This window comes from Mycobacteriales bacterium, from assembly GCA_036497565.1.
Lineage (GTDB): Bacteria > Actinomycetota > Actinomycetes > Mycobacteriales > QHCD01 > DASXJE01.
In genome coordinates, this window is sequence record DASXJE010000226.1 from 1 (window position 1) to 57296 (window position 57296).

Here is a 57296-nt window from a genome sequence, read left to right on the forward strand (position 1 = left end):
GTAGGTGAGGCCGTGGTCGCTGATGCGCGGGAGGGCAGCTGCGAGCTGGGGGACGACCTTGTCGGAGGAGTTGAGGTCGTAGAGCTTCTGGCACATCGCGGTGAAGACGGTGCGGCCGCCCTGTGTGCCGGCGAAGGTGGGATCGAGTTTGTCGGGCGGCTGCGCGAGTGCGACCTCGAGCGTGCGCGACCCGACTCGTGACGTATGACGGAGCCCGCAACCTGCCACGGCCAATATCAGACAGAGACCTGCGGCAATGCCTACCTGCCTACGCACGCATCCTGTCCTTTCTCCGGTCCGGTGCCGCGAGTGAGAAGGGGATGTGCCCGCCGGGTACCGCCACTCCCCTTCCGAAGACGCGCTCCCGGGCGATCCGCACCGCGGCATGCAGCGCGCCCTGTCGGACGGAGTCGGTCGTCCCGCCCGCAACAGCGACCTGCGGGCGGTGGGCCAGCGTCTCGTGCAGCAGGTTTTCCGTCCTCGCGGCCAACGGTTCGCCGGCGGCTACGGCGACGTCGCCGGCGAGGATCACGAGTTCCGGGTCGAGCAACGCGACTGCTCCTACCGCGGCAGCGGCGACCCGCCCGGCGAGGGCGTCCACGAACTGCGGGCTTGTCCGGACGGCGCGTCGTACCGTCGACGCGACGGTCGATCCGGATGCCCCGAAACGCTGAGCGAGCGTCGTCACCGCATGGTTGGTCAGGAGGGCGGCGATCGGTTCGGGCGGGCCCGTCCCCGTCGGGATGCGCAGGTGGTCGATCTCGCCGGCGCCGCCGCGGCCGCCGCGAACCAAGCGGCCGTCGACGATCGAAGCCACCGCCACGCCATGGCTCATCCAGAGCAGGATCACGTCGCGACGGTTGCGGCCGCTGCCCGTGGCCACCTCGTCGATCGTCACGAGGTTCACGTCGTTCTCCACAGTCACCGGACCGCCGAGCGCATCGCTGAGATGCTGCTCGACGTCGAAGCCCTGCCACCAAGGCAGGTGCATCGCGTATTCGAGGTGACCCGTCGACGGGTCGACCGAACCCTGGATGCCGACGACGGTGTGCGCCAGGTCGTCGAGCGAGAGCGCCGCGGTTTCCGCCGCCCTTGTGACCGCGGCGCGGACGACGTCGACAGGGTCGTGGTGGGTTGCCCGAAGGGGCCGGCGATCCGCGGCCACGACGTCGTCGCCGAGGTCGGCGATCGCGACGGAGACGGAGTTGGCGCCGACACTGATCCCGGCGGCGTAGCCGGCTCGAACGTTCGCCGACCAGAGTTGCGCCTGCGGGCCGGGGCCGCTGACCGGCTTCAGCCCGCTCCGGCAGACCAGGCCGGAGACCTCGAGGCGACGAAGCAGGTCGGCCGCGGCGGGCTTCGACAGGCCGATCGACCGATCGAGTTCGTCCCGCGAGAGCGGGCCGAGTCGGAGCAGTGTTTCCAGCGCCGCCCGCTCGTTCATCGCTCGCAAGGCGTGTGGTCCGCCGATGACCGGCTCCTAACTGTCTAGGCAGTTCCCAGAAAGTTAGGAGGCAACTTACCGACGCAGAGTCACCCGTCAAGGGGAGAACGGCAGGTCATCTCTGCATTGCTGCAGTTGTGCAGTTCTCCGGTTGTGCAGTTGTGCAGATGTGCAGTTGTGGCTCGCAGGCCAACCCTGCCAACCCTGCCAAGCCTCATGATCGTGATCGGATTCCGTCGGTGTTTCGCGGCTTCATCCGATCACGATCATGAGGCGGTAAGGCGGGGACTGTACCTAGGCAGGCGGTCCACTGCGGAGGACGACCGTCGCGCTGTGCGACTGACCTGTGGTGTCGGTCCAGGCGACCGTCATCTTGTCGCCGGGGTGGTGCGCGGCGATCGCGGCGCTCAGCGCTTCGGCGGAGTCGACCGGCTGGCCGTTCACCGAGGTGATCACATCACCGGCGGCGAGACCCGCCTGTGCTGCGGCGCCGCCGGCGAGGACACCGCTGACCTGGGCGCCCGACGTCGCCGACCCGGAACCGTACGGGTTGTCCGACGGCGCGGAGGTGGTGACGCCGAGGAAGGCGGTCGTGCCGATGTGGATGCTCGACGAGGCCTGACCGGATTCGATCTGGGCCGCAATCGAGGTCGCGTCGGCGATCGGGATGGCGAAGGCCTGCGAACCACTGGCGCTCGACTGGGCCGTCAGGCTCGACGACGCCGCGGTGTCGATGCCGACCACTTCTCCGGAGGTGTTGGCGAGCGACCCGCCGGAGTCACCCGGCTCGACGTCGGCGTTGATCTGGATCACGTTGCTCAGCTGTTCGCTGGAGCCGCCGCCCTCATCGCTCGCGGTGATCGTCTGGTGCAGCGCGATGACCGAACCGCCGGCGCTGCTCGGCGTCCCGCCCGTGCCGCCGGCATTGCCGACCGCCACAACGGGCTGGCCGACGGAGACCTTCGACGAGTCGCCGATCTTCGCGGTGGTCAGTCCGTGCGCGTTCGTCAACCGCAGTACGGCGATGTCGTGCGACTTGTCGTAGCCGGTCACCGTCGCGGCGTAGGTCTTGCCGTTGCCGACATCGGTGACGCTGATCTTGGTGGCCCCGTCGATCACGTGGTTGTTGGTGAGGATCTCGCCGTCGGAGGTCAGCACGATTCCGGTGCCTGCCGCCCGGCCGCCCTGGTAGCCGAGGCTGGTGTTGATGTCGACCAGCGCCGGGGAGACCTTGCCGGCGATGGCGGACACGTTGGACGGTCCGCCGCTGCCCTCGGTGCTTCCGCCGCTCTGGCCGGTGCCGCTCTGGCCGGTGCCGCCCTGGCCGGTGCCGCCCTGGCCGGTGCCGCCGGGCAACTGGCCGTAGGGCCCAGCGCCCCCGCCGGAGCCGCCGTTGCCGAGCCCGCCGTTGCCGAGCCCGCCGTTGCCGAGCCCGCCGTTGCCGAGCCCGCCGTTGCCGAGCCCGCCGTTGCCGAGCCCGCCGTTGCCGAGCCCGCCATTGCCGGTCCCGCCGCCGGACGACCCGCCCGTGGCCGGTGCCGTCGAGGCATTCCCCAGAGCGGTGGTCGACGATCCGGGCGACTGCCAGACGAGGTGACCGAAACCGGCGCCGGCGGCTACGCCGGCCACGATCAGCGCGGCGGCGCCGAGTGCGAGCGGACCGCGGACGCGATGACGCCGCTTGGGGGGAGGACCGGGGACCCAGTAGGCCTCGCCGGGGACCCAGTCACCACCGGCCCGGCCGGGTGGTACGACCCAGGCGCCGGTTTGCGGCCGGCCCGTCCACTGATCCGGTGAACCACCGTGTTGCCCGGCATCGTCCATCGCGTCTCACGACCCTTCTATCTGCCCAATCGTCTCCACCTCAGTAGAGACCGCGTTCCTGTGGAATCCCTGATAGCTGGTTGGGACCTTGCTGAGTATTTGCGGCCTCGTCCGAGTCGGACGTCGCTCACAGGAAGCGCACAGAAAGCACTGTGAGACTTCTCGCCGGTCGGGCATTCCGAGGGTCGTCCCCGGGTGCAGAGCCGAAGCAGGTCGGACGGAAAGCAGGAACGACATGTTCTTCACCTACCTCAGACGGGAACTGGGGCGACGTCGCCGCCAGTCACTGGTCGTCTCCATCGGATTGGCCGTGGGGATCGGCCTGGTGCTCACCGTCACGTCCCTGGCGAGCGGGGTGCGCACCGCTCAGGCGACCGTGCTGCACTCGCTGTACGGCGTAGGCACGGATGCGACGGTCACTCAGGCCGCAGCCCAGCCGGGGACCGACGGCCGCTTCGGCTTCGGTGGCCCGCCCGGCGGGCAGAACCGGAACACCCAGCGGCTCAGCCGCGACCGGCTGACGGCTCGGGGGCTGACGGCGTTGAGCGCCTCGACGGTGACGACGGTGCGCAAGGTGCACGGCGTCGCTGCCGCCTCCGGCGATCTCGCACTGACGGACCTGCAGTTCACCGGAACGATCCCCAGCCCGAGCCAGCGGGGCACTGGCCCGCCGCAGGGTGGTGCCTCCACCGGCGGGGGCAGTTCGGGACGGAGTTCGTTCAACGTCAACTCGTTCAGCGTCGAGGGCCTCGATGCGACGTCGAACGCGGTCGGCCCATTGACCTCGGCGACCGCGACATCCGGTCGTCTCCTCACTGCGGCCGACTCCACCAAGAAGGTAGCTCTGCTGGACAGCAGTTACGCCAAGCAGAAGAGCCTGAAGGTCGGTTCGAAGGTCACCGTCGCCGGGAAGTCGTTCACCGTCGTCGGCGTCGTCCGCGCGACGTCGAGCGCCACCACCTCGGCGAACGTCTACATACCTCTCCCGCAGGCGCAGGCGCTCGCCGGGATGTCGGGCAAGGTCAACACGGTCTACGTGCGGGCCGCGGACGCGAGCCAGGTGTCGGGCATCAAGTCCTCGATCCAGCAGGTCCTTCCGAAGGCCACCGTCAGTACGTCCAGCGATCTTGCCGGACAGGTCTCGGGTTCGTTGTCGAGTGCGTCGGGCCTCGCGAACAATCTCGGCAAGTGGCTCTCGATCGCCGTACTGGTCGTGGTGTTCCTGATGGCCAGTCTGTTCACCCTGTCCGCGGTCACCCGGCGGACCGCGGAGTTCGGCACGCTCAAGGCGCTCGGCTGGCGCAGTCGGCGCGTGGTCGGCCAGGTCATGGGCGAGTCGCTCACCCTGTGCATCCTCGGTGGCATCGTCGGTATCGCGCTGGGATTCGGCGGTGCGGCGCTGGTGAAGGCCTTCGCGCCCCCGCTGTCGGCCACCGTCGGCAATTCGGCGCTCGGGACTGCCCGGGCCGCCGGCGCAGCTCAGCGCTTCGGTGGGGGCGGGCCCTTCGGTCAGGCGCAACAGGCGCTGCACACCGTCGACGTCCACCTCGCTACGCCGATCACTCTCGACGCGCTGCTCCTCGCCGTACTCCTCGCCGTCGCGGGCGGGCTGATCGCCGGCTCGCTCGGTGGCTGGCGGGCCTCGCGGCTACGCCCGGCCGCCGCATTCCGCACGATCCAATGACCGCCGTACCACCACCTGCCGGGAGAGGCGCATGTACCAGATCGACGGCGTGACCAAGCGCTACGAACAACAGCGCCGCAGCATCGACGCCCTGCGCGACGTGCGGCTCGACATCGAGGACGGCGAGAAGGTCGTCATCCAGGGCCCGACCGGCGGGGGGAAGTCGACGCTCCTTTCGATCCTCGGCGGGCTCGACCGTCCGACGGCCGGACGGGTGGTGCTCGACGGAGCCGACCTCGCCCAGATGTCGGAGGGAAAGCTGACCCAGGTTCGGGCCCGCGCCATCGGGTTCGTCTTCCAGAGCTTCAACCTGATCCCGACCCTTACCGCGCTGGAGAACGTCGAGACCGCTCTCGTGCCCACCCGCGTCCGCCCGGCCAAGCGGCGTGACCTGGCGACGCAGGCGCTGGCCTCCGTCGGTCTCGTCGACCGGGCGCTGCACCTGCCGTCCGAGCTCTCCGGCGGTCAACAGCAACGGGTCTCGATCGCGCGGGCGCTGGTGAAGGAGCCGCGGGTCATCCTGGCCGACGAACCCAGCGGAAACCTCGACGAGGACACCCGCGACGAGGTCATCGAACTCCTCGACACGTTGTGGCTGGAACGCGGACTGACGCTGGTCATCGTGACGCACGACAGCACGATCGCCCGGCAGGCGAAGCGGCGACTCACCATCAAGAACGGGCGACTCTCCGACCCGGCCGGAGTCGGTGCCGGGCGGGTCCAGGCGCGGCTCAGTTCCCCGCAGTGACCAGCAGCAGAAGCGCCGCGAAGGTGGCCAGCACCAGGACGACGGAGGCGACGACGGCGGCGTTGCCATGGGTGTCGGTCAGATAGTCGCCGGCTTCGATCTGGACGTTGACCTGCCGGTAGCGCCGGGTGCCGTATGCGAGAAAGGCGGCACCCACCACGACGACGATCCCGCCGGCGGCGATCGACGCGGCCTGGTCCTTGCTCCCGAACTTCGCGATGGCCAACCCGAGCACCATCACGTTCACCGCGGTGCGCAGCCAGGCGAGGTACGTGCGCTCGTTGGCCATGTGATCACGCGCGCGGCTGCCGCTTCCCGATGCCGGCTTGCTCTGGTCATCGACCACGGCCGCGATCATCGCACGCCCGGTGCGTCAGATCGGCGCGCCCGAGGCCGGGTAGGGTCGAGAAACCGGCTCCGCTCGCCTCAAGGAGGGCAACTGTGCCCGAGATCGACCCGGCCTTCCTCGCCCTGCCGATGCGTCGCCTCGCCGAGGCCGCGCTCGAGCGCGCAGGTCAGCTCGGCGTAGACCATGCCGACTTCCGGTTCGAGCGGATCCGCAACCAGGACATCAGCCTCCGCGACGCCAAGCTGGAGAGCGCCGGCGACGGTGAGCAGGTCGGCTTCGCCGTCCGGGTCGTGCACAACGGCACCTGGGGCTTCGCCGCCGGAGTCGACCTCACCCCGGAGGCGGCGGTACGGGTCGCCGAGCAGGCCGTCGAGGTCGCCCGGGTGAGCACCGCGGTCAACTCCGAGCCGGTGGAACTGGCCGACGAGCCGGTCTATGACGACGTCCGGTGGATCTCGGCGTACGACGTCGACCCGTTCGCAGTACCCGACAGCGAGAAGATCGGCCGGCTCGCCGAGTGGTCCGAACGACTGCTGGCCTCCGACGGGGTCGACCACGTCGACGCGCGGCTGTCGCAGGTGCTGGAAGGCAAGTTCTACGCCGACCTCGCCGGCACGGTGACCACCCAGCAGCGGGTGCGGCTGCATCCGGCCATCACCGCTGTGGCCGTCGACGCCGCCCACGGCACGTTCGAGACGATGCGCACCCTCGCGCCGCCGGTCGGCCGGGGCTATGAATACCTGACCGGGACCGGCTGGGACTGGGACGCGGAGCTGGCCGGTATCCCGGAGCTGCTCACCGAGCGCACCAAGGCGCCGTCGGTCGAGGCCGGCACCTACGACCTCGTCGTCGACCCGTCCAACCTCTGGCTGACCATCCACGAGTCCATCGGGCACGCCACCGAGCTCGATCGCGCGCTCGGTTACGAGGCCGCCTACGCCGGCACGTCGTTCGCGACCTTCGACAAGCTCGGCAGCCTGCAATACGGGTCGCCGGTGATGAACGTCGTCGGTGACCGCACCACCGAGCACGGCCTGTCGACGATCGGGTGGGACGACGAGGGGGTCGCCGGTCAACGCTGGGATCTCGTCCACGACGGCATCCTCACGGGCTACCAACTCGACCGCCGGATGGCCAAGCTCAAGGGTCTCGGGCGTTCCAACGGCTGCGCGTTCGCCGATTCCCCGGGCCACATCCCGGTGCAGCGGATGGCCAACGTCTCGCTGCAGCCGGCGCCCAACGGCCCATCGACCAACGAGTTGATCGCCGGCGTCGAGCGCGGGATCTACGTGATCGGCGACAAGTCGTGGTCCATCGACATGCAGCGCTACAACTTCCAGTTCACCGGCCAGCGGTTCTACCGCATCGAGCACGGCGAACTCGCCGGGCAGCTGCGCGACGTCGCCTACCAGGCCACCACGACGGACTTCTGGGGTGCGATGGAGGCGGTCGGCGGACCGCAGACCTACGTGCTCGGTGGCGCGTTCAACTGTGGGAAGGCGCAGCCCGGCCAGGTCGCCGCAGTGAGCCATGGCTGCCCCGCCGCACTGTTCCGGGGCATCAACATCCTCAACACCGTGACGGAGGGCGGCCGATGAGCCGGACCGCCGCGACGAGCCGAGACATCCTTACCGGGGAGGCATCGCGATGAGTGCGCCGCTCACGCCGCAGGACACCGTCGAGCGGGCGCTGGCCGCGTCGAAGGCCGACGGATGCATGGTCGTCGTCGGGGAGCGGTCGGAGACCAACCTGCGCTGGGCCAACAACACGCTCACCACCAACGGCGAGATGCGGTCGCGCAGCATCGCCGTGCTCAGCGTCATCGACGGAGCCTCCGGTACGGCGGCGGGTGTGGTCGAGCGCAGCACCGTGACCGCCGACCTGCTCGAGGATCTGGTCCGCGCCTCCGAACAGGCCGCCCGCGACGCCGGCCCGGCCGAAGACGCCCAGCCGTTGGTCGAGCCGCTGGTCGAGCCGTCGGGGTGGGACGCGCCGCCGGACGAGACGTCGATCCGGGTGTTCGCCGACTTCGCCCCGGCTCTGGGTGAGGCGTTCGACCGGGCCCGGTCCGACGACCGGTTGCTGTTCGGCTTCGCCGAGCACTCGATCACCTCCCTCTATCTCGGTGTGTCGACCGGGCTGCGCGCTCGCCACGATCAGCCGACCGGTCGCCTCGAGGTCAACGGCAAGTCGCCGGACTTCAGCCGTTCCGCGTGGGTCGGGCGGGCCACCCGGGACTTCACCGACATCGACGTGGCCGGGCTCGACGCCGAGCTGACCCGCCGGCTCGGCTGGGCGCAGCGCCAGATCGATCTGCCGCCGGGTCGCTACGAGACGCTCGTGCCGCCGTCGGCGGTCGCCGACCTGATGATCTACCTCTACTGGTCGGCCGCGGCCCGGGACGCCGACGAGGGCCGCACGGTCTTCTCGAAGAAGGGCGGCGGCTCGCGCATCGGTGAGCGGCTGTCCGACCTCCCGGTGACGCTGCGCAGCAACCCGGCCGAGCCCGGCCTCGAGTGCGCTCCCTTCGTGGCCGCCACGTCGTCGAACGCTGCCGACTCGATCTTCGACAACGGGCTGCCCGTGGGCCCGACCGACTGGATCCGCGACGGCGTGCTGACCTCCCTGCTGCGGCCCCGGTGGTGGGCGTCCCGTTCGGGCGGAAACCCGACGCCCGCCGTCGACAACCTCATCCTCGACGGACCGGACGGTGGACGTTCGCTCGAGGAGATGGTCGCCGGTACGGAGCGGGGACTGCTCCTGACCTGCCTGTGGTACATCCGGGAGGTCGATCCGCAGACCCTCCTGCTCACCGGCCTGACCCGCGACGGTGTCTATCTCGTCGAGAACGGAGAGGTCACCGGCGCGGTCAACAACTTCCGGTTCAACGAGAGCCCGGTCAGCCTGCTCGGACGCATCGGCGAGGTAGGCAGTTCGGGGATCACCCTGTGCCGGGAGTGGAACGACTGGTTCACCCGTACGGCGATGCCCGCGCTGCGCATCGGCGACTTCAACATGTCGACGGTCAGCAAGGCGTCCTGACCCGGGCGGTCACTGTCGCGCCCGGAGCACCATCTGGGTGCACCGGAAGACCGCGAGCCGCCGGCCGGACTCCTCGTCGCGGACCTGCGCGTCCCATACCTGGGTGCTCCGTCCGACGTGCACCGGTGTCGCCTCGCCGAGTAGGGCACCGACCCGAAGCGTCCCGAGAAAATTGCTGGTCAACTCGATCGTCGTGAACCCGGTCGCGTCGGCCGGCAGGTTGACGACGGCGCCGTAGCCGCAGAGCGAGTCGGCGAGGCTCACGACCGTGCCGGCGTGCAGGAAACCGTTGGGCGCGAGCAGATCCGGGCGCACCGGGATGCGTCCGGTGACGCGTTCCCGGTCGACCGACACGATCTGCAGGCCAAGCAGGCCGGGCAGGTGCCCGGCGCCGAAGTCGGTGAACGCCTCGGGGTCCATGCCGGCCAGTTCGGGATACAGGCGGTTGTCGTGGGTGTCCATGGGACGCAGTCTCCCCGGGAGCCGAGCCGTTACCGACGGTGGAGTCGGCATCGACGGTGACCTTGACCGTTCACACATGTGAGCCATAGCTTTGCCGAAACATCTTGGCGAGAAGCTGGAGACCGTGTCGCCCGTGAGCTCGGACCTGAGGATATCGCCGACACCCGACGACCTGGCGGAGTTGACCGCGTCGTGGAAGGGCGCGCGCGGCCCGGACGGGCGGCCGCACGTCCCCGACGAGGTCCTCGACGAGATGCGCTCGGTCACCACCGAACAGGCGTGGAGTGTGCTGCTCAAGGAGCGCTTCGAGCGGCAGTTCGCCGGCGAGTGGCGGGAGACCAATCCGGGGCACATCCTCATCGGCCGGGCGGTGACTGCGCAGTTCGTCCCGCACCGCCCCGACCTCGACGCCGCCGTGGTGGCCGCCGGTGCTCGCGAAAACCATGTCGAGGCGGACCGGCAGAACTCCTGGATCATCGAACGGCTGCAGCCCGGTGACGTCATGGTCGTCGACATCTTCGGCAAGATCTACGAGGGCACCGTCGTCGGGGACAACCTGGGTACGGCGGTCATCTCCCGCACCGGTGCCGGCGCGGTGATCGACGGCGGCATCCGCGACTACCAGGGGCTGACCGAACTGCACGACGGCAACATCTTCTTCCGCGGGGTCGACCCGACGCCGATCCGCGACGTGACCCTCGCCGGGATCAACATCCCGATCCGGATCGGCAATGCGACCGTCCTGCCCGGAGACGTCGTGCTCGGGACGCCGAGCGGACTGACGTTCATCCCGCCTCATCTCGCCCAGGACGTGGTGAGCAGCAGCGCGGACGTGCGGACCCGGGACGTGTTCGGCAAGCTGCGGTTGGCGGAGCGGGTCTACACCAGCGCGGAGATCGACGTGCCCACCTGGGCCACGGCGATCGAGGACGACTTCCAGCGGTGGCGGTCCCAGCAACATCCCGCCGGCTAGCGGGCACCGACGACGATTGAGAGCAACCGCGAGGAGAGTGCGTGCCGGCGAACGTCGAAGACCAGGTCAGCACGAGTTCGCGATCCCGTGATCTGCGGATCACCGATCTGCGGGTCGCCAACCTCGTCGGCGTACCGTTCCGGTCGAGCATCGTCCGGATCGACACCAACCAGGGGATATCCGGCTACGGCGAGGTCCGGGATCAGGCCAGCAAGACCTATGCCCTGCTGCTGAAGAGCCGGCTGGTCGGCGAAAACCCCTGCAACGTCGACAAGCTCTTCCGCAAGATCAAGCAGTTCGGCCATCACGGGCGGCAGGCCGGCGGTGTCTGCGGGGTCGAGATGGCGCTGATGGACCTCGCCGGCAAGGCCTACGGAGTGCCGGCGTACGCCCTTGCCGGCGGACGGTTCCGGGACACCGTCCTCTGCTACGCCGACACCCCGTCGTGTCAGAACCCGGACGAGCTCGGGCAACGACTGCTCGCCCGCCGGAAAGAGGGCTACCAGTTCCTCAAGATGGACGTCGGCATCAACCTGCTGTGGGATGTTCCGGGTGCACTGATCGCCCCTGCCGAGGCACGCCGGACGACGACGGTGATGCACAGTTTCACCGGGATCCAGGTGACCGCCGTCGGGGTGAGCTATCTCGCCGACTACGTAGCGGCGGTCCGGTCGATCGTCGGCTACGACGTCCCGCTCGCCGCGGACCACTTCGGTCACATCGCGCTGGATTCGTGCATCCGGATCGGCCGCGCCCTCGAGCCGTTCACGCTCGCCTGGCTCGAGGACCTCATTCCGTGGCAGTTCACCGACCAGTGGCGGCAGTTGACCACGGCGATCGCCACACCGACCTGCACCGGCGAGGACATCTATCTCGCAGAGAACTTCCGGCCGCTGATCGAGGGTGGGGCGGTCAACGTCATCCATCCCGACCCGGCGACAGCCGGGGGTGTGCTCGAGACGAAGCGGGTCGGAGACCTCGCCGAGGAGCACGGGATCCCGATGGCGTTGCACATGGCGGCGACGCCCATCGCCACGCTCGCCAGCGTCCACGCCGCTGCGGCGACCCAGAACTTCCTGGCGCTCGAGCACCACGCGGTCGACGTGCCGCGGTGGAGCGAGTTGGTCGATGGTCTGCCGAATCCGCTCATCGTCGACGGCTCGATCACCGTGCCCGATGCACCGGGCCTCGGATTCACCGGAATCAACGAGGACCTGTTCCGTGACCACCTCGACCCTGCGGATCCGGTGTTCTTCGAGAGCACCGGGCACTGGGACGACGAGCGGAGCCACGATCGCCTGTGGAGCTGACGAGAGGGAGACCTTGATCAAGATCGCCGAGATGCTGCCGCCGGATCCGGCCCACCAACATCTGTGGCGACTGATGAGGCAGGCCGGCGTGGGATGGGCCGTCGGAGGGCTTCCCGGCGATCACGACCTGTCCCCGGGTGAGGAGCCGTGGGACTACCTCCCGCTGCTGCGGCTGAAGCAGAAGTACGAGATGGCCGGCTTCTCGCTCGCCGTCATCGAGGCGAGACCGCCGCTGAACAACGCGAAGCGGGGCCTGCCCGGACGCGACGACGAGATCGACACCGTCTGCACGCTGATCGAGAACATGGGCCGCCTCGGGATCCCGGTGTGGTGCTACGAGTGGATGACCGACTTCAACTGGCTACGGACCAGCACGGATGTCCCCTCCCGAGGCGGCTCGCTGGTCAGTGGCTTCGACAGCGCGCTCCTGGAAGATGCGCCACCGACATCGCTCGGACCGATCAGTGAGGCCGAGCTGTGGACGAATCTCGAGTACTTCCTGCGGCGGGTGATCCCGGTGGCGGAGCGCTGGAACGTCCGGCTCGCAATGCATCCGGACGACCCGCCGGTCTCCCCGATCCGGGGAGTCGGGCGGATCATGAGAAGCGTCCCGAACTACGAGCGATTGTTCGATCTCGTCGACAGCGAGATGAACGGGGCCACGCTCTGCCAGGGCAACTTCGCCCTGATGACCGACGACATTCCGGCGGTGATCCGCCGCTTCGGTCCGCGGGTCTTCTTCGTCCACCTGCGGGATGTGCGCGGGACCGCCGAGCAGTTCGTCGAGACCTGGCACGACGACGGGCAGACCGATCTCCTGGAGTGCCTCCGCGCCTACCGCGACATCGGTTTCGACGGAGTGCTGCGGCCGGATCATGTGCCGACCGTCGAGGGCGACTCGAACCAGCGGCCGGGTTATTCGGCCTACGGACGGCTCTTTGCCGTCGGCTACATCCGCGGACTGCAGCGGGCGGTCTACGGCGCTCGCAGTGAACGCGAGCACTCCTCCGACGGGGAGGGCAGCCAGGCATGCGTATCGCGGTGACCGGAGCCCGCGGGCGCGTCGGGAGGGCGGTGGTCGATGCCGCCCTGCGCGACGGCCACTCGGTCGTCGGCATCGACCGGCCCGAGGCCACCGCCGATCGAGCACACCCGCGACTCGACGACGTCGACGCCGATGTGACGTCGTACGACGACTTCGAGCATGCCGTGCAGGACAGCGCCGCGCTCATCCATCTCGCGGCCTATGCATCGCCGAACGGCCATCCCGACCACGAGGTGCACAACAACAACGTCGTAGGGAGCTACAACGCGCTGAGCGTCGCGGCCCGGCTCGGGATCGCGAAGGTCTGTCTCGCGTCGAGCATCAACGCGATCGGCGGCTACTACAGCCGCAATCCCCGCTACGACTACTTCCCGGTCGACGAGTTGCACCCCACCTACAACGAGGATCCGTACAGCCTGTCCAAACGGATCTGCGAGGAGCAGGCCGACTCCTTCGCGCGGCGCTACGAGTCGATGACGATCTCGACGCTACGGTTCCACGCCGTCGTTCCGGCTCGTGGTGCTGCCACCCGCACCCGCCAGTTCGAGGGCGAGAGCAAGCAGCTGTGGGGCTACACGACGCTGGATGCCGCGGCGCGTGCCTGCCTGCTCGCCGTGTCGGCGGACTTCACCGGGCACGAGACCTTCTACGTGGTGGCGCCGCGGACGACGTCGGAGACTCCGTCGCTCGCACTGGCCGGCGAATACTTTCCCGAGGTGCCGATCGTGGGCGATCTCAGCGGCACCCGGGGATTCTTCGACTGCCGCAAGGCCGAAGTCATGCTCGGCTGGGCACACGACCCGTCGGTCACCGCGCGCTGACGACGCAGTCAGGTACTGCGGTCGAGGTCGTCGAACTGGGTGCGGTAAGCCGGCAGGAGAAGAGCCCAGCGTGAATCCCAGGCGAGCGCATGTGGCGGCCCGCCGACCTCGGTGTCGAGCTGTTCGAGGTAGGTCTGCCACCCGGCGCCGTAACCGGCGGCTGCGTAATCGGGCAGGCGACGGTGGTCGAGGACGAGCACCGTCGCCCCGTCACCCAACGGATACAGGTCGACGGTCACCTGCGACTCTTCCTCATCGGGAAAGAGCCAGGTCACCTGCAGATGGTCAGTGGGTCGGCAGTCGCGCACGGCGCCGCGCGACTGCTGTTTGGGATCCACATCGTCGAAATACACGACGAAGTCGCCGCCGACCCGCAGGTCGCCCTCGACGCGGGCGAGCCATCGTGCGAGTCGGGCCGGTTCGGTCAGCGCGGACCACAGGTCGGCGGTGCCGGCGGCGTACGAGCGTTCCAGTCGGACCGCCGGCCGATCGTCGTGCAGGCGGAGCACGCCGATCAGGTCTTCCTCCGGCGGGTCCCGGCGGCTCATCGCGACTCCCTGGTCCGAGTTGGTGCGGAGGTCCGCCGCTCGGAACGGCGCCGGCCCCGGACGACCTCTGTCCCGAGTGCGTCCAGTCGTTGGGTCCAGAACGGCCGGTATCTGGCGAGCCAGCTATCGAGTTCGCGCAGCGGCGCGGGGCGCAGGCTGTAGACCCGCTGTTGACCGCGCGGCTCGGCCTGCACCAGGCCGGCTTCGCGGAGCACGCGCAGATGCCGCGAGATGCCCGGTCGGCTGATGTCGAACGCCGCCGCGAGCTGGCCCGCGCTCTGCTCGCCAGCAGCGATCAACTCGACCAATCGCCGCCGGGTCGGGTCCGCCAACGCTTCGAGGGCCGCCTGCATGAGACTATGTGTACCAGGGAGGTTACGTAACTGTCCAGTTACGTCAAGGGGTGGACGCCGGGCCGGTCGGACGACTGAATCGGTACATATCGGCCACTATGTGACCGGTTCGACAGCACGTCACCCTGCAGCCACGTTAGGCTCTGCCAATCTCCAGCAATTCCCGATCTCGGCCACCGACCGGCCGGGGTCATGTCGGAGTTACGCAGTCAACGACGACCGCGAAGGAGCTCGCACGATGACCGTGACCGTCCCTGGACTCGATTCGGCGCCCACCCGCGACAAGGGAGTGCTCGCCTGGGTGCAGGAGGTAGCCGAGCTCACCGAGCCCGACCGGGTGCATTGGTGTGACGGCTCGGTCGACGAGTGGGACCGGCTGACCGACGAACTCGTCGACGCCGGCACGTTTGTGCGGCTCAACCCGGCGAAGAAGCCCAACTCCTTCTGGTGCGCGTCCGATCCCGCCGATGTCGCGCGGGTCGAGGACCGCACCTTCATCTGCTCCCGCGACGAGGCCGACGCCGGTCCGACGAACAATTGGCGGGACCCCGAGGAGATGAAGCAGACCTTGACCGGTCTGTTCCGCGGGTCGATGCGCGGCCGGACCATGTACGTCGTGCCGTTCTGCATGGGCCCACTGGACGATGAGCACTCCAAGCTCGGGATCGAGATCACCGATTCGGCCTACGTCGCCGTGTCGATGCGCATCATGACCCGGATGGGCGACGCAGCGCTCGAGAAGATCGACGCCGGACGGCAGTGGGTGCCCTGTCTGCATTCGGTCGGCGCACCGCTCGAGCCGGGTCAGGCCGACGTCGCATGGCCGTGCAACGACACCAAATACATCGTGCACTTCCCCGACGAGCTGGCGATCTGGTCCTACGGCTCGGGTTACGGCGGCAATGCCCTACTCGGCAAGAAGTGTTACTCGCTGCGGATCGCCAGTGTGATGGCGCGGGACGAGGGTTGGCTCGCCGAGCACATGCTGATCCTCAAGCTGATCAGCCCGAGCGGGTCGGTCCACTACATCTGTGCGGCCTTCCCCAGCGCATGCGGCAAGACCAACCTCGCGATGCTCGAGCCGACGATTCCCGGCTGGCGGGTCGAGACGGTGGGCGACGACATCGCCTGGATGCGCTTCGGTGACGACGGCCGGCTCTACGCGGTCAATCCGGAATACGGCTTCTTCGGTGTCGCACCCGGCACCGGCTACGACACCAATGCCAACGCGATGCGCACCATCGTGAAGGGCAACTCGATCTTCACCAACGTCGCGCGCACCGACGACGGTGACGTCTGGTGGGAGGGCATGACCGAGCAGCCGCCTGCGCACCTGACCAGCTGGAAGCGGCAGGACTGGACCCCGGACTCCGACGAGAAGTCGTCCCACCCCAACAGCCGGTTCTGCACTCCCGCCGGGCAATGCCCGACCATCGCGCCGGAGTGGGAAAGCCCCGAGGGCGTGCCGATCTCCGCGATCTTCTTCGGCGGGCGCCGTAAGACGACCGTTCCGTTGGTCACGGAGGCCCGCGACTGGCAACACGGCGTTTTCCTGGGCGCGACGCTGTCCAGCGAGACGACCGCCGCCGCGACCGGACAGGTCGGGGTCGTGCGGCGCGACCCGTTCGCGATGCTGCCGTTCCTCGGCTACCACGGCGGCGACTACTTCTCCCACTGGCTCGAGGTCGGCAAGGTGGCCGATGCCGCAAAGCTGCCCCGGATCTTCTACGTCAACTGGTTCCGCCGCGCAGCCGACGGCCGATTCCTCTGGCCCGGCTTCGGCGAGAACAGCCGGGTGCTGAAGTGGGCGGTCGAGCGCATCGAGGGTGCCGCGGACGCCGTCGAGACGGCGGTGGGCTACGTACCGGCCCGCGGTCAATTGGACATCGACGGACTCGAGATGGCCGAGGCCGATCTGACCGCCGCACTGGCCGTGGATCCGGACGAATGGCGGGCCGAACTGCCCATGATCGCCGAGTGGTTCGACACCTTCGGCGACCGGCTCCCCTCCTCGCTCCGGGACGAGCTCGACACCCTGGAACGACGTCTCGGGGGTTGAACCTCCCCTGCCCCTGTGTTTTCCTGACCGCCGGTCCTCACGGGCCGGCGGTTATCGGCATCCCTCCCCGACCACTCCGGTGCGCTTTTCCGGCTGTTCGGCAAATATCAACGATTGGGTGTCGAGGGTCGGTTTTTCGTGTTGAGTGTGGAACGGTTACTGATGGACAGGAAGCAACTGCACTGTGGAGTTGGGGGTGGGTGCATGGGGCAGCGCCGTGTTCACCGGATCCGTTGGCGTGGACTGGCAGTCCTGCTGGCGGCGCTGTCCATGGCGGCGGCATGCACCCAGGCCGCCGACAACTCCTCACAGGGCGGGTCACCGGGCAAGCTGAAGGCGTCGTCGTCGCCCAGCACCGGGCACGGCAAGAAGGCCACTCCGAGCCCGAGCCCGAAGCCCCCCAACCCGGCCAATCCGAATGCATTCTTCACGCCGAGGAAGCTGAAGCCCGGTCAGAAGCCGCCGCAGTTCGTCGTCCTGTCCTTCGACGGCGTCGGCTGGGACCAGAAATGGGCGTTCTGGCACAACATCGCCAAGAAGGTGCCGTTGCGCTTCACCGGCTTCCTGTCCGGGCTCTACCTCATCGACGAGGCACACAAGGACATCTACAAGGGCCCCGGCCACCTGCGTGGGCACAGCTCGCTGGGCACCTTCAACACCCAGGCCGAGGTACTTCAGGAGATCAAGGACCTCAACTACGCGTGGAGCGTCGGCGACGAGATCGGGACCCACTTCCTCGGCCACTTCTGCTCGGACAACCCACCGGGCGGTAACGACTGGTCGACCGCGGACTGGAACAACGAGCTCGACCAGTTCTTCGGGATCGTCCGGCACTACAAGACCGATGACCAGCTCCCGTCGGCGCCGACGCTGAAGGTGCCGCTCGACACCATCCGCGGCGAGCGCACCCCCTGCCTGGAGGGCCACCCGGAGGCGCTGTATCCGGCGCTGCGCGCGCATAACTTCTCCTACGACTCGAGCTTCACCCGCCGCGGGCTCTACTGGCCGGTCAAGCAGGATGGCATCTGGGAGATGGGCATGCCGGAGTTCCCGCTGGCCGGCACCAACCACTTCCAGATCACGATGGACTACAACTTCTGGTACACCCAGGAGCAGGTCAGCCAGACCGTGACGCCGGCGAAGTCGGCGCAGGACGCCAAGCAGGTCACGCAGACCTACACGAACATGTACAACGCAGCCTTCCAGGGCAATCGGGCGCCGCTGATCCTCGGTAACCACTTCGAGGCTTGGAACAACAACGCCTACACCAACGCGCTCGCGGCGTTCGCCCTGAAGACCTGCGGCAAGCCGGATACCTACTGCGTCCCCTTCCGCGACGTCGTGCGGTGGATGGAGCTGCAGAGCCCGGCGACCCTCGCCAACCTGCAGGCGCTGCCTCCGGAGCTGGGGCCGCCGGCAAAGAAGGCGGTCGGCTGACCGACCATCGGTTCCGGCGCGGTCCACGCTCGTCGGGCGCTACCCTGGTCGTGTGAAGAACGGATCACATGTTCAGGCGATGACGGCACCGGGTCCGGACTCGTTGCTCGATCTCGCCGACGTCTTCGGGCTGCTCGCCGATCCGGGCCGGCTGCGGATGCTGCTGGCCCTGCGCGACGACGAGATGTGCGTGGGCGACCTGGCTGTAGTCGCCGGGCAGAGCGAATCCAGCGCGTCCCATGCCCTGCGGCTGCTGCGGGCGCATCGGGTGGTCGCGGTCCGGCGGACCGGACGGATGGCGTACTACCGGCTGGCCGACGCACACGTCCGCATGCTGCTCGACGTCGCCCTCACCCACACCGATCACGCCGGACCGGCCCGGCCGGTCAGGGGCGGAGCGTCCGATGAGTGATCGTCGCTACCTCAGCATCGCGCTGGCGCTGATCCTCGGCTTCATGGCGGTCGAGGTGGTCGTCGCCGTCTTTTCCGGCTCCCTCGCCCTGCTGGCCGACGCCGGCCACATGCTCACCGACGCCTTCGCGATCGCAGCGTCGATCGCCGCCGCGGTGCTGGCCGCCCGGCCCGCCCGTGGTGCGTGGACGTTCGGGTTCAAGCGGGTGGAGATCCTCTCCGCCGCGGTCAACGGGATCACGTTGCTGGTGGTCGCCGCCTTGCTGGCGTTCGAAGCCATTCAGCGGCTCATCAACCCGCCGAGCGTCGCCGGGCTTCCCGTGCTGGTGATCGCGATCGTCGGCATCGCGGTCAACGTGGTCGCGACGTGGGTGCTCTCCAAGGCCAACCGCAGCTCACTGAATGTCGAGGGTGCGTTCCAGCACATCCTGACCGACCTCTACGGCTTCATCGGCACCGCCGTCGCCGGTGTGGTCATCCTGACGACCGGCTTCTCCCGGGCCGACTCCATCGCGTCGCTGATCGTGGTCGGGCTCATGGTGCGGGCGGCCGCCCAGCTGTTGGGTGCTTCCGGCCGGGTTCTGCTCGAAGCCGCCCCCGACAACGTCAACCTGCCCGAGTTGCGCGAGCACCTGCTGGAACTGCCCGAGGTCACCGCAGTGCACGACGTCCACGCGTGGACCGTCACCTCGGACCTGCCCGCGATCTCGGCGCACATCGTCGTCGCCGACGCCTGCTTCGCCAACGGTGAGGCACCGAAGGTGCTCGACCATCTGCAGGCCTGCCTGACCGGGCACTTCGACGTCGAGCACTCCACCTTCCAGCTCGAACCGGCCGGGCATACCGAGCACGAGGCGGGAGCGCATCCGTGGCCGGAGGCCGGGCGGCACTGAGCGTGCCGCCCGACCCCACGGTCTCTGGGGGCGGGCCTACTTCTGACCGCGATCGACGACCGCCCTGGCATCGAGTGCGGTGCCGGCCTTCGTGGCGAAGACCCCGGCCCGGTCGCCGGTCTTGACGACATTGATCGACTGCTTCCCCTTCTGCCCGCGGACGTGCACCCGGGTCTTCGAGGTCACGGCGTACGTCGCGGAGTAGCCGTCCCGCGCGGCGACGGTGATGGACGTGGGGCTGACCGCGGTCACCTTCCCGCGCACCATGTCGACGGTCACGTCCTTCCCGCCCTTGCCGCGTACGACGAAGTCGCCGTGCAGCGCTCGCCGCGCGAGGGGGTGCCGGCGGTGGTGGCGGGAGGACGTCGTGGTTGAGGTCGTGGTGGACCCCTTGGCGGATGTCGAATGAGTGCTCGACGTCGCGCTGTCCGCGGCAGCCACGCCGCCCACCGTCACGCCGCCGGCGACGACGAGGGCGCCGACTCCGACCGCGATGATCCTTTTCGGCAGCATTACCGGTCCTTCCCGTCGGGGGCCGGATCGTGGGTCCGGCCGACCTGCTCATCGTGGGCCTCCGGTGTGTGCGGAAGCCCGGCGCCGGGTTCGGGTTCTGCAAAGATGACGGCATGGTCGCCGTCAGCCGATTTCCGGTGCCGCGCCTGGCGGAGCTGCCCGACGATATCCGCGCGCGGATCGAGGCCGTGCAGGAAAAGTCCGGGTTCGTCCCCAACGTGTTCCTGACCCTGGCTCACCGTCCGGCGGAGTTCCGTGCCTTCTTCGCCTATCACGACGCCCTGATGGAGCGGGACGGCGGACTCAGCCCGGCGGAGCGGGAGATGATCGTGGTCGCGACGAGCGCGGTGAACGATTGCCTCTACTGCGTGATCGCGCACGGCGCGGTGCTGCGCATCCGGGCGAAGGACCCGCTGCTCGCCGACTATCTGGCCATCGACTACCGACGGGCCGACCTGACTCCCCGGCAGCGGGCGATCATCGAATTCGCCGTCAAGCTGGCCGGGGCACCGCAGACCGTCGAGGAGGCGGACCTCGACCGGCTGCGCGATCACGGGCTCGACGAGGACGACGTCTGGGACGTCGGCGCGATCACCGCGTTGTTCGCGCTGTCCAACCGGATGGCGCAGGTGACCGGCATGGCGCCTAACGAGGAATTCCACCTGATGGGCAGGCTGCCCCGCGGCTAGCTACGCGTCGGCGCTCGGACCGGGTTGTGCCGGCCCCGGCTGACCGGGCCCCGGCTGTCCCGGACCGGTGTCCGGGTGCGCCCCGCTCGATTGCGCGGTCGGTGTGGTGTCGATCTTTCCGTTCATCGCCACGTGCTGGTCGACCCGCACGAGCGCCGCCTCGACGGCGTCGTGGCTGCCCCCGGTGCGCTGCTCGGCGTAGTAGGTGGCGCCGACGTCACGCAACAGCGCGTCGGCCTGCCGCTTGGCCTGCATCTCGTCGAGCTTCGCCTGGCCCTGGGCCACTCCCTGCTGTGCCTTCTGGGCGAGCGCATCGGCCTGCACCTTGACCTTGTCCATAAAGCCCATGCCACTCGGCCCCTCTATTCGGTGACGGTGATGATCGAGACATCACCCGTGCGCCCGATGTCGGCCAGGAGTTTTCTCGCGACCGTCTTTTCAGGATAGGACGAGCGCGACGGTTCCCACCCGCCCGGGGCGAGAATGGTTCCGGTATCCCGGCGGGGGGCACACGCGGAGACCAGGATCCCGCCCTGGTCGTCCGGCGAGCCGGTGACGTCGGCCACCTCGACGAAGACGACGTTCTCCGCTCCGCTGAGCGCAAGGTAGTCCCCGGGGTGGGGAACGACCGCCACGCGGATCCGGCGGCTGAGCTGGCGCGGGCGGCGTCCGTCGATGAGGTCACCGGATGCCATCAGGTCGATCCGTGCGGTGACCTCGATCGCCGCGGCCGAGCGGTCCTGCGTCGGGAGCAGGTCCTGCTCGAGGGAGACCGCTACCAGCCGGTCGCCGGTTCGTGCCTCGATGTAACCGAAGTTGCTGACCGATCCGTTCTGAATGTCCATGCTTCCCCCCGCCGCTCGCGTCGATCCCGCCCGATCGCCGTGCCCGCAGGGCCCGCACGACCATATGGACCCGCGAGGGTCCGCCCGTGCACGTGACCGTCGACTGTCGAGCCAAGAGTCGCGTACCGCCTACCGGGGCGTCGTCGGCGGCCGTGGAGGGGTCGCGTCGTGGTGTTCCCCGGCATTGTTCTAGTCATCGTATGCGCCGGGGAACCGTGACACATCGTGATTGGGTGTCATCGTCGCTCCGGCTGCTCGATGGTCCCCCGGTATGGGGAAATCAACCATCATCGGAGGTCGGGCCCCGCCGCATCACCCGTCGCGGGTGAACCCCGGTCCCCGAGGAGGAACGCACTAGTCTCGGGTGGCGGACGGTTGTCGATGGCGGAAGAGGTCTGCGTCGTGAGATCGGCAGGGTGTCGGCGGACCCTGGCCGCCGTTGTACTCGCGCTCGGCGTCAGCATCAGCGTCGTCGGATGCAGCAGCAGCGGCAGCGCGAGCCACCAACCGGGAGTCGACAAGGCCAAGCTCGTGGTCAAGCTGGAGAACGATCCCGAGTTCGCCAATCCGGGCAAGGCGCTCGCCGAGTGTTACGCCGACATCTTCACCAAGTTCGCGCCGGCTGCGGCGATCAACCGCTACGTCGCCGGTAATGCCGCGGGGGTGCCCATCCCGGCCAAGGACAAGGCGAAGGCGGTCAGCGCGATCGCGAAATGCCGGCAGAACGGGTGAGATCCTTCTCGCGCTGAGCACACTACGCTGATGCGATCCGTCTGATTGGAGACGTCGTGCCGCTCGGCCCCCGCGGAATCATCTGCCCGCTCGTCACTCCGCTCGACGACGACGAGAAGCTCGACGAGCCGGCTCTCGCCCGGCAGGTCGACCGTGTCCTCGGCCGGGTCGACGGCCTGCTGTTGCTCGGCACGACGGGAGAGCTCCCGGTGCTCGACGACGGCGTCGCCGATCGCCTGGTCGACGCCGTCGCCGAACAGGTCGCGGGCCGGGCGACCCTCATGGTCGGCGTCGGCGATACCGGCACCGGGCGAGCGCGACGAAACCTCCGGCGCGCCACCACATCGGTCGACTTCGTCGCAGCGTGCACCCCGTACTACTACCCGGCGCCGGACGAGGCCGCACTGACCCGGCACTTCGCGGATCTCGCCGACGCGTCGGCCGTGCCGCTGGTGCTCTACAACATCCCGCAGAACACCCACCAGCCGATCGGGTGGAACGTCGTCACCGAGTTGGCCGGCCACGACAATGTCGTCGGCATCAAGGACAGCAGCGGTGACACCGACTACTTCCGCCGGCTCGTCACGCTGTCCCGGCCCGACTTCACCGTGCTGCAGGGGACGCAGGAGCGGCGCGCAGCCGAGTTTCTGCGCATGGGCGCGGACGGCTTCGTGTCCGGCCTCGAAAATGTGATTCCGGGCGCACTGCAGGACCTCGTTCGCGCCGCCGGCGATGGTGAGGACGACGCACTCCACTGGGCCGAGCAGCGCATCGAGACGGCTTTCGAGATCCTGTCGCAAGGTTTCTGGCTGTCTGCGCTCAAGGTGGCGACGGGGATGCTGGTCGGCGGCGGAGACCGACCGGCCGCGCCGTTGCCGCCTTTGTCGCCGGAACACCGCGCGGCGATTCGCGAGATCCTCGGCGATCTGGGGCTCCTGCCGGTGTCTTGACACCGGAACGGCCGAGATCTAGGTTCCCTCGGGAATCGGTTTCTCGGCGGTGGGCGAGGGCCGCGGCAGCGCGATGACACGACCGCGGAGGTCAAGCATGCAGGGCACATCCGGTGATTCAGCGCGGCCTCGGGACGAGACGACCGGCATCTCGCGGCGCCGATTCCTCGGCAGCACAGCTGTCACGGGGGCCGTCGTCGCCGGAGTAGCACTCGACCCGACCGGTGTCGCCCGCGCAGCCGATACGGACGTGGCTACTGCGGGATCTTCCGGCGCCGCAGGCGTCGTCGACGAGACCGGTGGTGAGGTCGACAGCACGTTCTTCTCCACGGTGTTCATCGAGGAGGCCGGTTCGGTCGCCGCGACGACGAGCGACGGCGACCTGTGGCCCAACTGCTGGGCCGACGACGACAGCGTCTACGCCGCCAACGGCGACGGTCGCGGATTCAGCGACGAGCCCTTCAAGGACGTCGTCGTCAACCGGATCGACGGGACGCCCGAGACCGGCCTGACCGGCGAGAAATTGGCCGAGGCCGACGAGGTCGGCACGATCTGGGGCGACCCGAGCCAGTACAACCGCAAGCCCACCGGCATGGTCTGTGTCGGTGGCGTGCTCTACCTCGCGATCCAGGACCTGAAGTCGGGGACCAACGCCTTTGACGACGTACCCAACGCGAGCATCTCACGGTCCGACGACCACGGGCACACGTGGCAGAAGACCAGCGCGCCCATGTTCACCGAGCACCGCTTCACCACCATCTTCTTCCTCGACTTCGGCAAGAATTCCGAGCACGCCGTGCCCGCGCTCGGCCGCAAGGACGGCAGCTACGTCTACGCCTACGGAATGGACTGGAACTGGCGTACGTCGGGCGCCGGTACGGTTCCCGACCCGGTCGACCTCTATCTCGCGCGCGTGCCGCAGACGGCGGTGCAGGATCGCAGCAAGTGGGAGTTCTTCACCGGGACCGACCGGAACGGCGTACCCGGGTGGAGCCCGCACATCGAGGACAAGGTGGCGACGCTGCACGATCCGCTGCGCCGATACCTCGACCTGCGGCCGGGCAACTCGGGCAACCTCACGGTCGTCTCGCAGGGCGGGGTGATCTACAGCCCGGCATTCGACCGCTACCTCTACACGTCGTGGACGGACCCGAGCTTCGAGTTCTACGAGTCACCGACGCCGTGGGGTCCGTGGAAGCGTTTCCTCTACCAGAACGAGGGCCTGGTCCCGTGGTACCGGATGAACGACACGGAGCACACGCCGAAGAACGGCGGATACGGGACGACGATCCCGGCGAAGTTCGTCAGCTCCGACGGACGCGACATGTGGGTGCAGAGCAACTGGTGGAACGCGCCCGTGCCGACGCCGGCGGACAACTACAACTTCAATCTCCGCCGGTTGCGCCTGACGCCGTACCGGCGACAGACGCCGGCCACGCCGGGCCCCGGCGACAACCTCGCCCGCACCGGTGCCGACGTCACCACGATCCGCACGTGCGTGCACTTCGCGAACTGGAAGTACCTCAGCGACGGTGACAAGACCAAGAGCGAGGACAGCTTCGACGGCACCAACAAGCTGATCGACTTCTGGGGTTACACCTTCTCCCGGCCCTACCGGATCGATCGGGTCGTCTACACGACCGGGACGATGTTCCCCGACGGCGGATGGTTCTCGCCGTACGACGGCGGCCTGCGGGTGCAGGTACGGCAGAGCTCCCGGTGGGTCGACGTCGACGGGATGAAGATCACGCCCGACTACCCCTACGACCCGAGCGCCGGAAATAACACGACCTACACGATGCGCTTTGCCGCCACCTGGGGTGACGGCGTGCGGATCATCGGACAGCCGGGCGGCGACGCCCATTTCACGTCGGTCGCCGAACTCGAGGTCTATTTTGGCGGCTGAGCGCGGCGGATCGCACCCGAATCTGCTCTAGACGAGATCGTCGGGCCGGGCGGCGTACGGTCGGTACATGACGCCAGGCGAGCGGCCCTTCGGCGACCTGCGGCTGAAACTGGCGCGGCTCGCCCGGCAGGCGCGGGACCGGGCTGCCCAGGCCAGCGGCCTGATCGAGCGTCGCGGAGAGCGCCGCCCGCACCAGGAGCTCGCCGAGACCGCCATGGCGCTGCTCACCCTGTGGACGACCTTCGATGACAGCGAGGCCGACAGCGTCGCGGCGACCACCCGCTCCCTGCTCGCCGGTCATTCGGCCGAGGAGCTGGGCTACCTGGTGCTCCACCTGGCCGGGCTCTCCCGCGGTCTCACCCATGTGCTGGTCGCGCAGTCGCATCCGGACGTCAACGATGCATTGCAGGCTGTCGGCCGGGACGTGCAGGAGCGCCGGGTCAGCGGCTGAGCCGAAATTCGGTAGGTCGCCCGGCCGCGCACGGGTAACGTCGTCCGACCGTGCGCCAAAACGTCGATGACCCAGTCCTGTCCGCCGAACGTCACCACCTCGACCAGGCCCGCGCCGCCCTCCTCCTGATGCAGGTGGAGGCCGAGCAGATCAGCGATCCGGGCGCCGATTCCTTCAGTAGCGAGAGCCTCGGTGCGTTGCGGGCCCGCCGGCTCGCGGCCCTGCGCGCCGACCCGACGGCCCCGCCGTTCTTCGGCCGCATCGACACCGCGGCGGAGACCCACCACCTCGGCCGGCGGCACATCAGGGACGAACATCGCGAACCGATCGTCGTGGACTGGCGGGCTCCCGTGGCCCGGGCTTTCTACCGCGCCACGTCGGCCGATCCGATGGGTGTGGTCCGTCGTCGGCGGTACGGGTTCAGCCATGCCGACCTCACGTCGTACGAGGACGAGCTGCTCGACCGGCCCGACGACGGCGATGTCGGCGACATCGTCCGGCAGGAGATCGAACGTCCCCGGGTCGGCCCGATGCGCGACATCGTGGCGACCATCCAGCCCGACCAGGACGAGATCGTGCGCGCCGACCTCGACCGGAGCCTCGCCGTGCAGGGTGCGCCCGGGACCGGTAAAACGGCGGTCGGGCTGCACCGGGCGGCGTACCTGCTCTACACCCATCCCGCGCAGCTGCGCCGGTCCGGCGTACTCGTCGTCGGCCCCAACCGCGCCTTCCTCGGCTACATCGCCGCCGTGCTGCCCGCGCTGGGCGAGGTCGGGGTCACCCAGGTCACCGTCGACGAACTGGTCGGCGCGGTGCCGGTGCGCGGCGTCGACCGACCGGATGCCGCCCGTCTGAAGGGCGATGTCCGGATGGCGGCCGTGCTGCGCCGCGCGGTCTACAGCGGGATCCGGCGGCCCGAGGAGTCGGTGCTCGTGTCGATCGGCTCGCGGCGCTACCGGGTGCCGCCGGAGCGGCTGCGCCGCTACGTCGACGACCTCCGGCGCGGGGATCTGCGCTACTCCGACGCGCGGGACCGGCTGCGCGCGCTGATCGCGGCCGACGTCCGCCGCCAGCGGGAGGAGGACGGGGGAGCCCCGACCGACCGGGACACCGCGCGGGTCGCCCGCTCCGCGCCGGTCCGGGACATGGTCGACACCCTCTGGCCGGTGGTGGAGGCAAAGTCCCTGCTGGCCCGGCTGTTCAGTGACCGTGACGCGCTGGCCGCCGCGGCCGGCGACCGGCTGGACGCCGAAGAGCAGGCGACGCTGCTCTGGCCGAGCCCACCCCGGTCCCTGGGCCGGGTCCGATGGACGGTGGCCGACGCCGTGCTCCTCGACGAGGTGACCGGTCTGCTCGAGCGGGAACCCGGATTCCGGCACGTGGTCGTCGATGAGGCGCAGGACCTGTCGGCGATGCAGTGCCGGGCGGTGGGCCGGCGGGCGGCGACCGGGTCGATGACCGTGCTCGGCGATCTGGCGCAGGGGACGACGCCGTGGGCGGCGCGCGATTGGCCGAGCATGCTGGCCGCCCTGGGCAAACCCGAGACCTCGATCGAGATGCTGACCCGCGGCTACCGGGTCCCGGGCGCCGTACTCGAACTTGCCGGCCGGTTGCTGCCGTACATCGCACCGGGCCTCTCGCCGGCGACGTCGTTGCGCACCGGCCGGGACCCGCTGCACATCCGGCAGGTCGACGGCCCGGTCGCGACGACGGTGGCATCGGTCACCGCGGAGCTGCTCGGTTTCGAGGGGTCGGTCGGGATCATCGCTGCACGCCGGGCAATCCCGCCGCTCGCCGCCGCTCTCACCGCCGCCGGTGTCGGGCACGCCGTCGTCGACGCCGGGAGCGAAGCGCCGGACGAGCGCGTGTCGGTGGTCGGAGCGGATCTGGTGAAGGGGATGGAGTTCGACCACGTGCTGCTCGTCGAGCCGGCGCAGATCGCCGCGGGGGACCGCGGCCTGCAGCAGCTCTACGTCGCACTGACCCGGGCCGTCAGCCGGCTCGTCGTACTCCACCGTGAACCGCTGCCGCCGGCGCTGGTCGGGGGTGAGTGAGCGTGGAGACGCGATCCGACACCGGTGATCGGCTCTCGGCCGCCGTGCATGCGGCCTTCGGTGCCGACCGTCGAATCGTGGCGACGGAGCGCCTTCGGGGCGGCAGCAAGAAGGGCGTGTATCGGCTCAGCCTCGATACGGGACCGACGGCGATCGCCTATGTCTGGAGCGCCGCCGAGGACTACTGGCCGACCCGGGCCGATGCCGACAACCACGCCGACCCGTTCTCGCACTCGTCCGGACTCGATTTGTTCGACGCCGCTCACCGGCGGCTGGAGGCGCTGGGGATCCGGTCGCCGCGGATCTTCCGTGTCGACGCGGGTGGAGAGCCCGGGCAGGCCGATGTCGCGCTGGTCGAGGATGTGCCTGGCGGCTCACTGGAGGCGTTGCTGCGGGACGACCCCGAGCATGGGGCCATGTGTCTGGCCCAACTCGCCGATGCGCTCGATGAGATGCAGCGGTACGCCGGGCCCGGTTTCGGCAAGGTCGCTTTCGTCGATGCCGGCGGGATATCCGACGGCCTGTCGTGCGAGCAGGTGGTGTTCGCTCATGCGCTCGACGATCTCGCCGACGCAGCCGCGCGCGACGCGCGGGTCGCCGCCGTGCGTGGCCACCTGGCGGATCTTCTTCAGGAGCTGCGCGCCGCGGTGCGTCCGCGGTCGGCGTACGGCCTGATTCACGGGGAGCTCGGGCCGGACCATGTGCTGGTCGACGGGAACGGTCGGCCGGTACTGATCGACATCGAGGGCCTTTTGTACTTCGACGTCGAGTGGGAGCACGTGTTCCTGCGCATCCGCTTCGGCGAGAATTACGACGTGCTCCGCACGAACGGGCTCGATCGGCAGCGGCTCGATCTCTATCTGCTCGCGATGCGGCTGTCACTCGTCGCTGGACCGCTGCGACTGCTCGAAGGCGACTTCCCGGACCGCGCAGCGATGCAGGGAATCGCCGAGCACAACCTTCAGGAGGCGCTTACTCTGCTGGCTTCCGCGCCTCGATGAGGAACCGTCGGGAGTAGGCCACGAAGGGACCCTCGTTCTGGATCCGGTCATGCAGCGCGGCGAGGTGTCGTCGGTATCGGTCGACGGTGAAACCCGGCACGATCCAGATGACCTTCCGGAGGAAGACCACGACGGCGGCGAGGTCGTAGAACTCCATCCGGAGGGCGGCCTCCTGCAGGTCGACCACGGCGAGCCCCGCCGACTCGGCGTCAGCGATCGCCCGCGGGACGCTCCGCTCCGGGCCGATCGGCTGCAGCCCCATCATCGCGTCGGTGAGCTCATGCACCGTGCCCGAACCGACCTGCTGCGAGAGGTAGGTCCCGCCGGGCTGCAGAACGCGCGCGATCTCGTTCCACAACACCACCGTGGGATGCCGGCTCACGACGAGGTCGAAGGTGTCCGAGGGGAACGGCAGGTCGGCGGTGTCGGGTACGTCGACCACCGTCGCACCCAGCGGCGCGAGGATGCGGGTGGCGATGTCGATGTTGGGCGGCCACGACTCGGTTGCGGCCAGCACTGCGGGTGGTGCGGTGACTTTCGCGAGCACCTCACCGCCGCCGGTCTGGATGTCGAGCGCGGCCGAGGCTTTCGCCATCCGCTCGGCCATGAGCCGGGAGTAGCCCCAGGGCGGACGTTCCTCGGTGGCCCGGCCGTCGAACCAGGAGAAGTCCCAGCCCTCGACGGGCACGGACTCCCCTTCGGTGAGCAGGTCCTCGAGCGTCGGCATCCGAGGAGTCTCCCGAGCCACCGGAAGAGTGTGCAATCGAGTTGCTCAGGGCGCGCGTCAGGTCGGGAGTCAGTCCCGGGCCGGCGCCTCGGCGCGTTCCTTCAACGCTGCGAGCCGGTCGTCCCAGCTCGCCGCCAGCGACTGCATCCAGGATGCAGTCGCCAGCAGCTGCTCGGATCGCACTTGGAAGACCACCTCGCGGCCCTTGCGGGTGCTGATGACGAGGTCGGCGTCCCGCAGCACACTCAGATGCTTGAGGACAGCCTGCCGTGACACCGGGAGCACCCGCGCGAGCTCCGTCGCGCTGCATGCCGCGCGGCGGCCCAACGCATCGAGTACCTCGCGCCGGGTCGGGTCGGACAGTGCGACGAAGACCCGATCGGTCGCTGCGCTCACGCCTGGCCGGGCGATTCGGACCGCGTCCGCAGCGAGGCGAGCTCTTCCTCCCAGCCGCCGGTGTTGCCGGTGAGACCTTCTTGGCGAGCCTGCTCAGGCGCGTCGAGGGTGGCGAACCCGGACTCGACCACGGTCACCCGGACGGCGGAGTCGAGTGGCTGGACGTGGAACTCGACCAGGGTCGTCCGGCCGTCCCGCAGGTCGTCGCCGGGGAAGAGGCTGGCCCACCGGAAGGCGGCGTAGGCCTGTGGCGTGATGTCGACGACCTCGACGGGGTAGGCGCCGTACTTCTCGCTCTTGCGCATGGTCACCGCGCCGGGATGGCGGTCGGCGGGCTGCGGTACGTCGCTCGGCACCCACCAGCCGGGTTCGGTGACGAGCTCCCAGACCCGGTCGAGCGGGGCGTTGATCGTGATTTCTCGTTGGATGCGGTCGTCCATGGCGGTGTCCTCTCGGCCGGGGTGCTCGCAGGTCTGACCTGCATCCTCAGGGTTGCACGTGCCTGATTGAAGTGCAACCTCTGGATTGCAGTTCGTCGGCCGCCAGAGGCCTTGCTGGTGGTTGTCCACAAGGAGGAATTCGGCGCCGCGGGTGGCGGGCGTCGTTCACTAGAATCGAACGCATGTTCGAATCTTTGCAAGATGTCGATACGTGCGGGGACAAGGTCGCGGCCCTGCGCGCGGCTGCCCCTGGGCCGGCGGTGATGACGGCGCTGCGGTCGATCGATCCGCGGTCGGTGTCGCCCGGTGCCCAGGTCGACATGCTCGCCGCGTGGGAGAAGGCGGCGGCCTGGGTGGCCGCGGCGCAACAGGATGTGCTCGCGGCGCTCGACGGCAAGCCGGACGAGGTCCTGTCGGCCGATGACTGGACGCGGGAAGAGGTCGCCGCGGCGCTGCACCTGTCGACCTGCACCGCCGACCGTCGGCTGGAGGTGGCCCGCATGTTGGTCCGGCGACTGCCCGGGGTGCGCCGGGCATTGGAGGCAGGGTCGGTCGACTATCGAAAGGCCGTGGCGATCGCGGAGGCGACCGAAAACCTCGACGCCGCCGGCGCCCTGGCCGTGGAGGCCCGTGTCCTCCCGAAGGCGCCCGACCAGACCCTCGCCGAGCTGCGCCGTACCCTCCGGCGGGTCGTGATCGCCGTCGATCCGCGGGCTGCGGCGGAGGCGCACCGTCAGGCGATAGGCGAACGGTGCGTGCGCATGTGGCCGGTCGAGGACGGGATGGCCGAGCTCTACGCCAAGCTGCCCGCGGAGGACGCTGCCGTCGTGATGACCGCCCTCGACACAGTGGCTGCGGGAATGGCCGGCGGCGGATCCGGCGGCGTGAGCGACAATCCGCCGATCGAGGCCCGGCGGGCCGATGCGCTCACCCGGCTCGCCGCCGCGACCCTTTCCGACCCCGACCTGCCGACCCGCCACGGCCGCCGCCCGCACATCCAGGTCACCGTGTCGGCCGAAACCCTGCTGGGTGACGGCGACGAACCCGGTGAGCTGGCGGGCTACGGCCCGGTGACCGCGGAGACGGCCCGCCGGATCGCCGCGGAGGGGATGTGGCGCCGGCTGCTCCTCGAACCCGGCACCGGACGACTCCTCGACTACGGACGCACGACCTACCGGCCACCGGCGGATCTCACCGAGTTCCTGCTCGCCCGCGACCGGGTCTGCGGCTTCCCCGGGTGCAACATCCCGGCGGCCCGCTGCGACCTCGATCACACCGTCCCGTTCGGGAGAGGATCGACCAGCGCGGCCAACATGGGTGCGCTCTGCCGCCGCCACCACCGGGCCAAACACGAGGGCGGTTGGCGCCTCACTCGGCACGGTGACGAGCGCTGCACCTGGACCAGCCCCGCCGGCCACAGCTACGACTCCGCGCCCAGCTACCCCGCATCCCCTGGCAATCCCGCACCTCCTGACAGTCCCGCCGCACCCGGCAATCCCGCGGCACCTGCGCCGGCGGCCGAGCCGCCCGGCGGGGATGCCACCCTGGGGGAATGACCACGCTGAGCCTGCTCGACTGGCGCCGCCGGGTGCACGACCTCTACGAGGAGGTGCGTGGGTCGGGTGATCCGGCCGCGGCTCATGCGCGGTGGCGGGCGGGGCGCGACGAGTTGTTCGCGGGACACCCGGATTCACCGCTGCCGCCGGAGGAGCGGGCCGGGTTCGCTGGGCTGCCCTATGCGCCGTACGACCCGGCGATGCGGTTCGTCGTCGGGGTCGACACCGATCTGCCCGCGCAGCGCTGGGAGGTGCCGACTGCGACCGATGGTGTCGTGCCGTTCGAACGGATCGGCCGGGTGCTGCTGCCCGATCTCGGTTCGCTCGACGTGTGGTGGCTGGACTCCTATGGCGGCGGCGTGTTCCTGCCGGTGCGCGACGGGCTGGCGGGGCCGAAGACATACGGCGGCGGGCGGTACCTCCTCGACACCGTCAAGGGCGCCGATCTGGGTGGCGACGTCCGGGCCGGGAAGCTGGTCGTGGACCTGAATTTCGCCTACAACCCGTCGTGCGCCTACGACCCACGCTGGCAGTGTCCGCTGGCCCCGCCCGGCAACGTCCTGTCCGCCCCGCTGGCGGTCGGCGAGCTCGTTCGAGCCGGGTGACCCAGGCTGAAGGGGGCGGGCGCGGTCACAATGAGGGCCGTCGTCTGCCACGATGAGGGTGCGTGCCCGACAGCCACGGCGCCCGCCGACCCGGAGTCGACACCCGAAACCGGGTGGCGACGCCTGATCGTCCGCCGCGGTGATCCCGTAGGCGAGCGAAGAGCGAGGAGAGACGCATGGCCGTAGGCGACAGCTTCGTGACCGCCGGCGATCTCGATGTCGCCGGCCTCACCGCCCGCGAGCGCGACCCGGACCTCGTCCAGCTGCTCACGCCTGAGGGCGAGCGGGTGCACCACCCGGATTACGACGTGTCGCTGAGCGACGCCGACTACCGCAGTCTCTACCGCGACCTGGCGCTGGTGCGCCGCGTCGACGTCGAGGCCACCGCGTTGCAACGCCAGGGCGAGCTCGGGATCTGGGCCTCGCTGCTCGGCCAGGAGGCGGCCCAGGTGGGGTCGGGCCGGGCGCTCGCCCCCGACGACATGGTCTTTCCCACCTACCGCGAGCACGGGGTCGCGTGGTGTCGCGGGGTGGATCCGATGGTGCTGCTCGGCTTGTTCCGCGGCGTGAACCTCGGCGGCTGGGACCCGGCCGTGCACAACTTCGGTCTCTACTCGATCGTCATCGGCGCGCAGACGCTGCACGCGACCGGCTATGCCATGGGTATGCAGCGCGACGGCGGGGACAAGAACGCCGTGGTCGCCTACTTCGGCGACGGTGCCTCCAGTCAGGGCGACGTGAACGAGGCGTTCGTCTGGGCAGCGGTCTACAACGCGCCGGTCGTCTTCTTCTGCCAGAACAACCAGTGGGCGATCTCCGAGCCGCTCGAGCGCCAGACCCGCATCCCGCTGTTCAAGCGGGCGCACGGCTTCGGCTTCCCCGGCATCCGGGTCGACGGCAACGACGTGCTCGCGTCGTACGCCGTCACCAAGAAGTCCCTCGAGGACGCCCGCTCGGGGCAGGGTCCGACGCTGATCGAGGCGTTCACCTACCGGATGGGCGCGCACACCACCTCCGACGACCCGACCCGCTACCGGCTGGCCAGCGAACTCGAGGCCTGGAAGCTCCGTGATCCGCTGGAGCGGATGAAGTCCTTCCTTTACAAGCAGCAAATCGTCGACCAGTCCTTCTTTACCGCGCTCGATGCCGAAGCCGACGAGCTCGCGCGCCGGCTACGCACGGGGTGCCGCGAGATGCCCGACCCCGAGCCGCTCGCCATCTTCGACCACGTCTACGCCGACGGCTCGACGCACCTGGATACTCAGCGGGCCGGCTTCGAGTCCTACCTCGACTCGTTCGCCGACACGGCCGAGGAGACGCGGTAATGACGACGTACACCATGGCCCGGGCGCTCAACGAGGGTCTGCGCAAAGCCATGGAGGCCGATCCCAAGGTGCTTGTGATGGGAGAGGACGTCGGCAAGCTCGGCGGTGTCTTCCGGGTCACCGACGGCCTGCAGAAGGATTTCGGCGAGGACCGGGTCATCGACACCCCGCTCTCCGAATCCGGCATCGTCGGCACCGCGATCGGTCTGGCCATGCGGGGGTTCCGTCCGGTCTGCGAGATCCAGTTCGACGGCTTCGTCTTTCCGGCGTTCGACCAGATCGTCAGCCAGTTGGCCAAGCTGCGCTACCGGTCTTCCGGCAACGTGCGGATGCCGGTGACGATCCGGATCCCGTTCGGCGGCGGCATCGGCGCCGTCGAGCACCACAGCGAGTCGCCCGAGGCGCTGTTCTGCCACGTCGCCGGCCTCAAGGTGGTGTCGTGCTCCAACCCCGTCGACGCCTACTTCATGATCCAGCAGTCGATCGCCAGCGACGACCCGGTCATCTTCTTCGAACCCAAGCGGCGCTACTGGGAGAAGGCGGAGGTCGACCCGGCGATGACGCCCGATCCGATCGACGCCGCGCGGGTCGTCCGCCCCGGCCGCGACGTCACCGTCGTCGCCTACGGCCCGATGGTCAAGACGGCCATGGACGCCGCGACCGCCGCCGAGAAGGAGGGCCGCGAGCTCGAGGTGCTCGATCTGCGCAGCCTCTCCCCGCTCGACGACGCCACGCTGCTGGAGTCGGTGCGCCGCACCGGCCGGTGCGTCGTCGTGCACGAGGCCGCCGGCAACGGTGGCCTCGGTGCCGAGGTCGCCGCGCGAGTCAGCGAGGCGGCGTTCTACTCGCTCGAGGCGCCGGTGCTGCGGGTGACCGGGCTGGATACGCCCTACCCTCCGTCCCGACTGGAGGAGACCTACCTACCCGACCTCGATCGGGTGCTCGACGCCGTTGACCGCGTGTTGGCCTGGTAGGAGGCGAAGGTGCCGCAGCTCAAACAGTTCACTCTTCCCGACGTCGGTGAAGGCCTGACCGAGGGCGAGATCCTGCACTGGTTCGTCAAGCCCGGCGATCCGGTCACCGACGGCCAGACGATCGTCGAGATCGAGACGGCCAAGGCAGCGGTCGAGTTGCCCTGCCCGTTCGACGGTGTCGTCACGGAGTTGAACTATCCCGAAGGCGCGACGGTCAACGTCGGTACACCGATCATCACAGTCGACGTCGCGCCCAACACCGACGCCGGCGAAGCGACGCCCAGCCCAGGGACGACCGGCATGACCGACGACCTGGTACCCGACATCCCCAGGCCGTCGGCCGACGAGCCGGTCGAACCCGGCATGATCGGCGGCCCGGCTCCGGGCGGGCGCACCTCGGTCCTGGTGGGTTACGGCCCGCGGTCGACCGTCGCCGTACGCCGGCCACGAAAGAGCACCGCGCCGGCAACTGCGCCGGCGGCGACGCCGCCACCCGCCGACGGTCCCGCTCTTGCAAAGCCCCCGGTCCGCAAGCTGGCCAAGGACCTCGGCGTCGACCTGGCCGGGTTGACCGGCTCGGGTCCGCAGGGCGCGATCACGCGGGCGGACATCGAGGGCGCCGCGGCGACCGGTCCGGTCGCATCGGCGAGCGCCGGCTCGCGCGAGCAGCGCATCCCCGTCAAGGGAGTGCGCAAGCACACGGCGACCGCCATGGTCACGAGCGCCTTCACCGCGCCGCACGTCACCGAGTTCCTCACCATCGACATCACGCCGACGATGGAGCTGCGTCGTAAGGTCGCGGCGCTGCCGCAGTACGCCGACGTCAAGGTCAGCCCGCTGCTCTTCGTCGCCAAGGCGCTGCTGCTCGCGGCCCGTCGGCACCCGATGGTCAACTCCACCTGGGACGAGGAACGCCAGGAGATCGTCGTCAAGGACTACGTCAACCTCGGTATCGCCGCCGCCACCGACCGCGGCCTGATCGTGCCCAACATCAAGGACGCGGAACGACTGACCCTCCGCGAACTCGCGGGCGCACTGGTCGAGCTGACCGACGTCGCACGGTCGGGGAAAACGACCCCCGCCGACCTCGCCGGCGGCACCATCTCCATCACCAACGTCGGGGTGTTCGGCATCGACACCGGCACACCGATCCTGCCGCCCGGTGAGGCAGCCATTCTCGCCTTCGGTGCCGTTCGGGAGATGCCGTGGGTCGTTGACGGCGCAATCGTGCCCCGGCAGGTCACCCAGCTCGCCGTCTCCTTCGACCACCGAATCATCGACGGTCAGCTCGGTGCGGAGTTCCTCGCCGATGTCGGTGCGATGCTGGCCGATCCGGCGACGTTGGTCGCCTTCACCTGAGCAGGAGTGAAACCGCCCGGCCGGGGTACAACGATGCGGTCATCGTCACGCCGGCTGCGGCTGGAAACGCCGCGCGAGGAGTCTGAGAAGGGGTGGGGAAAGCCGGATTCCGGCCGCAATAAAGGCGTGACAAAAGCAACGGGGTTCCATTCAGGTCGCTTTATCGGCGGCCCAGGAATGTTCTTCTGGAGGTCTGTTGTGATCATCATAGGCATCGTGTTGATGCTGATCGGTTTCATCGTCGGCATCCCGGTGTTGTGGACGCTGGGGATCATCTCGCTGGTCGTCGGACTGGTGCTCATGGCACTCGGTTCCGCGGGCCGCGCGATCGGTGGCCGCCGGCACTACTGGTAGATCTGCCGCGACCGACCGGCAGGTCTCTTTTCGCTCAAACGTGACGATCCCGCCGTCCCTCGGACGGCGGGATCGTCGGGTGAATCCCGGTCGGCCGACGTGTTCGTCGGCCCCGAACCGTTGACCGGCCGCCTTTCGTCGGGTAAGACGGCTGTTTGACATTGGAGGTTTTGTGGTCGACGGAGCACAGTACGACCCGCTGTGGCGCGGGTACGCCGAGCAGCGGGTCGTGGTACGGCTGCACTCGCGTATGCGTTCACGGACATGACGACCATCGCGCCACCGGCCGCGGCCGGGACCGCCACCAGCGACCGCCCGGCTGGTAGCGGACCACAGCGCAAGACCGGGCTCGCGATGTTGTTCCTCGCACCCAGCCTGATCGGCGTGATCTTTTTTCTGCTGATCCCCGTGGTGCTGGTGATCATCCTCAGCTTCGTCAAGTGGGATTTGCTCCGCCCGGCGAAGTTCGTGGGTTTTTCCAACTACCTGAACATCTTCAAGTACGACCACATGGCGCACTCGCTGCTCGTGACGCTGTACTACGTCGTGCTGAACATCCCGATCCAGACCGCCATTGCGCTCGGGTTGGCGATACTGCTCAACCGGCACCTGCCGGCCACCGGTCTGCTGCGCGTCATCTGCGTGCTTCCGTTCCTCGCCACGCCGGTCGCGATGGCAGTCGTGTGGAACTGGTTCTTCGACCCCAACACGGGCGCGATCAACACGCTGCTCTCCCTCGTCGGCATCCACGGTCCGGCCTGGCTGGCCTCCACGGCCACCGCGATGCCGGTCATCGCCTTCGCCAACATCTGGCAGTACGCCGGCTACAACATGCTCTTCTTCCTCGCCGGGTTACAGGCGATACCCAACCACCTCTACGAGGCGGCGCGGGTCGACGGCGCGAGCAAGATCCAGCAATTCACCAGGATCACCTTGCCGCTGCTTCGGCCGACGATGCTGTTCGTGTTGGTGACCGGGGTGATCGGCTCGTTCCAGGTCTTCGACATGGTCTTCGTGCTGACCCAGGGTGGCCCGGGTTATGCGACCCAGGTCGTCAACCTGCAGATCTATCAGTCGGCCTTCGTGGCCTTCAACATCGGTGATGCGTCGGCGATGTCGGTGATCCTGTTCCTCATCATCCTCGCGTTCACTGTCGCGCAATTCGCCTACTTCAGGCGCCGGACCGTCTACGAGATGACCTGAGGCGATGGCTACCCAGACTGCGACCGCTGTTGGCACACCCGCGAGGCAGAAGGGCGCGACCGGTGGCGCGCCCTCCACGGCATCTCGTGTGGTGCGTCTCACCTTGTACTACATCGCGCTGCTCATCGTCGCCGCGATCTTCATCTGCCCCTACCTGTTCGCGGTATTCGCCTCGTTCAAGCCGCTATCCGGCGTGCTCGGCGAGCGACCGTGGATCCCGCCGACGAGCCTGAGCACGACCAACTTCAGCCAGGTGCTCTTCGACCAGCACTTCACGACCTACCTGTTGAACACGCTGGTGGTGACGGTCATCCTCACCGTCGGGCAGGTCGTCTTCTCGATGCTCGCCGCCTATGCCTTCGCCCGGATGCACTTTCCGGGCCGGGACGCGTTGTTCTGGGTCTATCTGGCGACGCTGATGGTTCCGGGCGCGGTGACGATGATTCCGCTCTACGTGATCATGGACAACATCCACCTGCTCAACACGTACTGGGCGCTGTTCCTGCCCTACGTCCTGGGTGTGCCGTACATGATCTTCCTGATGCGGCAGTACCTGTTGACGATCCCCGAAGAGCTCATCGAAGCGGCCCGGATCGACGGGTGCAGCGAGGTGCGCATCCTCTGGACGATGATCGTGCCGCTGTCACGGCCGATCCTCATCACGGGAAGCCTGATCGCGTTCGTGTTCGGTTGGAACAACTTCCTCTGGCCGCTCATCGCCACCAACTCGACCGCCCTGCGGGTCAACACGGTCGGCATCGCCGACCTGCAGTCCAACTTCGGCACCCAGTGGAACCTCGTGCTGGCCGGGTCGCTGCTGGCGCTGATCCCGATGGTGATCCTCTTCATGATCTTCCAGAAGCAGATCGTCCGCTCGATCTCGCTCGGTGGGGTAAGCCGATGAGACAGCGCCTGCGTCGTCGCGGAGCCGTCGCGACCCTGATCGCGGCAGCACTGCTCGTGCTCGCGGCCTGCGGACAGGGGTGGGGGACCTCGGACGTCGGGGCCGGCGACGGCAAGACCGTCAACCTGACCTACGCGCTGTGGGACGCCACCCAGCAGGTCGGCTACCAGAAGTCCATCGACATCTTCGAGAAGCAGCACCCCAACATCCACGTCACGATCGAGCAGATCCCCTACGGCAACTACCCGCAGAAACTGACCTCGGAATACGTCTCCCACGACGCACCCGACCTGTTCTGGGTCAACACGCCGTTCCTGGCCAACTGGATCCAGGACGGGATGGTCAAGGACATCGGCCCGCTGATCAAGCGCGACCACGTCAACATGTCGCAGTACTACCCGGCCCTGGTCAAGCTGCACCAGCACGCCGGCAAGATCTACGGGCTGCCCAAGGACTGGGACACGATCGCGCTCTACTACAACAAGGACTACTTCGCCCAGCACCACGTGAAGATCCCGAAGAACCTGACCTGGAACCCCGACGGCGGCGGCACCTTCACGCCGATGCTGAAGCAAGCCACGACCGACGACAAGGGCCGGTCGATGGGCGCGCCGGGCTTCGACGCCGGCAACATCAAGACCTACGCGCTCACGGTGGCCAACGACCCGCAGTCCGGCTACGGAAGCTTCCTCGCGATGAACGGCGCCGGGGTCCTGCCGAAGCCCTACTCGAAGAAGATCTCGCTCGCCCAACCGGCGGCGCAGCAGGCGTTCCAGTACTACACCGGGCTGATGAACAAGGACCACGTCGGCGTTCCGGCGGGCGAGATGGGGCCGGAGGTCGCCGGATCGACGGCCACCCAGCTCTTCGCCGAAGGCCGCGTGGCGATCTATCAGGCCGGTGACTGGAACACCAGCACGATCGCCTCGTCGGTGAAGTTCAAGGTCGGCGTCCTCCCGCTGCCCGCGGGCCCGCAGGGCCGGGTCAGCGTCTTCAACGGACTGGTCGACGCGATCAACACCGCAAGCCCGCACCCGAAGGAGGCGTGGGAGCTGGAGAAGTGGCTCGGCAGCCCGGCCTCGGAGAAGATCATGGGTGAGGGCGGCTACATCTGGCCCGGCATCAAGAGCCTCGACCCGCTCTTCCTGCAGCACTGGAAGAAGGAGGGGATCGACCTGCAGCCGTTCCTCGACGAGGCCCGCGGCAAGGTGGTCAACTTCCCGGTGAGTCCGGGAATCGCGGTCGGCCTGGTCGACATGGCCAACGAGCTCGGGCCGATGTTCCTCGGATCGACGTCGGTCGCGGACGGGACCCGTAACGCCACGATCGCGGGCAACCACGATCTCGTATCGTTCTACTGATGCAGTTCCCGTCGACATCGGCCAGCGGTCCCACGACAGGAGTGGTGCTTACCACGGCCGACGGTGGCTTGCCACGGATCGACTGGGTGGGGCTGCTCCCCGATGCCGACCGGAGCGCTGAGCAGATCGAGGCAGCGGTCCCCGAGTCGCAGGCATGCGCGCTGCTGCCGGAGCACTCGAGAGGCTGGTACGGCCGACCGGGGCTGTCCGGCTACCGGCTGGGTGGCGACGACCCGGTGGCCGGTCGGGACTGGTCCACCGCATTCGAGACGACCGGGCTGTCCGACAGCGGACCCCGGCTGCGGGTCGAAGCGGAGGACCGGGTCGCCGGCCTCCGGCTCGCTACCGACATGGAGACGTTGCCGGGGGGAGCCATCCGTACCCGGCACACGCTGACCAACACCGCTCCGGGTGGCTACGTCGTGCAGGCGCTCGACGTCGTCTTCCCGCTACCGCGGCGCGCCGCCGAGACCCTCGACTTCACCGGTGGCTGGGGCCGCGAGCGGGTCCCGCAGCGGCGACCGATCGCCGATGGCCTCTGGGTGCGCGAAGGACGCCGGGGCAAGACCGGGCACGACGCGGCGACCGTGCTCGTCGCCGGGACGAGTGACTTCGGGTTCGGCGACGGCGACGTATGGGGCGTGCACGTCGGGTGGAGCGGCAACCACGTCCACCGGGTCGAGCGGCTCCCCTCCGGGCTGACCACGATCGGCGGGGGAGAGTTGCTGCTCCCCGGCGAGGTGGTCCTGGGGCCCGACGAGTCCTATACGACGCCGTGGGTCTACCTCGTCGCCGCCGACGACGGTCTCGACGGCCTCGCCGCGGCCTTCCACGGTTTCCTGCGCTCCCTGCCCGCCCACCCGCGCAATCCGCGGCCGGTCAACCTCAACGTCTGGGAAGCGGTCTACTTCGACCACGACCTGGACCGGTTGCTGACGTTGGCCGACCTCGCCGCCGAGGTCGGCGTCGGACGTTACGTGCTCGACGACGGGTGGTTCCGCTACCGGCGCCACGACCACGCCGGCCTCGGCGACTGGTGGGTCGACGAAGCGGTCTGGCCGAAGGGCCTCTCGCCGCTCATCGAGCGGGTCCGCGAGCGGGGCATGGAATTCGGCCTGTGGTTCGAGCCGGAGATGGTCAATCCCGACTCCGACCTCTACCGCGCACACCCGGACTGGATCCTCTCGACCGGCGGCCGGGTACCGCCGCTGCAGCGCAACCAACTGGTCCTCGACCTGTCCCGATCGGAGGTGCGCGACTACCTGCTCGAGCGGCTCGACGCACTGCTGGGTGAGTACGACATCTCCTACGTCAAGTGGGATCACAACCGCGACCTGATCGACGCCGGTTCGCAGACCCGGGCCGGCGGCGCGGTCGTGCACGCCCACACGCTCGGCTTCTACGCCCTCCTGGACGAGTTGCGTCGTCGTCACCCGAAGGTGGAATGGGAGTCGTGCGCCGGCGGCGGCGGGCGGGTCGACCTCGGCATCCTCGAGCGGACCGAGCGCATCTGGACCTCGGACATGACCGACGCCCTCGCCCGTCAGGCGATCCAGCGGTGGACCGGTCAGCTGGTGCCATCGGAATACATGGGTGCGCACATCTCCGCGCCGGTCTCCCACCAGACCGGGCGGGCCATCCCGCTGGCCTTCCGGGCCGCGACCGCGCTGTTCGGCCAGTTCGGGATCGAATGGGATCTCACCGCCGCGACCGCGGACGAGCGCGCGGAACTCGCCCGCTGGGTGGCGCTCTACCGGGAGCATCAGGCCCTCGTGCACACCGGGCGGGTGGTGCGGGTCGAGACATCCGACGACAGCGCACTGAGCCATGGGGTGGTCGCCGCCGACCGCTCGTCCGCGCTGATGGCCTGGGTGCAGGTCGACCTGGCCGATCGCGGCGCCGCCCGCACGATGACGGTGCCCGGACTCGACCCCGGTGCGCGCTACCGGGTGACGCAGGTCGGGCCGCGCGGGCCGGGCGCTGCGGCCTGGCCGGTCGACGGAGCCGAGTTCTCCGGGGCCGTTCTGGCCACGGTGGGGTTGCCGGTGCCCGCTGCCCGCCCGCTGACCATTTTCCTGGTCGCGCTCCAGCAGGTGTGACTCCGCTCAGCGCAGCGGGATGCAGCGGCCGTTCGGTGCCGCAGGTGCGGGCGCGTTGATCGGAAGTCCGCTCGGCTCGTGGTCGCCGTGCAGGCAGATGCGGGCGGCGTGCGCCGACTCCGGGAGCTCGAACCACACCTGGAGCAGGATCCGGTCCTGCGACCCGAGCGAGAGGCTGCTCGGTTGCCGCTTGATGTTCATCGGGTCGTCGGCGGGCAGATAGCGCCGCCCGGTCCGGTCGACGAGTTGCTGGCGTCCGACCGACACGGTGTGGAAGCTCACGTCCCGGTTGTAGATCTCCAGGGTCACCCGGCAGTACTGGCCGCGCGCATTGAGCTCACCGTGGGTGCCGATCACGGACGGGATGTCGCAGGTCAGGCCGAGCGGGGTGAAGGCCAGGTTGCCGTCGTTGACGGTGCGCGCCGCGAGTGCATGTTCGCCCGGGAGCAGCGCGACCGCCGGGATCGGCAGCCGGCTCGGCGCGGCCGGCGCCGGCGGGGACGAATCACACCCGCCGAGGGTCGCGACGAGGACGCCGACCGTCGCGATGGCGGCGGCAGCGGCGATCCGGGCCCTGAGCATGATCGACACGATGCCACGTCGTACGGGCGTTCAGCGGTAGGCGACCGAGGCGTCGCCGGAGGACGTGACCTCGTCGATATGCCGGTTCGACGACGGGTCGGTCCGCACGGCGGCGGTCGCCCCGCCGGATCCGGTGCGCTGTGCGACGTCGTACAGCTGCGGTCCGTGCGGCACCGTCACGGCCACGCCGCCGGACGAGGTCGTCGCGGTCACGGCCGTCGGTGACACGGAGAAGGCCAGCCCGACGTCGCCCGACGATGTCACCGCCGACACGCGTCCGGCGCGGACGTCGGAGGCGTCGATCGACCCGGACGATGTGTGCAGCCGCAGCGGTCCGCCGGCGATGCCGGTGGCGGTGATGTCACCCGAGCCCGTCTGCAGGGTGAGCGCACCGGACACGCCGGTGGCGACGACGTCGCCGGAGCCGGAGCGCAGATCGACCGCGCCGTCGAGCCCACTGGCACTTGCGTTCCCGGACCCGGTCCGGACGGTCACCGACATCCCCGCGGGGGTGTGGATGACGTACGACGCGTCGCAGCGGCCAGCCCCGGCCAATCCCGCGCAGTGGCTGCGGAGCTGGAGCAGGCCGCCGGTCTGCACGGCCGTGGGTTCAGGGGCGGAGAGCGACGAGGTGGTCCGCCGGTCGACGGTGAGCTCACCGTTCGGACCGCGGACGACGACGACGTCGCCGTTGGCCGTGTCGATCTGCAGCCGGTTCGGGGGGTCGCGGTAGACGAGGTGGTCGGTGTGGTGAACGACGCCGGCGGTGGCGCCGACGATCTGAAGCCCGCTGAATCCCACCAGCGCCGCCGCGAGGACCGCTCCGGCGCCGATCGACAGCACCTGCCCGGGTGTCCGGGACGGCCGATGGTCGGTCATCGGGCGCCTCCGGAGCCCGCGACCGGATCGGCAGACTCGAGGAACCGCAGTACGGCGAGCACCCGACGGTGGTCCTGTTCGGCCGGGGGGAGTGCGAGCTTGGCGAAGATGCTGCTCACGTGCTTCTCCACCGCGCCCTCGGAGACGACGAGATGGGCCGCGATCGCCCCGTTGGATCGGCCCTCCGCCATGGCCGAGAGCACCTCGCGCTCCCGTGGTGTCAGCGAGTCGAGCGGGTCCCGGCGACGGCTGCGGGTGAGCAGTTGCGACACCACCTCCGGGTCGAGCGCGGTCCCGCCCGACCCGACCCGGCGCAGCGCCTCGAGGAATTCCGCGACGTCGGCGACCCGGTCCTTCAGCAGGTAGCCCACGCCGCGGGTGTCGCCGGCGATGAGATCGACGGCGTAGCGCTCCTCGACGTACTGGGACAGCACGAGTACGGCGACATCAGGCCACTGGCGCCGGAGGACGAGCGCGGCCCGCACGCCCTCGTCGGTGAAGGTCGGCGGCATCCGGACGTCGGCGACGCACACATCCGGTTGATGCCGCTCGACCGCGCGCAGCAACTCCTCGCCGTCGGCCACCGCGGCAACCACCGACATGCCGTCCTCCTCGAGCAGGCGGGTGATGCCCTCCCGCAGCAGGACGGCATCCTCCGCGATCACGACTCGCATGGCAGGTCTACTCCGATCGTGGTGGGCCCGCCGGACGGGCTGGTGAGGACGAAGGTGCCGTCGACCGCGCGGACCCGGTCGCGCAGGCCGGCCAGACCGGAGCCGGTGTCGAGGTTGCCGCCGCCGCGGCCGTCATCGGTGATCGTGAGCCGCAGCACGTCGCCGTGCCGGACCGCGTCGACCCGGGCCCGGTCGGCCAGGGAGTGCTTGGCGACGTTGGTCAGCGCCTCGGCGACGACGAAGTAGGCGACCGCCTCGATGCCGGGCGCGGCCCGCCGCGGCACGTCCACCCGGACCTCCACCGGGACCGGGCAGCGCGCGGCGAGTGCTGACAACGCGGCGTCCAGACCGCGGTCGGTGAGCACGCTCGGGTGGATGCCGCGGGCGAGATCGCGTAGCTCGGCGAGGGCCTGCTTCGCCTCCCCGTGCGCCTCGTCGACCAGGGCGCGGACGGACTCCGGGTCGTCGCCCAGCTTCGTCCGCGCCCGGCCGAGCGTCATCGCCAGTGCGACGAGCCGCTGCTGGGCGCCGTCGTGCAGATCACGTTCGAACCGGCGCCGCTCGCTGTCCGCGGCAGCCACCATCCGGGAGCGGGTGTCCTGCAGCGTCTCCACCCGGGTGGTGAGCGCCTCCTGCTTCCCGGGTGCGAGCAACATCCGGGCCAGCGCGACCTGGCCCAGGGCGACGCCGCGGGCGAGCCAGGGCGCGGCCAGCAGGAGGGCGGCCCCGGCGACGACGTGCACGGCCACCGACGCGGGGTAGCCCAGGTTCCAGCCCGGCAGCGAACCGGGTGATGCGGTCGCCCACCCGTAGGCGGGGAACAGCAGGAAACCGAGGCCGGCTCCCCAGACGGCCCAGACCACGACACCGCCGACCCATCCGGTCACCGGGAGGACGAGCCCTGCGTAGAGGAGCTCCAGCCAGGTGCCGCGGGTCTTGGTGCGGGCCCACATCCGGGCCGGCAGCCACCCGTCGAGCTTCGGCGGCGGCCGCAGCGCGATCCGCTTCCCGAGGAACGTCGACGCGCGGCGGGTCTCCAGCCGGGCCACGCCGCGGGAGAGGCCGAACGCGAGCCACAGCACGAGCAGCCCGACCAGCGCCAGGATCATCAGCCCGGCGGACAGCGACACCAGCGTGACCAACACCGTGAACGTCGCCGTACCGATCAGAGCGCTGAGCGCGAGATAGCTCATCGCGAGCCATGCCCACGCCGAGAACGGCGCCCGCAGCACCGCGCCGAGCGCGCTGCCCGGCCGTGCCGCGGCGTCGGTCATGGCGGAGCCTCTCCGTAGTGGCGTTATGACGCAACGGTAGGGGGAACGGGTGGCCGCCAACCATCAGGAAACCCGGCCAATCCGTCCGGGGGCTAGCCCCACCGGCCCGTGTACGCTGACCGGCCAGACTTAGGGAGTGTGCGGTGGGTGTCAGTATCGGGCTGGTGGTGGTGGCGGTGATCGCCCTGCTGATCGCCGTCAAGGTCGCCAAGACCCTCGTCAAGGCCGTGTTGATCGTCGTCGCGGTGGTGCTGGCCGTCGGAGCCTGGCAGACACACGCGCGGGCGGCGACGCCCAGCCCGGCGCACACCCACTCCCGGTCGGTCAGCGCTTGAGAAAGAAGTCGCGCACGTTGGCGAGCAGCAGGACGACTGCCGACAGGACGAGTACGGCGGCCACGGCCCACCGCCAGTTCCCGATCGCGGCCTGAGCGGCCGTCCAGATCACGGCCGCCAGGCCGGCGACCGCAAGCAACCCGCCGACGAACCGCAGCAGGTGCCCGCGGGCGAAGGCCTCCACGCAGAGCATGAGCACCGCCAGGAAAACCAGCGCCGGCACCACATCTCCGCGGTTGTCGACGACGATCAGGGCGAGGCCGACGAGCAGCACCGACGCCGAGACCGTCGACCACACCCGCAGCACCCGGTGCCGGGTCCGGACCGGATCGACGTTGGGTACGGCGCGGTGCCGCAGGTGGGCGTGCGGATCCCCGGGCGGCAGGCCGGCCGCGGCGGCGCGGGCCAGCGCCTCGCGCTCCTCGCCGAGCGCGAGCCGGCGTACCCGCACCTGGTCCACCGCCTCCTCCGGCGCGGCGAGGGCGGTGCGGTCGGCGCGGGTGCCGGCGCTGTCGAGCGCCCGGATCCCGGCCTGGATCCGGCGCAGTTCGTCGCCGCGGGTGTCCAGCTCGGCGTCGGCCGCGACGATCAGGTCGTCCAGCTCGGCGATGCGCTCCTCGACCGCCCGCCGCTCGACTTCCGGCGACGGCGTCTCCTTGTCGAGGCCGGCCCAGCCCACCGGATCAGACCAGCAGCGGCGTACCGATCCGGTGCGCTCGTAGCGCGGTCCAGAAGGGGCTCGTTCCCCACCGAAGGGATCGCCGGTGTCGAGCCCCCACAGGCCGCGGTAGTCGCGCACCCAGGGAGTCTCGTCGTCGACCAGCACTGCGTTCCAGGGCCGCTCCGCTCCGGGGCCGATGCCGGCCCCGTCGCCGCGGCGGTAGTCGATGAAGGGGATGCCGAGGGCGGTGCCCTCGCGATCGCGGGTCCAGGGCAGGAACACCCGGGCCAGCCGACGCGTGCCGGCGAGCAGCCGGCGGAGCGCCGGTGGCTCGACCGTGACGAGGTAGTCGCCCGGCAGGTATCCCCCCGAGTGCGAGCCGCCGCCGGCGTAGACGACCGGGTGGGTGCCCTGCCAGTCGATGTCGGGGTCGTCCTGCCGGCGGCGGAGGTCGTCGCCGGCCTCGTCGTGGGAGGAGAACGCGACCCACGCCGGACGCGCATCCGGCTCCGGCGGGTCGGCAAGGAAGATGGTGACCTGTTCCCAGTCGGCCTCGTGGTCGTTGACGCCGCCGAACGTGGACCGCCAGTCGTTCATCGCGTAGAAGAACCAGTACTGCAGTGCGACGAAGCCGCGATCGTGGGTGACGTGGCCGTAGTAGGGGCAGGCGTCGGGCTGAGGTCCGGAGCGGTAGCGCTGCTCGGCGGCCGCCGTGGTACCGCCCGGTACCCGCCCGCGCAGCAACAGCGACAGCCGCATGACCGCATCGATCAGCCGGCCGAGAAGGCCGACCGTGGCGAACCGGCTGTTGCCCGCGACGAAGCGCGTCCGCCCCGATTCCCGGCGCCATCTGCGCAGCTCCCGCCGAGTCAGCGGGCGCTCCACGAACTGCAGCGACAGGTCGTCGGCCACGGCTGCCGCACCCGCCTCGGCCAGGCACGTCGCGGTGATGTCACCCGGCGCCCGGAGCTGCTGTCCGGTCGCGCGCCACAGCCCGCACGAGCGCAGGTAGCTCTCGACCGACATCGGCAGGAACAGTTCACCCCGGGTGTAGCGCAGGACCGGCTCATAGCGACGCAGCAACGCGAGATCCTCGGCCTGCCGTGTGCCCGACACCGTCACCGCCTCAGTGTGCAGTCACCGGGACCGGTAGTCCCGCGGCGGCATGCCGAACTGGTCCCGGAACGCGCGGCTGAAATGGAATGCGCTCGCGAAGCCGGATGCCCGGGCCACCCGGCCGACATCGAGATCGGTCGCGTCGAGCAGCTGCGCGGCATGCTCCAACCGCGCCCGGCGGAGGGCCTCCATCGGGGCCCGGCCGGTCTGCGCCGCGAACAGGTGGGCGAACCGCGAAGGTGACAGCGCGGCGTTCGCCGCCAGCGACGCCACCGTGTGCGGTGACGCCGGGTCGGCGCGCAGCAGCGATACCGTGCGCCGGACCCGCGGGTCCAGCGGGTCGCCGACGGCGGCCGGCTCACGCCCGGCGGCCGTGACCAGCGCCAGCACCGCCTCCACGCCGTTGAGGACGAGGTCGCGGGCCGCGGGAGCCGTCGCGGCGGTCGGCCGGGCCGTGCGGGTGCCGGCCGGGAGCGGATCGGGCGGCGTGCCGTGCCCGGACCAGCGGGCGTCGGCGTGTGCCCGGGCGAAGATCCCCTCGATCCGGCCCCGCAGCCCGGCCGGCACCCCGCGGACGGCGTGCAGCCCCGGTCCCACCTGGTACGGCGCGAGCCAGTCCTGCCAGCGGGTGGGGAGCTGGACATGCACCCACCAGAAGCCCCACCCGTCCGCGTCCGGCGCCACCCCGTAGTCGTGCCCGATCGAGGCACCCAGCAGGACGGCATCCCCCGGCCCCGCATCCACGGTCACGTCTCCCTGACGCAGCCGCCCGCCGCCGGAGACGGTCCAGGTCAGCAGCGAGTTCTTGGCACCCGCGGTCCGGTGTACGGCGTAGCCGGGACGCTCGTCGAAGCACCCGACCAGCGGCACATGCGCCGGCGGTGCCGGGGTCTCGGCAGCAGTCTCAGGCATGTCCTCGACACTCCTGGGTATCGCGTCACGGGGCGCTCGCGCCTATCGTCGACGCGACTGAGGAAAGAGGGATGAGATGACGACCGCCGCAAGCGTACCGACCGTCGTACCTGACCGCGATCAGGTCGCCCGCTTCGACGACGACGGGTTCATCGTGCTGCCCGGAGTGTTGTCCGGCGACGAGATCGACCTACTGCGCAAGGAGTTCGCCGCTCTGCAGGCCGGCGGACCGATCCCTGGACACTTCGAGCCCAAGCCCGCCGACGAGGCCGATGCGGCCGCCGCCACCGACCCGCTGCACGCCTATCCGCGGGTGATGAACCCGCACCGGATCAACCCGACCGCGCGGCGGTATCTGCTCGACGCCCGGTTCCGGGCGGTCGTCGCGGCGCTGCTCCGGGAGGAGCCGCTGGCAGCACAGAGCATGTTCTACTTCAAGCCGCCGGGGGCCAGGGGGCAGGCGCTGCATCAGGACAACTTCTACCTGCGGGTCGAGCCGGGCACGTGTATCGCCGCATGGGTGGCGATCGACGAGATCGACCGCGCCAACGGCGGCCTCGAGGTCGTCCCGGGGACGCATCGGATGGACGTGTTCTGCCCGGAGGACGCCGACCCGGACGTCTCCTTCACCCGGGAGTTCGTCCCGCCGCCGGCCGGCCTCGCCACCGTCCCGGTCGACATGTCGCCCGGCGACGTGCTGTTCTTCAACGGCAGCCTGGTGCACGGGTCGGAGCCGAATCAGACGGCCGACCGGTTCCGGCGCTCGTTCATCTGCCACTACATCGGGACCTCCTCGGAGCGCATGTCCACCTGGTATCAGCCGCTCACCATGAGCGGGGACCCGGTGGAACTCGCGGCGACCCTCGGCGGTGGACCGTGCGGCACGGAGGTCGGCGGGCCACACTGATCGCGCGACGCGCTCATCGACCTGGGATGCGCGGGCCTTCCCGGCCGGGCAGGATGAGAGCGACGGGCACGATCGGCGTACCGATGAGGCGGTCTGATGTACGACTTCGACCTGCTGGTGCTCGGCTCCGGCCCGGGCGGGCAGAAGGCCGCGATCGCGGGAGCCAAGCTCGGGCGGAGATCGGCCGTCGTCGAGCGCAGGTCGATGGTCGGCGGTGTCTGCATCAACACCGGCACCATCCCGTCGAAGACGCTGCGGGAGGCGGTGCTCTACCTCACCGGGCACAGCCAGCACGAGTTCTACGGGCAGAGCTACCGGCTCAAGGAAGAGATCGCCATCTCCGACCTGACCGCGCGCACCCACCATGTGGTCGAGCGGGAGATCGACGTCATCCGCAGCCAGCTCGCGCGCAACCACGTCGCGATGCTCACCGGCATGGGCCGTTTCGTCGACGACCACACCGTCGCCGTCGTCAACGAGGTCGGTGACGAGCACCGGGTCACCGCGGACAAGATCGTGATCGCCGTCGGCACCACGCCGGCCCGTCCGTCCACCGTCGACTTCGACGGCGAGACGGTCGTCGACTCCGACCAGATCCTGCTGATGAACCGGATCCCGAACTCGATGGTCGTCGTGGGCGCCGGCGTCATCGGTATCGAGTACGCCTCGATGTTCGCGGCGCTGGGGACCAAGGTGACCGTCGTCGAGCGGCGCGAACGGATGCTCGATTTCTGCGACCTCGAGATCGTGGAGGCCCTGAAATATCAGCTGCGCGATCTCGCGGTCACCTTCCGGTTCCGCGAGACCGTGTCCCGGGTGGAGCGCCACGACACCGGCACGCTGACCATCCTGGAGAGCGGCAAGCGGATCCCCGCCGACACCGTCATGTATTCGGCGGGCCGCCAGGGCGTCACCGAACCTCTCGAGCTGGGCAACGCCGGGCTGCAGGCCGATCCGCGCGGCCGGATCGAGGTCGACGAGCACTACCGGACCAAGGTCGACCACATCTACGCGGTCGGCGACGTGATCGGATTCCCTGCCCTCGCGGCGACCTCGATGGAGCAGGGCCGGCGGGCGGCGTACCACGCCTTCGGCGAGAAACTGGACGGGCAGCTCTCGACGCTGCAGCCGATCGGGATCTACACGATCCCGGAGATCAGCTACGTCGGCGCCACCGAGGACGAGCTGACCGAGACGTCGGTGCCGTTCGAGGTCGGCATCTCCCGCTACCGCGAGCTCGCCCGCGGCGCGATCATCGGCGACTCCTACGGAATGCTGAAGCTGCTCGTGCACTCCGAGACGCGCGAGCTGCTCGGCGTACACGTGTTCGGCACCGGCGCGACCGAGCTCGTCCACATCGGACAGACCCTGATGGGCTGCCGGGGGACCATCGAGTATTTGGTCGACACCGTCTTCAACTACCCGACGCTCGCCGAGTCCTACAAGGTCGCCGCGCTCGATGCGATGAACAAGATGCGGGCCGTCGCCCGGTTCGACGAGCCGCTCTAGCCGTCGCCCGTCCCGCGTACGACGCCCCGACGTCCGAGGCTCAGCACGAGGTTCGCCGCCAACCGCGGCGTGATGACCCCCTCGGCGAGCGACAACTCGGCGATGTCGTCGAAGACCCGTTGACTTCCGGCCGCCGCGGACAGTGCCGCGTCCACGACCGCACGCCAGCCGGTGAGCCCGGCCAGCAGGGTGACGTGGCGGTGATGACGGGCGAACCGCCGTCGTAGCGCGGTCCGGTACTGCGCGGCGACCCGATTCGGCTCGAGCACCGCCGCGGCACCGGCGGCCAGGCCGGAGCTGATCGCGTAGGAGATGCCCTCCCCCGAGACGGGGTTGACGAGGCTGGCGGCGTCCCCGGCGAGCACGATACGACCACGGGCGGTGACCGGCCGGCTGGACGACAGCGGCAGCCGATGCGCCCGCACGGTATGCGGGTCGACGTCGAGGCCGGGGAGCAGCGCGTGCATCGTCGACAGCAGCAGCCGGCGATTGGCGGATTCGCCCGGCCGCAACAGGTGCCCGTACCCCACGTTCGCGGGGCCTGACGTCGTCGGGAACCGCCAGGCGTAGGCCATGCCGGAATGATGGTTGAGCACGATGCGCGACGCCGGTTCGCCGGCACTGGAGTCGTAGCCGCGGATCGCCACCGCGATGTCGCGCCGACCGCCGTCGCCGACGGCGCGCCGTACCGCGGACTCGACGCCGTCGGCACCGATGCAGACCCGGGCGTTCGCGATGTCGTCGACCTCGACGTGTGAGCCCCGGTCGCGGACCTGACGCACTGTGTGCCGGCGGAACACCGCGCCGAGCGCTCTCGCCTCGGCGAGCAGCCGGGCGTCGAACACTTCGCGCGGCACGATCAGCATCGAGCGCGGCAGGATGCGGGTCACGGACCGGCCGGCGGCGGACTGCAGGGTGAGGACGTTCGATGGTGCGTACCCGTCCATCAGCCGGCCCTGCGGGACGCCGTGGGCGGCGAGTTCGTCCAGCGCCCCCTCCAGCACCGCGTCCCCGCAGCATTTGTCGCGCGGGAAGTCGCTGCGGTCGAGCACCAGCACCGATGCCGACGGCTCGGCGTGCAGCGCGGCGATCGCTGCCGATGCCCCCGCCGGTCCGCCGCCGACGATGACGATGTCCCACGTTGTCGGCGTCATGAACGCATATGATCCACCTCGTCGGCCGTCTGTCCGGCCGGAATCGCTACTGTGCGGTCGGCGGATCGATGACGGGGGTCCCCTGCGCCGAGAGCAGGCGCCAGCCGTCGGCGTCATGTGTGTAGACGTGGGTGTAGCGGCTTTCCACGGTGGATTCGCTGTCGAGGAAGCGCATCGTCATCCGGGTGCGTCCGACGACCACCGCGGTGCCGCGGCGGTGGCGTACCGAGGCCTGCGTCGGATCCCGCACGACCTCCCGGAACTTCAGGGCTCCTGATTCGACGGCGCCGAGGATCGCGGCGCGGTCGGCGACCTGGCCACTCATCACGTCGACGATGAGGAAGTCGTCGGCGAGAACGGCGGCGAGTGCGCCCGGGTCGGCGGCGAGCAGCGCCGCGAAGAAGGATTCCTCGGCGCGGAGCACCTCTGCGGTGTCGGCGTCGGTGGCGGTGGTCATGGCGCGATCTCCTCTTTCGCTAGCTCCGGCTCACCAGCAGGTATCGCTCGTCATCGATCGGGTGTCCCCACAGGGCCGGGTCGTCGAGGCGGGTAACTGATACGTCTTTGCGCACATTCCCGACCAGACTCGCGCACTCGGACCCCGTGAGCCCGGCTCCGGTCGACCACCGGCCCTCGACGAGGACGAGTCGGCCGCCGGGCCGGAGCAGGCCGATCCACCGCTCGAGGGCCGCCGTCGGGTCGGGCAGCATGAAGAGCATGTGCCGGGCCAGGACGACGTCGGCGGAGGCCGGCGCGAACGGTGGCTCGGCCGCGTCACCCGGCCGGAAGTCGATCGGTACGTCGGCCGCCGCGGCCTTCGCCCGTGCGGCGGCCACCATCCGCTCGGACAGGTCCAGCCCGCGCACGAGGTAGTCGTTCTGGGCCAGGAGTACGGCGAGCGTTCCCGTCCCGCTGCCGAGGTCGATCACGTCGGCAGGAGCCGGTGGCAGCACCGGCACGAGGAGATCGGCCCAGGCCGCGCGGACCGCCGGGTCGAGCAGCCCATGGTCGGGCTCGTCGTCGAAGGTCGCCGCCTCCGCGTTCCAGAAGTCCCTGACCTGATCCGTCACGTCGCCATCCTGCCGGAGCCGGCTAGAAGGCGGCGTCCGGTATCTCCATCAGGGAGTTGTCGACGTTTTCGGCAACCTTGCGCCGGGCGGCGAGCTCCGGCAGGACCGTGGTGGCGAAGAACCGCGCCGCGGCGACCTTGCCCTCGTAGAAGGCCTGGTCACGGGTGCCGGTGTCGCGACCCAGTGCAGCGAGCGCGGTCTCGCTCTGCCGGAGCAGCAACCAGGCGATGACCAGGTCGCCGACGCTCATCAGCAGGCTCGTCGTGTTCTGCCCGACCTTGTAGATGTCGGTGGCGTTCTCCTGCGCGGACAGGAGATCGCCGACGATCGCGGCGAGCATGGCCTGCACGTCGTCGAGTGCTGTGCCCAGCAGCAGGCGTTCCTCCTTGAGTCGGCCGTTGCCCGCCTCACTGTCGGCGAAGGCCTGGATGTCGTGACAGAGTTCGGTGAACGCCGTCCCGTTGTCGCGCACGATCTTGCGGAAGAACAGATCCTGCGCCTGGATTCCGGTCGTGCCTTCGTAGAGCGTGTCGATCTTCGCGTCCCGCAGGTACTGCTCGATGGGGTAGTCCTGCAGGTATCCCGAACCGCCGAGCGTCTGCAAGGAGAGGGCGAGCAGCTCGTAGGAACGCTCGGACCCCACGCCCTTCACGATCGGCAGCAGCAGGTCGTTGCGCGCGGCGGCCTCGTCGTCGACCGTGCCTTGCGCGGTCGCCTCCTGGATGGCGTCCTGCTGCGCGGCGGTGTAGAGCACCAGTGCCCGCATGCCCTCGGCGTAGGACTTCTGCAGCATGAGCATCCGGCGTACGTCGGGATGCCGGATGATCGGCACCCGCGGCGCGGTCTTGTCGGCCAGCTTGGTCATGTCGGCGCCCTGCACCCGGGTCCGGGCGAAGTCGAGTGCGTTGAGGTAGCCCGAGGACAGCGTCGCGATCGCCTTGCTGCCGACCATCATCCGGGCGTACTCGATGATCTGGAACATCTGCGCGATGCCCTCGTGCGTGTCGCCGACCAGCCATCCGACGGCCGGGCGCTCGCCACCGAAGGTGAGCTCGCAGGTCGTCGAGACCTTCAGGCCCATCTTGTGCTCGACGTTGGTGACGTAGGCGCCGTTGCGCTCGCCGAGCTCACCGGTGTCGTGGTCGAAGAGGAACTTCGGTACGACGAAGAGCGACAGGCCTTTCGTCCCGGGGCGGTGCGGCACGCCGGGCCCCTCGGGACGGGCCAGCACGAGATGCACGATGTTCTCCGGCCAGTCCCACTCTGCCGACGTGATGAACCGCTTGACGCCCTCGAGGTGCCAGCTGCCGTCCGGCTGGGCGATCGCCTTGGTCCGCGCCGCCCCGACATCGGACCCGGCATCGGGCTCGGTGAGCACCATGGTCGAGCCCCACCGGCGGTCGACGATCTGCCGCGCGATCTTCTTCTGGTCGTCGTTTCCGAGTTCGTAGAGCGTGCCGGCGAAGGTCGGGCCGGCGGCGTAGATGAACGCGGCCGGATTGGCGCCGAGGATCAGCTCCGCGATCGCCCAGACCAGCGTGCGGGGGACGATTGTGCCGCCGAGCTCGACCGGGATGCCGAGCCGGAACCATTCGGCGTCCATCAACGCGGAGAACGCCGTCAGGAACGACTCGGGCAGGCGCACCGTGTGGGTGGCGGGGTCGAAGACGGGCGGGTTGCGGTCGGAGTCGGCGAAACACTCCGCCAGCGGGCCGGTCGCCAGCCGGTCGACCTCGGCGAGCATCGCCCGGGCGGTGTCGAGATCGACCTCGCCGAAAGGCCCGTGGCCGAGCCGCCGGTCGGTGCCCAGCACCTCGAAGAGGGTGAACTCCAGATCGCGGAGGTTGCTCCGGTAGTGCCCCATCTGCCCAGCTCCCTGCACGTGCCGCCCCACGGGTTACTCGCGGGTAACAAACACGATATTACCCGCGAGTAACCCCGGCAACAGGGACTTCCGAAGGCTGGGTTCAGCCGGTGGGAAGGGTGGGGAGGAAGTGCGGCGCCCGACGGGCGTGGGTGTGCTGCTCGAAGGAGTAGGCCAGACCGAGCAGCTGCGGCTCGGACCACTTCGTCCCGATGAACGACAGCCCGACCGGGAGGCCGAAGGCGTTGCCCATCGGCACCGTCACGCTCGGGTAGCCGGACACGGCCGCCGGGGTGGAGCTGCCCAGCAGGAAGTGGTCGCCGTTGACCAGATCGGTCGTCCAGGCCGGGCTGTTGGTCGGCGCGATGATGGCATCGAGCTTGTCCTTCGCCAGCGTCTCGTCGATCGAACGCCGGGCCAGCGACGTCGCCGTACGACGGGCCTTGAGGTAGGCCGGGTCGGTGAGGTCGCCGTTGGTCGCCTGCGCCTGCTCGAAGATCTCCTGGCCGAAGTAGGGCATCTCCTGCTTGGCGTGGGCCTTGTCGAACGCGATGAGTCCGGCGAGGTCCTTCGGGTGCCGGCCCGGCGTCGCGGCGAGGTAGGCGTTGATGTCGTGCTTGAACTCGACGTTGAGCGCGGTCCCCTCGTTGGTGCCGATCTTGTCCTGGAACGGCAGGTTGGTGGGGTCGACGACGGTCGCGCCGAGGCTCTTGAGCTTGGCGACCGTGCGGTCGTAGATCGCGTCGGTCTCGTTGCTCACGCCGGTGAGCCCTTCGCGCCATACGCCGATGCGGGCACCGCGCAGCGCGTCGGACTTCAGGAACTTGGTGTAGTCGGGGTGCGAGTGGCCCTTGCTCGCCGCCGTCGCCGGGTCGGCCGGGTCGACGCCGGTGAGGGCGCCGAGGGTCACCGCGGCGTCGGTGCTGTTGCGGGCGATCGGCCCGGCGGTGTCCTGCTCGTGAGAGATCGGGACGACTCCGGTGCGGCTCACCAGGCCGAGAGTCGGCTTGATGCCGACGTCGCCGTTCTGGCCCGACGGGCAGACGATCGAGCCGTCGGTCTCGCTTCCGATCGCAACCGTGGCGAGGTTCGCCGCGACTCCCGCCGCGGATCCGGAACTCGACCCGCACGGGTTGCGGTCGAGCACGTAGGGGTTGTTCGTCTGACCGCCGACCCCGCTCCAGCCGCTCGAGGCCTGGGTCGACCGGAAGTTCGCCCACTCCGAGAGGTTGGCCTTACCGATCACGACCGCACCGGCGGCGCGCAGCCGCTGGACCAGGAACGCGTCACTCGCCGGTCGCGAGTGGGCGAGCGCCAGTGACCCCGCGGTGGTGCCCTCCTGGTCGTGCGTGTCGATGTTGTCCTTGAGCAGGACGGCGACGCCCTCCAGCGGCCCGCGCACCTGGTGCGCCGCACGGCGCCTGTCGCTCGCCGTCGCTTCGCGGACCGCGTCGGGGTTGGTCGTGATCACCGCGTGCAGCTTCGGATTCAGCCGGCGGATGCGGGCGAGATAGAAACGGGTGAGCTGCACCGAGGTGAGCCGGCCCGCGTCCATCGCCTTCTCCAGTTGCGGGATCGTCGTGACCTCGAGGTTGAGTCCGCCCGGAGTCCGGCTCGACGCGCTGGAGGACTGCGCCGACGATGCGGTCATCGCGATCATCATGCCTGCCGCCACGGCGGACGCGACGACGAGGGCGGATGCTCGGGTCAGCCGACGGGTGAGGCGTCCCGCGCACGGGTTCGTGATTCTCATGGCGGGAGAGAACCCGCAGATCGTTGCGTTGTCAAGCGGTGCGGTCACGTCGTCCTGCACCGAAGCGCCGATGCGAAGGAGTCGGGCTGCATGCTGGTCGAAAGCCGTTCGTTCCTGCAGCGTGTCTGACCCGTCGGCCGGGTCTCAGTGGACGCCGTTCAACCGGTCGATCGCGCGGAACACGTCGCCCTCGTTGTAGTAGTTGACGGCGACGTAGTTCGGGATCATGCCGCGTTCCCTCCGGCACTTCTCCAGATAGGGCCACAGCACGTCGTACGCGTTGATCTTGCGGGCATCCGTGACCACCTGGTGCAGGTTGCTCAGCCAGTAGTTGAGCAGGAGCAGCGGGCTGCCGGCCGAGCCGCGATTGCGCACGCACGACAGGTCGGCGGCCGTCGGATTCGTGAACGGGGTGTCCTGGACGACGTCGAATCCCGGTAGCAGCCCCGGGTACTTCTTCCCGCCGCCGTGCCGCTCCATCAACACGACGAGTCGACGGCCGGAGTCGATCATCTGGCCGAGAGTCGGCCACGGCTGTCCGCGCTGCTGGGTGTGCAGGTAGGGACCCAGCCCGGCCTGATCCAGTGCGGCGGCGGTGTCGGCCGGCGTCACCGAGTCCTCGATGAACAGCGTGACGACCTCGCGTGGATGAGCGGCGAGCCAGGCGCGCACCTGCACCATCGCCGGCTCGAACTCGGTGGCGCCGATCTCGCACAGCCCGTGGCAGAGGTAGGGGCGCACCGGCCCGGTCGGCGTCGT

The 57296-nt window shown here is 69.5% G+C and carries 57 protein-coding genes (1 of these 57 running past the window's edge); 32 read left to right on the forward strand and 25 right to left on the reverse strand.

Annotation, left to right across the window (positions count from 1 at the left end; all coding sequences use genetic code 11):
• From VGH85_18160 to VGH85_18170, 3 genes are all read right to left on the reverse strand, one after another.
• Window positions 1-228: hypothetical protein (locus VGH85_18160; GenBank protein ID HEY2175733.1), on the reverse strand; the 228-nt coding region annotated here is incomplete at its 3' end.
• Between the two features lie 40 nt (window positions 229-268).
• Entirely contained in the window at window positions 269-1444 is a 1176-nt protein-coding gene (locus VGH85_18165) for an ROK family transcriptional regulator (GenBank protein ID HEY2175734.1), read from the reverse strand.
• A gap of 294 nt (window positions 1445-1738) precedes the next feature.
• A complete protein-coding gene (locus tag VGH85_18170) occupies window positions 1739-3268 on the reverse strand; it encodes a trypsin-like peptidase domain-containing protein (GenBank protein HEY2175735.1) in 1530 nt (509 codons plus the stop codon).
• Window positions 3269-3503: 235 nt separating this feature from the next.
• Between VGH85_18170 and VGH85_18175 the strand changes: the two genes are divergently transcribed.
• Complete coding sequence (locus VGH85_18175) at window positions 3504-4952, forward strand: ABC transporter permease (GenBank protein ID HEY2175736.1); 1449 nt, start codon at window positions 3504-3506, stop codon at window positions 4950-4952.
• Window positions 4953-4983: 31 nt separating this feature from the next.
• Window positions 4984-5700, forward strand: a complete 717-nt coding sequence (locus VGH85_18180) for an ABC transporter ATP-binding protein (protein ID HEY2175737.1) — start codon at window positions 4984-4986, stop codon at window positions 5698-5700.
• Here the strand turns inward: VGH85_18180 and VGH85_18185 are convergent.
• A complete protein-coding gene (locus VGH85_18185; GenBank protein ID HEY2175738.1) occupies window positions 5684-6046 on the reverse strand; it encodes a DUF202 domain-containing protein in 363 nt (120 codons plus the stop codon). The two genes, VGH85_18180 and VGH85_18185, sit on opposite strands and share 17 nt — an antisense overlap.
• Window positions 6047-6177: 131 nt before the next feature.
• Here VGH85_18185 and VGH85_18190 point away from each other — a divergent pair, with 131 nt between their 5' ends.
• Entirely contained in the window at window positions 6178-7647 is a 1470-nt protein-coding gene (locus VGH85_18190) for a TldD/PmbA family protein (GenBank protein HEY2175739.1), read from the forward strand.
• Between the two features lie 49 nt (window positions 7648-7696).
• Window positions 7697-9091: a TldD/PmbA family protein gene (locus VGH85_18195; GenBank protein HEY2175740.1), complete on the forward strand. Its 1395-nt coding sequence runs from the start codon at window positions 7697-7699 to the stop codon at window positions 9089-9091.
• Between the two features lie 9 nt (window positions 9092-9100).
• Here VGH85_18195 and VGH85_18200 read toward each other — a convergent pair whose 3' ends face one another.
• Window positions 9101-9553: a PaaI family thioesterase gene (locus tag VGH85_18200; GenBank protein HEY2175741.1), complete on the reverse strand. Its 453-nt coding sequence runs from the start codon at window positions 9551-9553 to the stop codon at window positions 9101-9103.
• Between the two features lie 133 nt (window positions 9554-9686).
• On the opposite strand from VGH85_18200, the gene VGH85_18205 reads away from it, so the two are divergent.
• From VGH85_18205 to VGH85_18220, 4 genes are read left to right on the forward strand one after another with little or no spacing between them, the layout of a single operon-like run.
• Window positions 9687-10526, forward strand: coding sequence for a hypothetical protein (locus VGH85_18205; GenBank protein ID HEY2175742.1), 840 nt, complete (start codon window positions 9687-9689; stop codon window positions 10524-10526).
• Between the two features lie 41 nt (window positions 10527-10567).
• Window positions 10568-11836: a mandelate racemase/muconate lactonizing enzyme family protein gene (locus VGH85_18210; protein HEY2175743.1), complete on the forward strand. Its 1269-nt coding sequence runs from the start codon at window positions 10568-10570 to the stop codon at window positions 11834-11836.
• A 13-nt stretch (window positions 11837-11849) separates the two neighbouring features.
• Window positions 11850-12881: a mannonate dehydratase gene (locus tag VGH85_18215; GenBank protein HEY2175744.1), complete on the forward strand. Its 1032-nt coding sequence runs from the start codon at window positions 11850-11852 to the stop codon at window positions 12879-12881.
• Entirely contained in the window at window positions 12866-13702 is an 837-nt protein-coding gene (locus tag VGH85_18220) for an NAD(P)-dependent oxidoreductase (GenBank protein ID HEY2175745.1), read from the forward strand. Before VGH85_18215 ends, VGH85_18220 begins: the two co-directional genes overlap by 16 nt.
• Before the next feature lie 8 nt (window positions 13703-13710).
• Here the strand turns inward: VGH85_18220 and VGH85_18225 are convergent, their stop codons facing one another.
• On the reverse strand, window positions 13711-14250 hold the full coding sequence (locus VGH85_18225; GenBank protein HEY2175746.1) for an SRPBCC family protein: 540 nt from the start codon (window positions 14248-14250) through the stop codon (window positions 13711-13713).
• Window positions 14247-14603, reverse strand: coding sequence for a metalloregulator ArsR/SmtB family transcription factor (locus VGH85_18230; protein ID HEY2175747.1), 357 nt, complete (start codon window positions 14601-14603; stop codon window positions 14247-14249). Before VGH85_18230 ends, VGH85_18225 begins: the two co-directional genes overlap by 4 nt.
• Before the next feature lie 238 nt (window positions 14604-14841).
• On the opposite strand from VGH85_18230, the gene VGH85_18235 reads away from it, so the two are divergent.
• The 4 genes from VGH85_18235 (at window position 14842) to VGH85_18250 (ending at window position 19403) form a co-directional block, all read left to right on the forward strand.
• Window positions 14842-16662, forward strand: coding sequence for a phosphoenolpyruvate carboxykinase (GTP) (locus VGH85_18235; GenBank protein ID HEY2175748.1), 1821 nt, complete (start codon window positions 14842-14844; stop codon window positions 16660-16662).
• Window positions 16663-16866: 204 nt separating this feature from the next.
• Window positions 16867-18099, forward strand: a complete 1233-nt coding sequence (locus tag VGH85_18240) for a polysaccharide deacetylase (GenBank protein HEY2175749.1) — start codon at window positions 16867-16869, stop codon at window positions 18097-18099.
• Between the two features lie 79 nt (window positions 18100-18178).
• Complete coding sequence (locus tag VGH85_18245; GenBank protein ID HEY2175750.1) at window positions 18179-18511, forward strand: metalloregulator ArsR/SmtB family transcription factor; 333 nt, start codon at window positions 18179-18181, stop codon at window positions 18509-18511.
• On the forward strand, window positions 18504-19403 hold the full coding sequence (locus VGH85_18250; GenBank protein HEY2175751.1) for a cation diffusion facilitator family transporter: 900 nt from the start codon (window positions 18504-18506) through the stop codon (window positions 19401-19403). The genes VGH85_18245 and VGH85_18250 overlap by 8 nt, the downstream gene beginning before the upstream one ends.
• Window positions 19404-19439: 36 nt before the next feature.
• Here the strand turns inward: VGH85_18250 and VGH85_18255 are convergent, their stop codons facing one another.
• A complete protein-coding gene (locus VGH85_18255; GenBank protein HEY2175752.1) occupies window positions 19440-19916 on the reverse strand; it encodes a hypothetical protein in 477 nt (158 codons plus the stop codon).
• Window positions 19917-20029: 113 nt separating this feature from the next.
• Here VGH85_18255 and VGH85_18260 point away from each other — a divergent pair, with 113 nt between their 5' ends.
• Window positions 20030-20605: a peroxidase-related enzyme gene (locus tag VGH85_18260; GenBank protein HEY2175753.1), complete on the forward strand. Its 576-nt coding sequence runs from the start codon at window positions 20030-20032 to the stop codon at window positions 20603-20605.
• Here VGH85_18260 and VGH85_18265 read toward each other — a convergent pair whose 3' ends face one another.
• Both VGH85_18265 and VGH85_18270 read right to left on the reverse strand, forming a co-directional pair.
• Window positions 20606-20944, reverse strand: coding sequence for a hypothetical protein (locus tag VGH85_18265; GenBank protein ID HEY2175754.1), 339 nt, complete (start codon window positions 20942-20944; stop codon window positions 20606-20608).
• A 23-nt stretch (window positions 20945-20967) separates the two neighbouring features.
• Entirely contained in the window at window positions 20968-21450 is a 483-nt protein-coding gene (locus tag VGH85_18270; protein ID HEY2175755.1) for a hypothetical protein, read from the reverse strand.
• A gap of 402 nt (window positions 21451-21852) precedes the next feature.
• Between VGH85_18270 and VGH85_18275 the strand changes: the two genes are divergently transcribed.
• From VGH85_18275 to VGH85_18300, 6 genes are all read left to right on the forward strand, one after another.
• Window positions 21853-22182 carry a hypothetical protein gene (locus VGH85_18275; GenBank protein HEY2175756.1) on the forward strand — a complete coding sequence of 110 codons (330 nt, stop codon included), beginning with the start codon at window positions 21853-21855 and terminating at the stop codon, window positions 22180-22182.
• Between the two features lie 56 nt (window positions 22183-22238).
• Window positions 22239-23132: a dihydrodipicolinate synthase family protein gene (locus VGH85_18280; protein ID HEY2175757.1), complete on the forward strand. Its 894-nt coding sequence runs from the start codon at window positions 22239-22241 to the stop codon at window positions 23130-23132.
• 250 nt (window positions 23133-23382) lie between these two features.
• A complete protein-coding gene (locus tag VGH85_18285) occupies window positions 23383-25038 on the forward strand; it encodes a DUF4185 domain-containing protein (protein HEY2175758.1) in 1656 nt (551 codons plus the stop codon).
• 67 nt (window positions 25039-25105) lie between these two features.
• Complete coding sequence (locus VGH85_18290; protein ID HEY2175759.1) at window positions 25106-25489, forward strand: hypothetical protein; 384 nt, start codon at window positions 25106-25108, stop codon at window positions 25487-25489.
• A 50-nt stretch (window positions 25490-25539) separates the two neighbouring features.
• Window positions 25540-27543, forward strand: a complete 2004-nt coding sequence (locus tag VGH85_18295; GenBank protein ID HEY2175760.1) for an AAA family ATPase — start codon at window positions 25540-25542, stop codon at window positions 27541-27543.
• 2 nt (window positions 27544-27545) lie between these two features.
• The gene (locus tag VGH85_18300; protein HEY2175761.1) at window positions 27546-28544 is read left to right on the forward strand and encodes a phosphotransferase; all 999 of its coding nucleotides are present in this window, start codon (window positions 27546-27548) and stop codon (window positions 28542-28544) included.
• On the opposite strand, the gene VGH85_18305 is transcribed toward VGH85_18300, so the two are convergent.
• From VGH85_18305 to VGH85_18315, 3 genes are all read right to left on the reverse strand, one after another.
• Window positions 28516-29271 (reverse strand): class I SAM-dependent methyltransferase, encoded by a 756-nt coding sequence (locus VGH85_18305; GenBank protein ID HEY2175762.1) that lies wholly within the window; start codon window positions 29269-29271, stop codon window positions 28516-28518. The two genes, VGH85_18300 and VGH85_18305, sit on opposite strands and share 29 nt — an antisense overlap.
• 69 nt (window positions 29272-29340) lie before the next feature.
• Complete coding sequence (locus VGH85_18310; GenBank protein ID HEY2175763.1) at window positions 29341-29667, reverse strand: metalloregulator ArsR/SmtB family transcription factor; 327 nt, start codon at window positions 29665-29667, stop codon at window positions 29341-29343.
• On the reverse strand, window positions 29664-30107 hold the full coding sequence (locus VGH85_18315; protein HEY2175764.1) for an SRPBCC domain-containing protein: 444 nt from the start codon (window positions 30105-30107) through the stop codon (window positions 29664-29666). The genes VGH85_18310 and VGH85_18315 overlap by 4 nt, the downstream gene beginning before the upstream one ends.
• Before the next feature lie 182 nt (window positions 30108-30289).
• Here VGH85_18315 and VGH85_18320 point away from each other — a divergent pair, with 182 nt between their 5' ends.
• The 10 genes from VGH85_18320 to VGH85_18365 all read left to right on the forward strand — a co-directional run bounded on the left by VGH85_18320 (window position 30290) and on the right by VGH85_18365 (window position 41847).
• Complete coding sequence (locus VGH85_18320; protein HEY2175765.1) at window positions 30290-31663, forward strand: DUF222 domain-containing protein; 1374 nt, start codon at window positions 30290-30292, stop codon at window positions 31661-31663.
• The gene (locus VGH85_18325; protein HEY2175766.1) at window positions 31660-32268 is read left to right on the forward strand and encodes a DUF1684 domain-containing protein; all 609 of its coding nucleotides are present in this window, start codon (window positions 31660-31662) and stop codon (window positions 32266-32268) included. Before VGH85_18320 ends, VGH85_18325 begins: the two co-directional genes overlap by 4 nt.
• A gap of 176 nt (window positions 32269-32444) precedes the next feature.
• Window positions 32445-33593 (forward strand): pyruvate dehydrogenase (acetyl-transferring) E1 component subunit alpha, encoded by a 1149-nt coding sequence (gene pdhA, locus VGH85_18330; GenBank protein HEY2175767.1) that lies wholly within the window; start codon window positions 32445-32447, stop codon window positions 33591-33593.
• 14 nt (window positions 33594-33607) lie between these two features.
• Window positions 33608-34567 carry an alpha-ketoacid dehydrogenase subunit beta gene (locus VGH85_18335; GenBank protein ID HEY2175768.1) on the forward strand — a complete coding sequence of 320 codons (960 nt, stop codon included), beginning with the start codon at window positions 33608-33610 and terminating at the stop codon, window positions 34565-34567.
• A gap of 9 nt (window positions 34568-34576) precedes the next feature.
• Complete coding sequence (locus VGH85_18340; protein ID HEY2175769.1) at window positions 34577-35926, forward strand: dihydrolipoamide acetyltransferase family protein; 1350 nt, start codon at window positions 34577-34579, stop codon at window positions 35924-35926.
• Between the two features lie 198 nt (window positions 35927-36124).
• Window positions 36125-36280, forward strand: coding sequence for a DUF6131 family protein (locus VGH85_18345; GenBank protein ID HEY2175770.1), 156 nt, complete (start codon window positions 36125-36127; stop codon window positions 36278-36280).
• Window positions 36281-36544: 264 nt separating this feature from the next.
• Entirely contained in the window at window positions 36545-37483 is a 939-nt protein-coding gene (locus VGH85_18350) for a sugar ABC transporter permease (GenBank protein HEY2175771.1), read from the forward strand.
• A gap of 91 nt (window positions 37484-37574) precedes the next feature.
• Window positions 37575-38387: a carbohydrate ABC transporter permease gene (locus VGH85_18355; protein ID HEY2175772.1), complete on the forward strand. Its 813-nt coding sequence runs from the start codon at window positions 37575-37577 to the stop codon at window positions 38385-38387.
• Window positions 38384-39748, forward strand: a complete 1365-nt coding sequence (locus tag VGH85_18360) for a sugar ABC transporter substrate-binding protein (protein ID HEY2175773.1) — start codon at window positions 38384-38386, stop codon at window positions 39746-39748. Before VGH85_18355 ends, VGH85_18360 begins: the two co-directional genes overlap by 4 nt.
• Window positions 39748-41847, forward strand: a complete 2100-nt coding sequence (locus VGH85_18365) for an alpha-galactosidase (GenBank protein HEY2175774.1) — start codon at window positions 39748-39750, stop codon at window positions 41845-41847. The genes VGH85_18360 and VGH85_18365 overlap by 1 nt, the downstream gene beginning before the upstream one ends.
• Window positions 41848-41853: 6 nt before the next feature.
• Here the strand turns inward: VGH85_18365 and VGH85_18370 are convergent, their stop codons facing one another.
• From VGH85_18370 to VGH85_18385, 4 genes are read right to left on the reverse strand one after another with little or no spacing between them, the layout of a single operon-like run.
• Window positions 41854-42438 (reverse strand): hypothetical protein, encoded by a 585-nt coding sequence (locus tag VGH85_18370; protein HEY2175775.1) that lies wholly within the window; start codon window positions 42436-42438, stop codon window positions 41854-41856.
• A 21-nt stretch (window positions 42439-42459) separates the two neighbouring features.
• Window positions 42460-43308 (reverse strand): DUF4097 family beta strand repeat-containing protein, encoded by an 849-nt coding sequence (locus tag VGH85_18375; GenBank protein HEY2175776.1) that lies wholly within the window; start codon window positions 43306-43308, stop codon window positions 42460-42462.
• Complete coding sequence (locus VGH85_18380; protein ID HEY2175777.1) at window positions 43305-43982, reverse strand: response regulator transcription factor; 678 nt, start codon at window positions 43980-43982, stop codon at window positions 43305-43307. Before VGH85_18380 ends, VGH85_18375 begins: the two co-directional genes overlap by 4 nt.
• The gene (locus VGH85_18385; protein HEY2175778.1) at window positions 43970-45256 is read right to left on the reverse strand and encodes a sensor domain-containing protein; all 1287 of its coding nucleotides are present in this window, start codon (window positions 45254-45256) and stop codon (window positions 43970-43972) included. Before VGH85_18385 ends, VGH85_18380 begins: the two co-directional genes overlap by 13 nt.
• A gap of 143 nt (window positions 45257-45399) precedes the next feature.
• On the opposite strand from VGH85_18385, the gene VGH85_18390 reads away from it, so the two are divergent.
• A complete protein-coding gene (locus VGH85_18390) occupies window positions 45400-45591 on the forward strand; it encodes a hypothetical protein (GenBank protein ID HEY2175779.1) in 192 nt (63 codons plus the stop codon).
• Here VGH85_18390 and VGH85_18395 read toward each other — a convergent pair.
• Window positions 45581-47374 (reverse strand): hypothetical protein, encoded by a 1794-nt coding sequence (locus tag VGH85_18395; protein ID HEY2175780.1) that lies wholly within the window; start codon window positions 47372-47374, stop codon window positions 45581-45583. The two genes, VGH85_18390 and VGH85_18395, sit on opposite strands and share 11 nt — an antisense overlap.
• A 15-nt stretch (window positions 47375-47389) precedes the next feature.
• Window positions 47390-48280, reverse strand: a complete 891-nt coding sequence (locus VGH85_18400) for an AraC family transcriptional regulator (GenBank protein HEY2175781.1) — start codon at window positions 48278-48280, stop codon at window positions 47390-47392.
• A 76-nt stretch (window positions 48281-48356) separates the two neighbouring features.
• Here VGH85_18400 and VGH85_18405 point away from each other — a divergent pair, with 76 nt between their 5' ends.
• Complete coding sequence (locus VGH85_18405; protein HEY2175782.1) at window positions 48357-49187, forward strand: phytanoyl-CoA dioxygenase family protein; 831 nt, start codon at window positions 48357-48359, stop codon at window positions 49185-49187.
• A 96-nt stretch (window positions 49188-49283) separates the two neighbouring features.
• Entirely contained in the window at window positions 49284-50696 is a 1413-nt protein-coding gene (sthA, locus tag VGH85_18410) for a Si-specific NAD(P)(+) transhydrogenase (protein HEY2175783.1), read from the forward strand.
• Here sthA and VGH85_18415 read toward each other — a convergent pair.
• The 6 genes from VGH85_18415 to VGH85_18440 all read right to left on the reverse strand — a co-directional run.
• Window positions 50693-51850 carry a geranylgeranyl reductase family protein gene (locus VGH85_18415; GenBank protein HEY2175784.1) on the reverse strand — a complete coding sequence of 386 codons (1158 nt, stop codon included), beginning with the start codon at window positions 51848-51850 and terminating at the stop codon, window positions 50693-50695. The two genes, sthA and VGH85_18415, sit on opposite strands and share 4 nt — an antisense overlap.
• Window positions 51851-51896: 46 nt before the next feature.
• Window positions 51897-52307 (reverse strand): nuclear transport factor 2 family protein, encoded by a 411-nt coding sequence (locus tag VGH85_18420; protein ID HEY2175785.1) that lies wholly within the window; start codon window positions 52305-52307, stop codon window positions 51897-51899.
• 19 nt (window positions 52308-52326) lie between these two features.
• Window positions 52327-52920 carry a class I SAM-dependent methyltransferase gene (locus VGH85_18425; protein ID HEY2175786.1) on the reverse strand — a complete coding sequence of 198 codons (594 nt, stop codon included), beginning with the start codon at window positions 52918-52920 and terminating at the stop codon, window positions 52327-52329.
• A gap of 22 nt (window positions 52921-52942) precedes the next feature.
• Window positions 52943-54784: an acyl-CoA dehydrogenase gene (locus VGH85_18430; GenBank protein ID HEY2175787.1), complete on the reverse strand. Its 1842-nt coding sequence runs from the start codon at window positions 54782-54784 to the stop codon at window positions 52943-52945.
• 103 nt (window positions 54785-54887) lie between these two features.
• Window positions 54888-56537, reverse strand: coding sequence for an amidase (locus VGH85_18435; GenBank protein ID HEY2175788.1), 1650 nt, complete (start codon window positions 56535-56537; stop codon window positions 54888-54890).
• Between the two features lie 144 nt (window positions 56538-56681).
• A protein-coding gene (locus VGH85_18440) for a hypothetical protein (GenBank protein ID HEY2175789.1) crosses the window boundary here: on the reverse strand, window positions 56682-57296 show its 3' end. The gene runs 1482 nt beyond the window's last position; 615 of the gene's 2097 nt are visible here — the last part of the coding sequence; the start codon falls outside the window, past its right edge — the gene reads right to left on this strand; its stop codon occupies window positions 56682-56684.

Excerpts from the sequence above, each read along its gene's own strand:
- VGH85_18415 (HEY2175784.1), bottom strand. The coding sequence starts at position 51,850 with ATGACGCCGACAACGTGGGACATCGTCATCGTCGGCGGCGGACCGGCG.
- VGH85_18245 (HEY2175750.1), top strand. The coding sequence starts at position 18,179 with ATGACGGCACCGGGTCCGGACTCGTTGCTCGATCTCGCCGACGTCTTC.
- VGH85_18270 (HEY2175755.1), bottom strand. The coding sequence starts at position 21,450 with ATGGACATTCAGAACGGATCGGTCAGCAACTTCGGTTACATCGAGGCA.
- pdhA (HEY2175767.1), top strand. The coding sequence starts at position 32,445 with ATGGCCGTAGGCGACAGCTTCGTGACCGCCGGCGATCTCGATGTCGCC.
- VGH85_18290 (HEY2175759.1), top strand. The coding sequence starts at position 25,106 with ATGACGCCAGGCGAGCGGCCCTTCGGCGACCTGCGGCTGAAACTGGCG.
- sthA (HEY2175783.1), top strand. The coding sequence starts at position 49,284 with ATGTACGACTTCGACCTGCTGGTGCTCGGCTCCGGCCCGGGCGGGCAG.
- VGH85_18320 (HEY2175765.1), top strand. The coding sequence starts at position 30,290 with ATGTTCGAATCTTTGCAAGATGTCGATACGTGCGGGGACAAGGTCGCG.
- VGH85_18325 (HEY2175766.1), top strand. The coding sequence starts at position 31,660 with ATGACCACGCTGAGCCTGCTCGACTGGCGCCGCCGGGTGCACGACCTC.
- VGH85_18265 (HEY2175754.1), bottom strand. The coding sequence starts at position 20,944 with ATGGACAAGGTCAAGGTGCAGGCCGATGCGCTCGCCCAGAAGGCACAG.
- VGH85_18225 (HEY2175746.1), bottom strand. The coding sequence starts at position 14,250 with ATGAGCCGCCGGGACCCGCCGGAGGAAGACCTGATCGGCGTGCTCCGC.
- VGH85_18360 (HEY2175773.1), top strand. The coding sequence starts at position 38,384 with ATGAGACAGCGCCTGCGTCGTCGCGGAGCCGTCGCGACCCTGATCGCG.
- VGH85_18315 (HEY2175764.1), bottom strand. The coding sequence starts at position 30,107 with ATGGACGACCGCATCCAACGAGAAATCACGATCAACGCCCCGCTCGAC.
- VGH85_18365 (HEY2175774.1), top strand. The coding sequence starts at position 39,748 with ATGCAGTTCCCGTCGACATCGGCCAGCGGTCCCACGACAGGAGTGGTG.
- VGH85_18165 (HEY2175734.1), bottom strand. The coding sequence starts at position 1,444 with ATGAACGAGCGGGCGGCGCTGGAAACACTGCTCCGACTCGGCCCGCTC.
- VGH85_18175 (HEY2175736.1), top strand. The coding sequence starts at position 3,504 with ATGTTCTTCACCTACCTCAGACGGGAACTGGGGCGACGTCGCCGCCAG.
- VGH85_18230 (HEY2175747.1), bottom strand. The coding sequence starts at position 14,603 with ATGCAGGCGGCCCTCGAAGCGTTGGCGGACCCGACCCGGCGGCGATTG.
- VGH85_18190 (HEY2175739.1), top strand. The coding sequence starts at position 6,178 with ATGCGTCGCCTCGCCGAGGCCGCGCTCGAGCGCGCAGGTCAGCTCGGC.
- VGH85_18430 (HEY2175787.1), bottom strand. The coding sequence starts at position 54,784 with ATGGGGCACTACCGGAGCAACCTCCGCGATCTGGAGTTCACCCTCTTC.
- VGH85_18375 (HEY2175776.1), bottom strand. The coding sequence starts at position 43,308 with ATGACCGACCATCGGCCGTCCCGGACACCCGGGCAGGTGCTGTCGATC.
- VGH85_18350 (HEY2175771.1), top strand. The coding sequence starts at position 36,545 with ATGACGACCATCGCGCCACCGGCCGCGGCCGGGACCGCCACCAGCGAC.
- VGH85_18385 (HEY2175778.1), bottom strand. The coding sequence starts at position 45,256 with ATGACCGACGCCGCGGCACGGCCGGGCAGCGCGCTCGGCGCGGTGCTG.
- VGH85_18170 (HEY2175735.1), bottom strand. The coding sequence starts at position 3,268 with ATGGACGATGCCGGGCAACACGGTGGTTCACCGGATCAGTGGACGGGC.
- VGH85_18435 (HEY2175788.1), bottom strand. The coding sequence starts at position 56,537 with ATGAGAATCACGAACCCGTGCGCGGGACGCCTCACCCGTCGGCTGACC.
- VGH85_18240 (HEY2175749.1), top strand. The coding sequence starts at position 16,867 with ATGGGGCAGCGCCGTGTTCACCGGATCCGTTGGCGTGGACTGGCAGTC.
- VGH85_18405 (HEY2175782.1), top strand. The coding sequence starts at position 48,357 with ATGACGACCGCCGCAAGCGTACCGACCGTCGTACCTGACCGCGATCAG.
- VGH85_18400 (HEY2175781.1), bottom strand. The coding sequence starts at position 48,280 with ATGCCTGAGACTGCTGCCGAGACCCCGGCACCGCCGGCGCATGTGCCG.
- VGH85_18305 (HEY2175762.1), bottom strand. The coding sequence starts at position 29,271 with ATGCCGACGCTCGAGGACCTGCTCACCGAAGGGGAGTCCGTGCCCGTC.
- VGH85_18380 (HEY2175777.1), bottom strand. The coding sequence starts at position 43,982 with ATGCGAGTCGTGATCGCGGAGGATGCCGTCCTGCTGCGGGAGGGCATC.
- VGH85_18180 (HEY2175737.1), top strand. The coding sequence starts at position 4,984 with ATGTACCAGATCGACGGCGTGACCAAGCGCTACGAACAACAGCGCCGC.
- VGH85_18200 (HEY2175741.1), bottom strand. The coding sequence starts at position 9,553 with ATGGACACCCACGACAACCGCCTGTATCCCGAACTGGCCGGCATGGAC.
- VGH85_18250 (HEY2175751.1), top strand. The coding sequence starts at position 18,504 with ATGAGTGATCGTCGCTACCTCAGCATCGCGCTGGCGCTGATCCTCGGC.
- VGH85_18420 (HEY2175785.1), bottom strand. The coding sequence starts at position 52,307 with ATGACCACCGCCACCGACGCCGACACCGCAGAGGTGCTCCGCGCCGAG.
- VGH85_18195 (HEY2175740.1), top strand. The coding sequence starts at position 7,697 with ATGAGTGCGCCGCTCACGCCGCAGGACACCGTCGAGCGGGCGCTGGCC.
- VGH85_18335 (HEY2175768.1), top strand. The coding sequence starts at position 33,608 with ATGGCCCGGGCGCTCAACGAGGGTCTGCGCAAAGCCATGGAGGCCGAT.
- VGH85_18235 (HEY2175748.1), top strand. The coding sequence starts at position 14,842 with ATGACCGTGACCGTCCCTGGACTCGATTCGGCGCCCACCCGCGACAAG.
- VGH85_18260 (HEY2175753.1), top strand. The coding sequence starts at position 20,030 with ATGGTCGCCGTCAGCCGATTTCCGGTGCCGCGCCTGGCGGAGCTGCCC.
- VGH85_18255 (HEY2175752.1), bottom strand. The coding sequence starts at position 19,916 with ATGCTGCCGAAAAGGATCATCGCGGTCGGAGTCGGCGCCCTCGTCGTC.
- VGH85_18220 (HEY2175745.1), top strand. The coding sequence starts at position 12,866 with ATGCGTATCGCGGTGACCGGAGCCCGCGGGCGCGTCGGGAGGGCGGTG.